This is a genomic window from Pseudomonas sp. B23(2017) (assembly GCF_002113725.1).
In the GTDB taxonomy this organism is placed as follows: domain Bacteria; phylum Pseudomonadota; class Gammaproteobacteria; order Pseudomonadales; family Pseudomonadaceae; genus Aquipseudomonas; species Aquipseudomonas putida_Z.
Window position 1 is genome coordinate 1 of the sequence record NZ_NEJM01000024.1, and the last position, 50,079, is coordinate 50,079.

44 protein-coding genes are annotated in these 50,079 nt (G+C 64.8%); 19 read left to right on the top strand and 25 right to left on the bottom strand.

The window, feature by feature from the left end:
• The first annotated feature begins 557 nt into the window (after positions 1-557).
• The gene (gene rhtA / locus CAG46_RS26235; RefSeq protein WP_085619470.1) at positions 558-1,445 is read left to right on the top strand and encodes a threonine/homoserine exporter RhtA; all 888 of its coding nucleotides are present in this window, start codon (positions 558-560) and stop codon (positions 1,443-1,445) included.
• A gap of 190 nt (positions 1,446-1,635) precedes the next feature.
• Positions 1,636-1,917 (top strand): hypothetical protein, encoded by a 282-nt coding sequence (locus tag CAG46_RS26240; protein WP_025338390.1) that lies wholly within the window; start codon positions 1,636-1,638, stop codon positions 1,915-1,917.
• A 41-nt stretch (positions 1,918-1,958) separates the two neighbouring features.
• Here the strand turns inward: CAG46_RS26240 and CAG46_RS26245 are convergent, their stop codons facing one another.
• Positions 1,959-3,767, bottom strand: coding sequence for an aminopeptidase P family protein (locus CAG46_RS26245; protein ID WP_085619472.1), 1,809 nt, complete (start codon positions 3,765-3,767; stop codon positions 1,959-1,961).
• A gap of 220 nt (positions 3,768-3,987) precedes the next feature.
• On the opposite strand from CAG46_RS26245, the gene CAG46_RS26250 reads away from it, so the two are divergent.
• Positions 3,988-5,106: a DUF3182 family protein gene (locus CAG46_RS26250; RefSeq protein ID WP_085619474.1), complete on the top strand. Its 1,119-nt coding sequence runs from the start codon at positions 3,988-3,990 to the stop codon at positions 5,104-5,106.
• Positions 5,090-5,860: a S9 family peptidase gene (locus tag CAG46_RS26255; protein ID WP_075044261.1), complete on the top strand. Its 771-nt coding sequence runs from the start codon at positions 5,090-5,092 to the stop codon at positions 5,858-5,860. The genes CAG46_RS26250 and CAG46_RS26255 overlap by 17 nt, the downstream gene beginning before the upstream one ends.
• Here CAG46_RS26255 and CAG46_RS26260 read toward each other — a convergent pair.
• Both CAG46_RS26260 and CAG46_RS26265 read right to left on the bottom strand, forming a co-directional pair.
• Positions 5,839-6,219, bottom strand: coding sequence for an antibiotic biosynthesis monooxygenase (locus CAG46_RS26260; RefSeq protein ID WP_025338386.1), 381 nt, complete (start codon positions 6,217-6,219; stop codon positions 5,839-5,841). The genes CAG46_RS26255 and CAG46_RS26260 overlap by 22 nt on opposite strands.
• A gap of 106 nt (positions 6,220-6,325) precedes the next feature.
• Positions 6,326-7,309, bottom strand: a complete 984-nt coding sequence (locus CAG46_RS26265; RefSeq protein ID WP_085619476.1) for a GlxA family transcriptional regulator — start codon at positions 7,307-7,309, stop codon at positions 6,326-6,328.
• An 82-nt stretch (positions 7,310-7,391) separates the two neighbouring features.
• On the opposite strand from CAG46_RS26265, the gene CAG46_RS26270 reads away from it, so the two are divergent.
• Entirely contained in the window at positions 7,392-7,940 is a 549-nt protein-coding gene (locus CAG46_RS26270) for a cysteine hydrolase family protein (protein ID WP_085619478.1), read from the top strand.
• Positions 7,941-8,082: 142 nt separating this feature from the next.
• On the opposite strand, the gene CAG46_RS26275 is transcribed toward CAG46_RS26270, so the two are convergent.
• Positions 8,083-8,646: a helix-turn-helix domain-containing protein gene (locus tag CAG46_RS26275; RefSeq protein WP_015269662.1), complete on the bottom strand. Its 564-nt coding sequence runs from the start codon at positions 8,644-8,646 to the stop codon at positions 8,083-8,085.
• 83 nt (positions 8,647-8,729) lie between these two features.
• On the opposite strand from CAG46_RS26275, the gene CAG46_RS26280 reads away from it, so the two are divergent.
• The 7 genes from CAG46_RS26280 (at position 8,730) to CAG46_RS26310 (ending at position 15,888) form a co-directional block, all read left to right on the top strand.
• On the top strand, positions 8,730-9,680 hold the full coding sequence (locus CAG46_RS26280) for a DMT family transporter (RefSeq protein ID WP_025338382.1): 951 nt from the start codon (positions 8,730-8,732) through the stop codon (positions 9,678-9,680).
• A 150-nt stretch (positions 9,681-9,830) separates the two neighbouring features.
• Positions 9,831-12,746, top strand: a complete 2,916-nt coding sequence (locus CAG46_RS26285; protein ID WP_085619480.1) for a monovalent cation/H+ antiporter subunit A — start codon at positions 9,831-9,833, stop codon at positions 12,744-12,746.
• The gene (locus CAG46_RS26290) at positions 12,746-13,090 is read left to right on the top strand and encodes a Na+/H+ antiporter subunit C (RefSeq protein ID WP_013971840.1); all 345 of its coding nucleotides are present in this window, start codon (positions 12,746-12,748) and stop codon (positions 13,088-13,090) included. The genes CAG46_RS26285 and CAG46_RS26290 overlap by 1 nt, the downstream gene beginning before the upstream one ends.
• Positions 13,087-14,766 (top strand): monovalent cation/H+ antiporter subunit D, encoded by a 1,680-nt coding sequence (locus tag CAG46_RS26295; protein ID WP_085619482.1) that lies wholly within the window; start codon positions 13,087-13,089, stop codon positions 14,764-14,766. The genes CAG46_RS26290 and CAG46_RS26295 overlap by 4 nt, the downstream gene beginning before the upstream one ends.
• Positions 14,763-15,251 (top strand): Na+/H+ antiporter subunit E, encoded by a 489-nt coding sequence (locus tag CAG46_RS26300; RefSeq protein ID WP_025338379.1) that lies wholly within the window; start codon positions 14,763-14,765, stop codon positions 15,249-15,251. The genes CAG46_RS26295 and CAG46_RS26300 overlap by 4 nt, the downstream gene beginning before the upstream one ends.
• On the top strand, positions 15,248-15,526 hold the full coding sequence (locus CAG46_RS26305; RefSeq protein ID WP_085619485.1) for a K+/H+ antiporter subunit F: 279 nt from the start codon (positions 15,248-15,250) through the stop codon (positions 15,524-15,526). Before CAG46_RS26300 ends, CAG46_RS26305 begins: the two co-directional genes overlap by 4 nt.
• Entirely contained in the window at positions 15,523-15,888 is a 366-nt protein-coding gene (locus CAG46_RS26310; RefSeq protein ID WP_025338378.1) for a Na+/H+ antiporter subunit G, read from the top strand. The genes CAG46_RS26305 and CAG46_RS26310 overlap by 4 nt, the downstream gene beginning before the upstream one ends.
• A gap of 12 nt (positions 15,889-15,900) precedes the next feature.
• Here CAG46_RS26310 and CAG46_RS26315 read toward each other — a convergent pair whose 3' ends face one another.
• The 13 genes from CAG46_RS26315 to CAG46_RS26385 all read right to left on the bottom strand — a co-directional run bounded on the left by CAG46_RS26315 (position 15,901) and on the right by CAG46_RS26385 (position 35,482).
• A complete protein-coding gene (locus tag CAG46_RS26315; RefSeq protein ID WP_003259019.1) occupies positions 15,901-16,113 on the bottom strand; it encodes a hypothetical protein in 213 nt (70 codons plus the stop codon).
• Entirely contained in the window at positions 16,110-16,580 is a 471-nt protein-coding gene (locus CAG46_RS26320; protein WP_003259020.1) for a hypothetical protein, read from the bottom strand. The genes CAG46_RS26315 and CAG46_RS26320 overlap by 4 nt, the downstream gene beginning before the upstream one ends.
• 408 nt (positions 16,581-16,988) lie before the next feature.
• The gene (locus CAG46_RS26325) at positions 16,989-17,183 is read right to left on the bottom strand and encodes a hypothetical protein (protein ID WP_025338376.1); all 195 of its coding nucleotides are present in this window, start codon (positions 17,181-17,183) and stop codon (positions 16,989-16,991) included.
• A 178-nt stretch (positions 17,184-17,361) separates the two neighbouring features.
• Positions 17,362-17,766, bottom strand: a complete 405-nt coding sequence (locus CAG46_RS26330) for a TraR/DksA C4-type zinc finger protein (protein ID WP_003259022.1) — start codon at positions 17,764-17,766, stop codon at positions 17,362-17,364.
• Between the two features lie 956 nt (positions 17,767-18,722).
• Positions 18,723-19,496, bottom strand: coding sequence for an enoyl-CoA hydratase (locus CAG46_RS26345; RefSeq protein WP_013971834.1), 774 nt, complete (start codon positions 19,494-19,496; stop codon positions 18,723-18,725).
• 13 nt (positions 19,497-19,509) lie between these two features.
• A complete protein-coding gene (locus CAG46_RS26350) occupies positions 19,510-20,637 on the bottom strand; it encodes an acyl-CoA dehydrogenase (RefSeq protein ID WP_085619369.1) in 1,128 nt (375 codons plus the stop codon).
• An 8-nt stretch (positions 20,638-20,645) separates the two neighbouring features.
• The gene (locus CAG46_RS26355) at positions 20,646-21,839 is read right to left on the bottom strand and encodes an acetyl-CoA C-acyltransferase (RefSeq protein WP_085619371.1); all 1,194 of its coding nucleotides are present in this window, start codon (positions 21,837-21,839) and stop codon (positions 20,646-20,648) included.
• Positions 21,840-21,850: 11 nt separating this feature from the next.
• Positions 21,851-22,618 carry an SDR family NAD(P)-dependent oxidoreductase gene (locus CAG46_RS26360; RefSeq protein ID WP_013971831.1) on the bottom strand — a complete coding sequence of 256 codons (768 nt, stop codon included), beginning with the start codon at positions 22,616-22,618 and terminating at the stop codon, positions 21,851-21,853.
• 13 nt (positions 22,619-22,631) lie between these two features.
• Positions 22,632-24,278, bottom strand: a complete 1,647-nt coding sequence (locus tag CAG46_RS26365; RefSeq protein WP_085619373.1) for an acyl-CoA synthetase — start codon at positions 24,276-24,278, stop codon at positions 22,632-22,634.
• Between the two features lie 122 nt (positions 24,279-24,400).
• A complete protein-coding gene (locus tag CAG46_RS26370; protein WP_085619375.1) occupies positions 24,401-28,831 on the bottom strand; it encodes a dermonecrotic toxin domain-containing protein in 4,431 nt (1,476 codons plus the stop codon).
• A gap of 120 nt (positions 28,832-28,951) precedes the next feature.
• The gene (locus tag CAG46_RS26375) at positions 28,952-33,460 is read right to left on the bottom strand and encodes an NEL-type E3 ubiquitin ligase domain-containing protein (protein WP_085619377.1); all 4,509 of its coding nucleotides are present in this window, start codon (positions 33,458-33,460) and stop codon (positions 28,952-28,954) included.
• 78 nt (positions 33,461-33,538) lie between these two features.
• Positions 33,539-34,561 (bottom strand): AraC family transcriptional regulator, encoded by a 1,023-nt coding sequence (locus tag CAG46_RS26380; protein ID WP_024086600.1) that lies wholly within the window; start codon positions 34,559-34,561, stop codon positions 33,539-33,541.
• Between the two features lie 57 nt (positions 34,562-34,618).
• Positions 34,619-35,482: a LysR substrate-binding domain-containing protein gene (locus CAG46_RS26385; RefSeq protein ID WP_015269648.1), complete on the bottom strand. Its 864-nt coding sequence runs from the start codon at positions 35,480-35,482 to the stop codon at positions 34,619-34,621.
• 112 nt (positions 35,483-35,594) lie between these two features.
• Here CAG46_RS26385 and CAG46_RS26390 point away from each other — a divergent pair, with 112 nt between their 5' ends.
• On the top strand, positions 35,595-36,701 hold the full coding sequence (locus tag CAG46_RS26390; protein WP_013971825.1) for a 2-aminoethylphosphonate--pyruvate transaminase: 1,107 nt from the start codon (positions 35,595-35,597) through the stop codon (positions 36,699-36,701).
• Positions 36,702-36,735: 34 nt separating this feature from the next.
• The gene (gene phnX / locus CAG46_RS26395; protein ID WP_085619379.1) at positions 36,736-37,563 is read left to right on the top strand and encodes a phosphonoacetaldehyde hydrolase; all 828 of its coding nucleotides are present in this window, start codon (positions 36,736-36,738) and stop codon (positions 37,561-37,563) included.
• 144 nt (positions 37,564-37,707) lie between these two features.
• Here phnX and CAG46_RS26400 read toward each other — a convergent pair whose 3' ends face one another.
• Entirely contained in the window at positions 37,708-38,772 is a 1,065-nt protein-coding gene (locus tag CAG46_RS26400; protein ID WP_025338369.1) for an AI-2E family transporter, read from the bottom strand.
• Positions 38,773-38,905: 133 nt separating this feature from the next.
• On the opposite strand from CAG46_RS26400, the gene yegQ reads away from it, so the two are divergent.
• On the top strand, positions 38,906-40,225 hold the full coding sequence (gene yegQ, locus CAG46_RS26405) for a tRNA 5-hydroxyuridine modification protein YegQ (RefSeq protein WP_085593222.1): 1,320 nt from the start codon (positions 38,906-38,908) through the stop codon (positions 40,223-40,225).
• A gap of 7 nt (positions 40,226-40,232) precedes the next feature.
• Here yegQ and CAG46_RS26410 read toward each other — a convergent pair whose 3' ends face one another.
• Positions 40,233-40,883: a hypothetical protein gene (locus tag CAG46_RS26410; RefSeq protein WP_046615900.1), complete on the bottom strand. Its 651-nt coding sequence runs from the start codon at positions 40,881-40,883 to the stop codon at positions 40,233-40,235.
• A gap of 266 nt (positions 40,884-41,149) precedes the next feature.
• On the opposite strand from CAG46_RS26410, the gene CAG46_RS26415 reads away from it, so the two are divergent.
• From CAG46_RS26415 to CAG46_RS26425, 3 genes are all read left to right on the top strand, one after another.
• Positions 41,150-41,581 carry a DUF411 domain-containing protein gene (locus CAG46_RS26415; protein ID WP_039614165.1) on the top strand — a complete coding sequence of 144 codons (432 nt, stop codon included), beginning with the start codon at positions 41,150-41,152 and terminating at the stop codon, positions 41,579-41,581.
• Complete coding sequence (locus CAG46_RS26420; protein WP_013971818.1) at positions 41,581-42,018, top strand: YqaA family protein; 438 nt, start codon at positions 41,581-41,583, stop codon at positions 42,016-42,018. The genes CAG46_RS26415 and CAG46_RS26420 overlap by 1 nt, the downstream gene beginning before the upstream one ends.
• Before the next feature lie 75 nt (positions 42,019-42,093).
• Positions 42,094-43,092: an alpha/beta fold hydrolase gene (locus CAG46_RS26425; protein WP_085619381.1), complete on the top strand. Its 999-nt coding sequence runs from the start codon at positions 42,094-42,096 to the stop codon at positions 43,090-43,092.
• 130 nt (positions 43,093-43,222) lie between these two features.
• Here the strand turns inward: CAG46_RS26425 and CAG46_RS26430 are convergent, their stop codons facing one another.
• The 6 genes from CAG46_RS26430 to CAG46_RS26455 all read right to left on the bottom strand — a co-directional run bounded on the left by CAG46_RS26430 (position 43,223) and on the right by CAG46_RS26455 (position 48,866).
• Positions 43,223-43,804: a DinB family protein gene (locus tag CAG46_RS26430; RefSeq protein ID WP_013971816.1), complete on the bottom strand. Its 582-nt coding sequence runs from the start codon at positions 43,802-43,804 to the stop codon at positions 43,223-43,225.
• Positions 43,805-43,818: 14 nt separating this feature from the next.
• Positions 43,819-44,925, bottom strand: a complete 1,107-nt coding sequence (gene zapE, locus CAG46_RS26435; RefSeq protein ID WP_085619383.1) for a cell division protein ZapE — start codon at positions 44,923-44,925, stop codon at positions 43,819-43,821.
• A 151-nt stretch (positions 44,926-45,076) separates the two neighbouring features.
• Entirely contained in the window at positions 45,077-46,228 is a 1,152-nt protein-coding gene (locus tag CAG46_RS26440) for a PQQ-dependent sugar dehydrogenase (RefSeq protein ID WP_085619385.1), read from the bottom strand.
• Positions 46,229-46,251: 23 nt separating this feature from the next.
• Positions 46,252-46,569 carry a hypothetical protein gene (locus tag CAG46_RS26445; RefSeq protein ID WP_025338362.1) on the bottom strand — a complete coding sequence of 106 codons (318 nt, stop codon included), beginning with the start codon at positions 46,567-46,569 and terminating at the stop codon, positions 46,252-46,254.
• Between the two features lie 226 nt (positions 46,570-46,795).
• Positions 46,796-47,761 carry an agmatinase gene (speB, locus tag CAG46_RS26450; protein ID WP_013971812.1) on the bottom strand — a complete coding sequence of 322 codons (966 nt, stop codon included), beginning with the start codon at positions 47,759-47,761 and terminating at the stop codon, positions 46,796-46,798.
• A 25-nt stretch (positions 47,762-47,786) separates the two neighbouring features.
• The gene (locus CAG46_RS26455) at positions 47,787-48,866 is read right to left on the bottom strand and encodes an extracellular solute-binding protein (protein WP_085619387.1); all 1,080 of its coding nucleotides are present in this window, start codon (positions 48,864-48,866) and stop codon (positions 47,787-47,789) included.
• A gap of 102 nt (positions 48,867-48,968) precedes the next feature.
• On the opposite strand from CAG46_RS26455, the gene CAG46_RS26460 reads away from it, so the two are divergent.
• Positions 48,969-49,859, top strand: a complete 891-nt coding sequence (locus CAG46_RS26460) for a LysR family transcriptional regulator (RefSeq protein ID WP_085619389.1) — start codon at positions 48,969-48,971, stop codon at positions 49,857-49,859.
• The last annotated feature ends 220 nt before the right edge of the window (positions 49,860-50,079 follow it).

The window sequence follows — 50,079 nt, forward strand, 5'->3', positions numbered from 1 at the left end:
TAAGAAACCCTAAACTTGGCTCAGCAATCTCAAATGACTATGTGATTTCTCGCATGGCCACTTGTGATGCTGATAATCTTTGTGACTATCAGTCCGTACCCACAAGCACCCACACGAATTGCTTGATTCGATTTGTTAAAGAGCGTTTGGTTAAGAGCCTTTCGTCTCAACCGAGGCGCGCATTCTACGCTCTCCTCATTTGCTGTCAAGCGTTTATTTTGAAGTTTTTTGCGAGAAACTCGTTTAGCTTCAAACACTTGACTCAACAGGGTGACTGGCTTTGCTTCGCTACCGCGTTGGAGTGGTGCGCATTATAGGGTGGCGTTTCAGGAGGTCAACCTTTAATTTCAATAATTTAGAATCTTTTTGAAAAAGACCGCGTCAGGGCCGCCAGGTGCTCGCCGCAAGCCTTGCAGCGCCTATGAGATCGCGCGCCGCGTGGGCGGCGCTCGATTTTGCAGGCGCCAGAAAACTCATGGCCGGCACCTTGCCCCACACCCTCATAATTGCGCACTATATTGCTCACCCCCACCCCGCTCAAGGATCGCTGCACAGAAATGAACACCCAGCCCCGCAGCCTGGCCGCTACCCTCTTCCCGATCGGCCTGCTGCTCATCGCCATGGCATCGATACAGTCCGGTGCCTCCCTGGCCAAAAGCATGTTCCCCCTCATCGGCGCACAAGGCACCACCACCCTGCGCCTGATCTTTGCCAGCATCATCATGCTGCTGATCCTGCGCCCGTGGCGAGTGCGCATGACCCGCAACACCCTGCGCAACGTCATCATCTACGGCATGGCGCTGGGCGGCATGAACTTCCTCTTCTATATGGCCCTGCAAACGGTACCGATCGGCATCGCCGTGGCACTGGAGTTCACCGGCCCGTTGGCCGTGGCGATCTTCTCCTCGCGCCGGCCGATCGACTTCCTGTGGATTGCGCTGGCCATCGTCGGCCTGCTGCTGTTGCTGCCGGCCGGCCATGGCGGGCAGGCCCTCGACCCGGTCGGCGCAGCCTATGCCCTGGGCGCGGGCGTGTGCTGGGCACTGTACATCCTGTTCGGGCAGCGGGCCGGGGCCGAGCATGGTATCCAGAGTGCCGCACTGGGCGTTGTGGTCGCCGCGCTGTTCGTTGCCCCCATCGGTATCGCCCACGCCGGCAGCGCATTGCTCACTCCCGCCGTGATCCCCATGGCCCTGGGCGTCGCGGTGCTGTCCACCGCCCTGCCCTACAGCCTGGAAATGGTTGCCCTCACGCGCATCCCGGCACGCACCTTCGGCACCCTCATGAGCATCGAACCAGCCTTCGGCGCACTGTCCGGCCTGCTGTTCCTGGGCGAGGTCCTGACGATTACCCAGTGGCTGGCCATCCTGGCGATCATTACCGCGTCGGTCGGCACCACCCTGTCCATGCGCAAGGAACCCAGCCCGGCCGTCGCGGCAGACTGATATGAGAAATATTTTCATTTGAGACAGGATTAATGATTGTAGCGACCCGTCTCGCTCATTAAGCTGTCACAGAATCATCATCTTTACGCTATCTACTGGACCGAACACGGACGCTGGGGAAATTTCAGGAAGAACCGAAGCGATAACGACAGGGCCTGGCAGCTGATCCGCCCTGCATTTAAGGACAGGAATGAAACGTATTTTGCTCATCCTGGCCATCTTGGCTATTGCTGGATGTGCCGCCACGGCCAAGACTGAGGTCAAAAGGGGCAAGAAGGGCCTGCATATCAATTGCTCCGGCCTGTCTTCCTCGTGGGACAACTGCTACAGCAAGGCCGCAAGCTCCTGCAGCACACGCGGCTACCGGGTCATTGCACGCTCGGGCGATAGCGATGAAGAACCCGGTGACTACTTGTTCGGCATCAACCCGGCGGGTTACACCAGCCGCAGCATGATCGTCATCTGCAAGTAGAAAAAAGGGCAGCTCGCAAGCTGCCCTTTTCATTTGCCACCTTACAAGGGCGCGGTACGCGCCTCCAGCCAGGCCAGCGCGTCCCCCTTGAGCAACGGCGCCAGGCGCTCGCGTACCGTGGCGTGATAGCCGTTCAACCAGTCCAGCTCTTCCCTGGCCAGCAGTTCGGGTACCAGGCAGCGGGTATCGATCGGGCACAGCGTCAGGGTCTCGAAGTGCAGGAAGTCGCCGAAGGCGCTCTTGCCGGCCTCGCGGTTGACCACCAGGTTCTCGATGCGCACACCCCACTGCCCTGGGCGGTACGTGCCCGGCTCGATCGAGCTGATCATGCCCACCTGCATCGCGGTCTGCGGCGTGGGCGCCGCCTGGTACGCAATTACCTGCGGCCCCTCGTGCACATTCATGAAGTAACCCACCCCATGCCCGGTGCCGTGGCCGTAATCCACCTGGTCAGCCCAGATCGGTGCCCGGGCAATGGCATCGAGCAACGGCGACAGCACGCCTCGCGGGAAGGTGGCCCGCGACAGGGCGATCATGCCTTTGAGCACGCGCGTGCAATCCTGCTTCTGTGCAAGGCTCGGGTTGCCCACCGGCACCATGCGGGTGATGTCGGTGGTGCCGCCAAGGTACTGCCCACCCGAATCGATCAGCAGCAGACCATCGCCCTCGATGACCGCATGCGACTGCTCGGTGGCACGGTAATGCGGCATCGCGCCATTGCCATTGAAGGCGGCAATGGTCGAGAAGCTCAACGACACGAAGCCTGGGCGGCGGGCACGCGCGGCACTCAACTGCTCGTCGACCGTCAGTTCGGTAACCCGCTCCCGACCGAGGTTGGCCTCGAGCCAGGCGAAGAACTCGCACAAGGCCGCGCCGTCCTGCTCCATCACCTGGCGGATGTGCACCAGATCGTCATCACCTTTGCACGACTTGCTCAGGGTGCTGGGGTTGAGCCCCTCGACCAGTTCCACCCCGGCCGGCAGGTTATCCAGCAGGCCGCAGGTTACCCGGGCCGGGTCGACCAGCAATCGGCTGCCGGCCGGCATGGCGGCAAGGGCCTTGCCTGCTTCGGCGTAGTCGCGCGCCTCGATACCGTCGGCCGCCAGCACCTGGCGTAGATGTTCGTCGAGCTTGTCCTGGCCGACGAACAGGATGGCCTGCTGCTGGCTGATCAAGGCAAAGGCGACGAACACCGGGTTATAGGACACATCGCTACCGCGCAGGTTGAACAGCCAGGCAATGTCATCCAGGGTAGCGATGAAATGCCAGTCGGCCCCCTTGGCCTGCACGCTCTGGCGCAACTGCGCCAGCTTCTCCGCACGGCTTACCGTGGCGTGCGGTGGCAAATGCTGGTAGACCGGGTTGCCTGGCAGCGCCGGGCGCCCTTCCCATACCTGGCTCAGCAGGTCCTTGTCCGTCACCAGTCGCGCCCCGCGCGCCTTCAGCCGGTCGCCAAGCTGGCGCGCCGAAGCCAGGGCCATGACCGCGCCGTCTACCGCCACGCTGCCATTGATCTCGACGTTATCGCCCAGCCATTCCAGCGCACCAGGCTTGCCCGGCAACAACTTCATCAGCTCGATGCCGCTGCCAGCCAGCTCGTGTTCCGCCTGTTCCCAGTAGCGGCTATCGACCCACAGCCCGGCAAAGCCAGCCGTGACCACCAGCGTGCCGACCGAGCCGTGGAAACCCGACAGCCACTGGCGCCCTTGCCAGTAACCGGGCAGGTACTCGGAAAGATGGGGGTCGGCCGAGGGTACCAGCAAGGCATCGATGCCCTCTGCGGCCATGGCCTGGCGAACCTGCGCCAGGCGCTGCGGCACGCTTTGCCCAAAGGTGGTCTGAACGTTCATGCGCTCTCCTGCGGCTACATCACGGTTTATCCAGTGCGCCGATAATGGAACAGCCGCCGAAGCCCTGCAATCGTGGCGACCGACACACGGCATGCATTGCCCGTCACGCCCTGCGCATACCAGGCATTTCCTACAGCCGGGCCAGGACCACCGATCAAGTTCCGCTGAACTTCCTCAAAGCACCGGCTTCACACTCAGTACATTCATTGCACACAGGCAAATGACCATGCCCAATGCCTGCGCCCCTAAAAGCGGCGTGGTGCTGCTCGACACCCGCGCGCACACCCCCGACCACGAGCATGCCGTGCACCTGAAGCTTGCCGATGGCCTGGCCCGCCTGCTGGGCTGCCCACACGTGCAACCCAGCCAGCCACCAAGCGCCACCGATGGCTACTACTACCTGCCCACCGAAACCCTGGTCGATCCCAAGCGCCATGCCGCCCTGGGCATCTGCAGCGAGCAGGATCTGTTCGGTGGCCTGGTCGCACACCCCTACATGGCGACCAAGGCGATCTCCCACCCGTTGCCGGCCGGGGCCAGTTTCCCGCCGGGCTGGACCGATGCCTTCGCCCGCCAAGCCAGCGACGCCCTGCTGCGCGGCTATACCGTGTTCAGCAAGGCTGATGCGCGCACCGCCGCACAGCTGTTGTTGGCGGACGGCCCGTTGCGGATCAAGCCGGTACTGGCCTGCGCAGGCCGTGGGCAACAGGTCATCACCGCGGTGGATGAACTGGAACCGCTGCTGGCCGGCATGGATGACCAGGACCTTGCGCTGTGGGGGCTGGTGCTCGAGGAAGACCTGAGCGAAGTGCAAACCTTCAGCGTCGGCCAGGTACGTGTCGCCGGCCTGACCTGCAGCTATCACGGTACCCAGCAACTGACCCGCGACCACCAGGGCACGGAAGTGTATGGCGGCTCCGACCTGGTAGTGGTGCGCGGTGACTACCAGGCACTGCTGCAACTGCCGCTGGAGGAGCCGCTGCGCCTGGCCATCAACCAGGCGATGGCCTACGAACAGGCCGCCGAGCAGCACTTCCCCGGCTTCATCGCCTCACGGCGCAACTACGACATCGCCCGTGGCGTCAACCCCATGGGCCACCTGCGCAGCGGCGTACTCGAACAATCCTGGCGCCTGGGCGGAGCCAGCAGTGCCGAGCTGCTGGCCTTGCAGGCGTTCGCCGACGACCCGGCATTGCAACGGGTGCGTGCCTCCACCCATGAAGTGTTCGGCACCCCCGAACTGCCCACTGACGCCACCCTCTTTTACCAAGGAAACGACAGTGAACTCGGACAACTCAGCAAATTCGCGCGGATTCGTGAACATGACCATTCAGAGTGAAACCGTTGAACTGCAGGTCGAGGATGACAGCATCGTCGGCACCCTGGTCAGCCCCGGCAGCAAGATGCCGGGCATTCTCTTCGTCCACGGCTGGGGTGGCAGCCAGCAACGCGACCTGGCCCGCGCCCGGCATATCACCGGGCTGGGCTGCGTGTGCATGACCTTCGACCTGCGCGGCCACGAAAAAACCGAAAGCCAACGGCTGACGGTCACCCGCGAACAGAACCTGACCGACCTGCTGGTGGCCTACGACCGGCTGGTAAGCCACCCGGCCGTCGACACCAGTGCCATCGCCATCATCGGCAGCAGCTACGGCGGCTATCTGGCCACCCTGCTGACCCGCGAGCGGCCGGTCAAATGGCTGGCCCTGCGGGTGCCCGCCATGTACTGGGACGACGAATGGAACCTCCCCAAGCAAACCCTCGACCGGCAACGGTTGAACGCCTACCGCCAGCGCCCGCTCGGCCCGGCGGACAACCGCGCACTGGCAGCCTGTGCCGAGTTCGGTGGCGATGTACTGCTGGTGGAGTCCGAGCAGGACGACTATGTGCCGCACAGCACCTTGATGAGCTACCGCTCGGCATTCGTCAGCGCCCATTCGCTCACCCACCGCATCGTCGACGGTGCCGACCACGCGTTGTCCAGCGAAGAGAGCCAGAAAGCCTACAGTTCGATCCTGGCGGCATGGGTCAGCGAAATGGTCGTTGGCGCCCGCCTGGACCGCTACCCGCACTACGCGCCCTGGTATGCCTGAGGCTCGCCTACCTGGCAATGCAGGCCGCCATCGGCGCCGCGCACCAGGCTACGCAGGGTCTGGTAGGCAGCAAAATTGACCCCACGCGCCTGATGCTGGCCAAGCAGTTCGAGGAAAGGTTCCCCGACGAAATAAACGGCCGCCGCTGCCCACGCCTGGCGGGACTGCCATTGGAGGTACTGCAGCACCCGGCTGCCATCGTCGCTGGCCTGAATGCTGACACCCTGCAGCCCTTCGCAACGCGCGGCCAGCGCTTCGCTGCGCGCCACCAGCGCCTGGGCCAACGCCTGCTGGAACCTGCCAGGCACTTCATATTCGATCATCTGGGTAAACCACAGGGCATGGGATGTTGCCGTCATGAACGGTCTCCTGGTGACGGACGCCTACAGCGCGATGCCGAGCAGGGTAAAACCTCAAGTTATGTCAAGGTCAAGCGATTTTCCGCACCGGGAACGCACCCGCGCCCTAACCCGATACCGCGAAGCGCCGCCGGTAATCACTCGGGGTCAGGCCGGTGATGCGCTGAAACACCTTGCGAAACGCACCCGGGTCCTGGTAACCGACGCCCCAGGCGATCTGCTCGACATTGCGCCGGGTGAACTCCAGCAAGCGGCACGCCCGCCCCACCCTCACCTGCTGGCAGTACTCGGTCGGCCGTAGCCCGGTGGCAGCACGAAAACGCCGCAGGAAGGTGCGTTCCTCCAGCCCCGCGCACGCAGCCATGCTGGCCAGGTCGGCATCCTGCCCACCGTTGCCCTGCAACCAGTGCTGCACTTTCAGCACCGCCTCATCGCCATGGTCCAGGCGTGGATTGAACACTGCACCAGGCAGCGGCGCCGCGACCGGGTCGACCGCCAGGTAGCGGGCCGTTTCCCGCGCCACCGTCGCGCCCATGAATCGCTCCAGCAAGCGCAAGCCCAGGTCGGTCCAGGCCATCAGCCCGGCCGAGGTGACGATGTCGCCATCGTCCAGCAACGGTTGCTGGGCCTCAACCCGCACCATGGGAAAACGCTGGGCAAGCGAATGCACGTAGTTCCAGTGGGTGCAGGCCGGGCGCCCGTCGAGCAGGCCACTGGCGGCGATGAAGAACACCCCGATGCACACCGATGCCAGCACCGTGCCGTGCCCGTGCAACTGGCATAACGAAGCACGATGGCGCTCAAGCAGCTCACCCTGAGGTGCCGACTCCAGGCTCGGCGGAATGATCAGCACCCGCAGATCGGCCGCGGCGGCAGGTGGGCTCTCAGGGGCAGGCTGCAGCTGCCCCGCTTCGTCCGCCTGCCAGAAGCTGATACGCACCGATGGCAACTCGACGGCCCCCAGTTCGGCGACCACCCGATTGGCCACCAGGAACAGGTCGGCCAGCCCATGCACGGCAGCACGTTGCGCGCCGGGGTACAACAGCAGGCCGATGTCCAGGCTGGCGGGGTTGTCAGTTTTTGCCTGCATAGTGTCGTTCGCGCCAATCCTCAGGTCAGTGCACACAGCCTATAACTAACGTCATCCAACGACTACTGCCACAGGAGGCAGCATGAGCAAGCAGGCGCTGATCATCATCGACATCCAGAACGACTACTTCCCGGGCGGCAAATGGACCCTCGATGGTGCCGACCAGGCGGCCGACAATGCTGCCCGCCTGTTGGCGGCGGCGCGTCAACGGGGCGACCTGGTGGTGCATGTGCGGCATGAGTTCGACAGCGCCGATGCGCCGTTCTTCGCGCCAGGCTCGCAGGGTGCGGCGATCCATGCCAAGGTCGAGCCTCAGGCCGGTGAACCGGTGGTGCTCAAGCACAAGGTCAACGCCTTCCTCGGTACCGACCTTGAGCACACGCTGGACCGGCATGGCGTCGAGGCCCTGACCATCGTCGGCAGCATGAGCCACATGTGCGTCGACGCCGCCACCCGGGCCGCGGCCGACCTGGGTTACGATGTGACCGTGGCGCACGACGCCTGTGCCACGCTGCCACTGGAGTTCGATGGCAAGCGGGTGCCGGCGGCGCAGGTGCATGATTCGGTGATGGCGGCGTTGGCGTTTGCCTATGCCAAGGTGGTCAGGACCGACGAGTTGATAGGAGACTGACCGCGAACCTTGGGTTGCCCATACAGGCCTCATCGCCGGCAAGCCAGCTCCCACAGGTCCACCTTCAGGCTCGGAGCCAGTGGAGAACCTGTGGGAGCTGGCTTGCCGGCGATGAGGCCCTGGAGGCAGCAACACCTCTCGATCAAATCACCACATTACGCACAAACCGCACCGCCACCGCCCCATCGTTGCGATAGGCATACCGGCAATTGCTGGGAAACACATGGAACTGCCCGACCTGCAGGCGATGCTCGACCCCTTCGATAATCAGCGTCAGTTGCCCTTGCGCCACATAGATCTGCTCGCTCCAGCCCTCGGCATCAGCCTCGCTGGAATAGCACTCGCCCGGTGCCAGGGTCCACTCCCACAGCTCCACCTCGCGCCGCGCCACACTGCTGCCCAGCAGCACCGCCCGGCTCTGCGGGTGCTCCCCGGCCCAGGCCAATTCTTCGATGCGCCCAGGGTCACGCTGGTCAGGTGCCTGGATCAGAGTACTGAAAGCCACGCCCAAGGCTTCGGCAATCAGGTCGAGGGTAGTCAGGCTGACATTCTTTTCGCCCGCCTCGATCGCCACCAGCATGCGCCGGCTGACACCGGAGCGCTCCGCCAGCGCCGTCTGGCTCATGCCCGCGGCATTGCGCAGGCTGCGTACATTGAGGCTGACATGCTGCAGCACCGATGCCCGGTGCGAGGAATCTTTGTGCACTATATTGCTCACTGGTCGGTATTGCGCAGTATACTGCCCACTTTGCGGCGATTGTGCGCCGCCCCCTCCGAGTGCGCAAGACCATGAGCCAGCCCAGCAGCAAACCGACCCCTGCCGTTGCCTTTCGCCTGAGCAAGGCCGAACTGGTGCTGGTGTTCATCACCATGCTGTGGGGCGGCACCTTCCTGCTGGTGCACAACGTGATGACCGTCAGCGGCCCGATGTTCTTCGTCGGCCTGCGCTTCGCTGCAGCCGCGCTGTTCGTCGGGGTGGTCTCGGCGCGGGCGCTGCCGGGGCTGACCTTCACCGAACTGAAGGCCGGCATGCTGATCGGGGTGTCGATCATGCTCGGCTACGGCCTGCAGACCATGGGCCTGCAAACCATCAGCAGCAGCCAGTCGGCGTTCATCACCGCGCTGTACGTGCCGTTCGTGCCGCTGCTGCAATGGCTGGTGCTGGGCCGGCGCCCCGGCCTGATGCCCAGCATCGGTATTGCCCTGGCGTTCATCGGCCTGATGCTGCTGGCCGGCCCGGAGGGTGGCAGCCTGCACTTCAGCGAAGGCGAGCTGGTAACCCTGGTCAGCGCCGTGGCCATTGCCGGCGAAATCATCCTGATCAGCCGCTACGCCGGCCAGGTCGATGTGCGCCGGGTCACCGTGGTGCAGCTGGCGACCGCCTCGCTGCTGGCGTTCCTGATGATCGTGCCGACCCAGGAGCGCATACCCGACTTTTCCTGGCTGCTGCTGGCCAGTGCCGTGGGGCTGGGCGCCATGAGCGCGGTGATCCAGGTGGCAATGAACTGGGCGCAGAAGTCGGTCTCGCCCACCCGCGCCACCCTCATCTATGCCGGCGAACCGGTATGGGCCGGGATCGTCGGGCGCATCGCCGGTGAGCGCCTGCCGGGCGTGGCACTGCTCGGCGGCCTGCTGATCGTGATCGCGGTGGTGGTCAGCGAACTCAAGGTACGCCGCCCGCGCGAGGTGGCCGAAGCACGGGACGTGCAGGATGAAGGCGAACGCCAGGCTGGCCTGTAAAGCCGCCAACTGCGGCTATGCTTTGTAAGAATCTGTTATAAAAAAACAGCTTGTCACAGCCTGTTTGTAGGATTCTGCGACAGCTTGCGTGTTGGTGATCAACCCCTCGGCACGTATGATTCTTTGCAAACTTCTCCAGAATAGAACGCTATGTCATTGATAGTGCTATTGCTTCTGCCGTTCGTGGGCAGTTGCCTGGCAGCCGTGCTGCCGCACAACGCACGTAACGCGGAGTCCATTCTCGCCGGGCTCGTGGCCCTGGTCGGCACTGTCCAGGTAGCACTGCTGTACCCTCAGGTTGCCCACGGTGGCGTGATTCGCGAAGAATTCCTCTGGCTGCCCAGCCTGGGGTTGAACCTGGTGCTGCGCATGGACGGCTTCGCCTGGCTGTTCTCGCTGCTGGTGCTGGGCATCGGTACGCTGGTGTCGCTGTATGCCCGCTACTACATGTCGCCACAAGACCCGGTGCCGCGCTTCTTCGCCTTCTTCCTCGCGTTCATGGGCGCCATGCTCGGCCTGGTGATCTCCGGCAACCTGATCCAGCTGGTGTTCTTCTGGGAACTCACCAGCCTGTTCTCGTTCCTGCTGATCGGTTACTGGCACCACCGTGCCGACGCCCGCCGCGGCGCCTACATGGCGCTGATGGTCACGGGCGCGGGCGGCTTGTGCCTGCTGGTGGGTGCCCTGCTGCTCGGCCATGTGGTCGGCAGCTACGACCTGGACAAGGTCCTGGCTGCCGGCAACACCATCCGCCAGCATGCGCTGTACCCGGTGCTGCTGCCACTGATCCTCATCGGCGCCCTGAGCAAGAGCGCACAATTCCCCTTCCAGTTCTGGCTGCCCCATGCCATGGCAGCGCCCACCCCGGTATCGGCTTACCTGCACTCGGCGACCATGGTCAAGGCCGGGGTGTTCCTGCTGGCGCGCCTGTGGCCGGTGCTGTCGGGCAGCGAGGAGTGGTTCTGGATCGTCGGCGGTGCCGGCGCCCTCACCCTGCTGCTCGGCGCCTTCGCCGCCATGTTCCAGAACGACCTCAAGGGCCTGCTGGCGTACTCGACCATCAGCCACCTGGGCCTGATTACCCTGCTACTGGGCCTGAACAGCCCGCTGGCCGCCGTCGCGGCGGTGTTCCACATTCTCAACCACGCCACCTTCAAGGCCTCGTTGTTCATGGCCGCCGGCATCATCGACCACGAAAGCGGTACCCGTGACATCCGCCGCCTCAGCGGGCTGATACGCCTGGTGCCATACACCGCCACCCTGGCCATGGTCGCCAGCGCCTCGATGGCCGGCGTGCCGTTGATGAACGGCTTCCTGTCCAAGGAAATGTTCTTCGCCGAAACGGTGTTCATCAGCTCCACTGCCTGGGTCGAGGCCACGCTGCCGGTGATCGCCACCCTGGCCGGCACCTTCAGCGTGGCCTATGCCCTGCGCTTCACCGTCGATGTGTTCTTCGGCCCCACGGCGCAAGACCTCCCGCACACCCCGCACGAACCGCCACGCTGGATGCGTGCGCCGGTCGAACTGCTGGTGCTTACCTGCCTGGTGGTGGGCATCTTCCCTGCCCAGTCGGTCGGCCCGCTGCTGGCCGCCGCCGCCCTGCCGGTGGTGGGCGGCACCCTGCCGGAATACAGCCTGGCTATCTGGCATGGCTGGAACGCGCCGCTGATCATGAGCCTGGTGGCCATGAGCGGCGGTATCGTGCTGTACCTGCTGCTGCGCAAGCAGCTGCGCCTGGGCCGCTTCCCCTACCCGCCAGTGATCGAGCGTTTCAACGGCAAGCGCCTGTTCGAACACGGCCAGGTGCAACTGATGCTGCTGGCGCGGCGCATCGAGCGCCTGCTCACCAGCCGCCGCCTGCAGTCGCAGCTGTTCATGCTGGTGTTCGCCGCCTTTCTCGCCGGTCTCACCCCCATGCTCTACAGCGGCCTGAGCTGGGGCGACCGGCCGAAGATTCCGGGCTCGGGCGTATTCGTCGCGCTGTGGCTGATCGCCATTGCCTGTGCCATCGGCGCCGCCTACCAGGCCAAGTATCACCGCTTGGCGGCGTTGATCATGGTCAGCGTCTGCGGCCTGATGACATGCATCACCTTCGTCTGGTTCTCCGCGCCCGACCTGGCCCTGACCCAGCTGGTGGTGGAAGTGGTCACCACCGTGCTGATCCTGCTCGGCCTGCGCTGGCTGCCGCGGCGGATCGAAGGCGTATCGCCGCTGCCGGGCAGCCTGGAGCGTGCGCGCATGCGTCGCCTGCGCGATCTGCTGCTGGCGGTGCTGGTAGGTGGCGGCATGGCCGTGCTGTCCTACGCCATGCTCACCCGGCCGACGCCGAACGACATTTCCTCGTTCTACCTGAGCCGGGCCCTGCCCCAGGGCGGTGGCACCAACGTGGTCAATGTCATGCTGGTCGATTTCCGTGGTTTCGATACCCTCGGTGAAATCACCGTGCTGGTGGCCGTAGCGCTGACCGTGTTCGCCCTGCTGCGGCGCTTCCGCCCGCCGAAGGAAAGCATGCAACTGCCGGCGCAGCAGCGCCAGCTGGCACCCGACGTGGTCACCGACCTGATCAACCCACGGCATGCCACCGACACCGCCCTGGGCTTCATGATGGTGCCTGCGGTGCTGGTGCGCCTGCTGCTGCCGATCGCCCTGCTGGTGTCGATGTATCTGTTCATGCGTGGCCACAACCAGCCCGGTGGCGGCTTTGTCGCCGGCCTGGTGATGTCGGTGGCGTTCATCCTGCAGTACATGGTGGCCGGCACCCAGTGGGTCGAGGCGCAGATGAGCCTGCGCCCGCTGCGCTGGATGGGCACCGGGCTGCTGTGCGCAACCCTGACCGGCGCGGGCGCCATGCTGCTGGGCTACCCGTTCCTCACCACCCATACCGCCCACCTGCACCTGCCGTTGCTCGGCGATGTGCACGTGGCCAGCGCGCTGTTCTTCGATGTCGGCGTGTTTACCGTGGTGGTCGGCTCGACCCTGCTGATCCTCACTGCCCTGGCGCACCAGTCGGTGCGCGCCTACCGCCCGGGCAACCCGGCGAAAACCAGCCAAGCAGGAGCCGCCTGATGGAAGAAGTGATTGCAGTTGCCATCGGCGTTCTGGCCGCCTCGGGGGTGTGGCTGATCCTGCGTCCGCGAACCTACCAGGTGATCATGGGCCTGTGCCTGCTGTCGTACGGGGTCAACCTGTTCATCTTCAGCATGGGCAGCCTGTTCATCGGCAAGGAACCGATCATCAAGGACGGCGTGCCCCAGGACCTGCTGCACTACACCGACCCCCTGCCACAGGCCCTGGTGCTCACCGCCATCGTCATCAGCTTTGCCATGACCGCGCTGTTCCTGGTGGTGTTGCTGGCCTCGCGCGGCCTGACCGGTACCGACCACGTGGATGGCCGGGAGCGTGACGAATGAGTGGCATGAGCCAATTGATCATCGCGCCCATCCTGCTGCCCCTGGTGACCGCGGCAGTGATGTTGCTGCTGGGCGAGAAACACCGGCAGATAAAAGCCCGGCTGAACCTGCTGTCGACCTTCGCCGGCCTGGCCATCGCGGTCAGCCTGCTACTGTGGGTGCGCACCCAGGGCCAGGCGGAATCGATCGGTGTCTACCTGCCAGGCAACTGGCCGGCGCCGTTCGGCATCGTGCTGGTGGTCGACCACCTGTCGGCCCTGCTGCTGACCCTCACCGGCATCATCGGCTTCAGTGCCCTGCTGTTTGCCCGCGCCCGCTGGGACGGTGCCGGGGCCAGCTTCCACGCACTGTTCCAGATCCAGCTGATGGGCCTGTACGGCGCCTTCCTCACCGCCGACCTGTTCAACCTGTTCGTGTTCTTCGAGGTGCTGCTGGCCGCTTCCTATGGCCTGCTGCTGCATGGCTCGGGCCGCGCCCGGGTGCGTGCCGGCCTGCATTACATTGCCATCAACCTGTTTGCCTCGTCGCTGTTCCTGATCGGCGCGGCGATGCTGTATGGCGTGACCGGCACCCTGAACATGGCCGACCTGGCCCTGAAGATTCCACTGGTGCCGGAGGCCGACCGTGGCCTGCTGCATGCCGGCGCAGCGATCCTGGCCATGGCCTTCCTGGTCAAGGCCGGCATCTGGCCGCTGAACTTCTGGCTGGTGCCGGCCTATGCCTCCGCCAGCGCGCCGGTGGCTGCGCTGTTCGCCATCATGACCAAGGTCGGCCTGTATGCCGTGCTGCGCCTGTGGACACTGCTGTTCTCCGGGCAGGCCGGGGCCTCGGCGCACTTCGGTGGTGAATGGCTGGTGTACGGTGGCCTGGTCACCCTGGCGGTGGCGGCGGTGTCGATCCTGGCCGCGCAGCGCCTGGAGCGCTTGGCCGCCCTCAGCATCCTGGTTTCGGCCGGCACCCTGCTCGGCGCCGTCGGTTTTGCGCAATCGGCGCTGACCGGCGCAGCATTGTTCTACCTGGTCAACTCGACCCTGGCGCTGTGCGCGTTGTTCCTGCTCGCCGAACTGGTCGAACGTTCGCGCTCGGCCAACGAAGCACCGCTGGACGACGAAGAAGACGCCATGCCGCCACCGCTGGAATCACTGCACCCGCCCAAGGGCATCAACCTCGACGATGAGCAGAAGGTGGTGATCGGCCAGATCATCCCGTGGACCATGGCCTTCCTCGGCCTCAGCTTCATCGCCTGCGCCCTGCTGATCATCGGCATGCCGCCGCTGTCGGGCTTTGTCGGCAAGCTCAACCTGATCAGCGCGCTGTTCAACCCGCAGGGGCTGGGCGTACCTGCCGAGCAGCCGCTGGGCACGGCGGGCTGGGGCCTGGTGGCGTTGCTGATCCTGTCTGGCATGGCCTCGCTGATCGCCTTCGGCCGCGTCGGCATCCAGCGTTTCTGGAAGCCTGAGGAACGCCCGTCGCCGGTGCTGCGCCGCTATGAATGCCTGCCCATCGTCATCCTGCTCGGCCTGTGCATCATCCTCAGCTTCAAGGCCGAACCGCTGCTGCGCTACACCCAGGACACCGCCGCCAGCCTGCAGGCCCCCGACGCCTATATCGAAGCCGTGATGGCCGCCCGGCCGATTCCTGGCCCCACCTCGCTCGACGTACAGGTGCAGCCATGAATCGACTGTTCCCCGCACCGCTGTTATCGGTTTCGCTATTCGGCCTGTGGCTGTTGCTGAACCTGTCGGTCAGCCCCGGCAACCTGCTGCTGGCTGCCGCGCTCGGCGTGCTGGCGCCGCTGCTGATGGCACCGCTGCGCCCGCAGCATGCCCATGTGCGACGGCCGCTGGCCATCGCCCGGCTGATTGGTCGGGTCGGCATCGATGTGATCATGTCCAACCTGCTGGTTGCCCGTGGCGTGCTGCGCGCTGGCAAGCAGCCGCCACGCTCGGCGTTCGTGCACATCCCGCTGGCCCTGCGCGACCCGCATGGCCTGGCGGCGTTGTCGATGATTACCACGGTAGTGCCCGGCACGGTCTGGTCCGAGCTGGCGCTGGACCGCAGCGTGTTGCTGCTGCATGTGTTCGACCTGGACGATGAGGCGGCCTTCATCCAGCACTTCAAGGACACCTACGAACGCCCGCTGATGGAGATTTTCCAATGACAGGCCTGCTCGCCAACGCTGTCCTCGCCAGCCTGTTCATCTTCGCCCTTTCCATGGCCCTGGCACTTATCCGGCTGTTCCGCGGCCCGTCCGCCCAGGACCGGGTGCTGGCGCTGGACTACCTGTACATCCTGGCCATGCTGACCATGCTGGTACTGGGAATCCGTTATGCCAGTGACACCTACTTCGAAGGTGCACTGCTGATTGCGCTGTTCGGTTTCGTTGGCTCGTTTGCCCTGGCCAAGTTCCTGCTGCGCGGTGAGGTGATCGAATGACTGAAACCCTGCAACTCCCGTTCTGGCTGGAGCTGGTCACTGCCGCGCTGCTGCTGACCGGCAGCCTGTTCGCCCTGATCGGTGCCGTGGGCCTGCTGCGGCTGAAGGACTACTTCCAGCGCATGCACCCGCCGGCACTGGCCTCGACCATTGGAGCCTGGTGCGTGGCACTGGCCTCGATCATCTACTTTTCCTGGCTCAAGGACGCCCCGGTGCTGCACGCCTGGCTGATTCCGATCCTGCTGTCGATCACCGTACCGGTGACAACACTGTTGCTGGCCCGGGCAGCGCTGTTCCGCAAACGCATGGCGAAAGAGCCGGTACCTGAAGAAGTGAGCAGCGGCCGCGATCGCGGTAACTGAAAGGTTGCCGCCTCACCCTTGGGCCAGGCGCTGCAACTCGCGCCGGACCATGGCCGCATAAGGCGGCGGGCCGAGGCGATACAATTCCCCTGCCACCCAGTTCAACCAGGCGCCCTGCAACTCTTCGCGCCTGGCCAGCAAACGCTCGGCCTCGGCCACGGCATCCGCCTGGTGCTGCCGATGGAACTCGGCACGCGTGGCGGGCGCGTCGTCACTGTGGGTCATTCACTGGCCTTGAAGGTGGTCAGCTCACCTTTGCGCCATTTGGCAACCTTGCCGGTCACCGCCTTGAGCAACTTGCCCAGGCCTTCCTGTACTTGTTGCTGAGCGGCGAACACCAGCATCACACCGTGGCCTTCACGGAACACGATGCCCTCGCCTTCGGGCACCGAGACGAAGGCATAGTCGCCCACGCCATATACGTTCAGCTTGATTTCGCGAAAGCGCATTTCCAGTTTGCCGCCTTCGCGGCTGGGCAGTACGGCGGCGCGAAAGTGGTCGCCGACCTTCAGTTCCAACCGCTGCTTGTCATCGACGACCAATGCACTTTCGGTGTCGATTTCGGCCATGTACAGGCCTTCGGGACTCTGTTCGGTGACATAGACAAAGCGGCCCTGAAACAGCTGGGCCAATTTACCGCGCAAGTCGCCCAGGGCGAACAACGCATGGGTATCAAGAGTGCTGACTGCCAATGAAGTAATCCTCAACCGGTTACAACCCGCCCTCACCCAAGCTCGGTGAGGCACGGCCATTTCTTATCGATAGGCGAAAAGAGTAATGAAGCGATATGCGAAATGTCTGTGCACGCTGGCGATGCAGCGTGCAGGAATCTTTACTCTGGCTTGCCAGATATGGCCTCAAATACAGGCTTTCGGCATATTCCCGATTCGGGAAGCGTAATGTCTGACAGCAAAACCGCCAGAAAAGATGCGGCAGGCAATGCCAGAGCGCACGTGAGAACGGGCCCTGCAATCCATCAGCGCATTACTGGGGGAAGAATATGCACGAAAACACCGAAATTCGTCGAGAGGCAAAGTACATTTCTTACAGGGGAACGCCCTGAACAACACCCGTTCGCTCGTCGGCAGTACTCACTACACTCAAGCCGCCAGGCCCTTCTTCAACTGCTGCTGCCAGGCCGCCTGGCACTCCAGCGCTTCTTCTCGCGTGGCGAATGCGGTACCACGGCGTTCGCCATTGACCAGTACCACCCAGCAGATGCGTTTACCCAGCGCACGCAGTGTGGCGGGCACCCCCGAACCAATCATCACGGCTACATCGACCCGGCTATTCATCATTCCCTCCGGAATTTAATTAGCACCCTAACGATAAAGCCATGATACGCCTGCGTAAGGCGCGGAAACAGCGCATCCCGGTACAGCAGTGTTACGTACGGGGCAACAAAACCGCTGCCGGAAAGAAACGCAAAAAGCCCCAGGGATCGCTCCGTGGGGCTTGGCACACCGCGCGGGGTTACACCTGGCGCTGGTGGCGGTCGAGCTGCTCGTGGCGCTCCTGGGCTTCGATGCAGTACTTGGTGGTCGGGCTGATCAGCAGACGCTTCAGGCCGATTGGTTCACCGCTGTCATCGCACCAGCCGAAGCTTTCGTCGGCAATACGGTCCAGGGCCATTTCCAGCTGCGGCAGCAGGCGCTGGTCGCGGTCGATGGCGTTCACCAGCCAGCTACGCTCTTCTTCGACCGAAGCCACGTCGGCAGGATCCGACGGGGTGTCCAGGCCTTCGATGGTGGCACGGCTCAGCTCGATGCGTTCATGGGTTTCGACTTTCATCGCCTGCAGCAGGCCAGCGAAGAAAGCCAGCTGGTCAGCGTTCATGTAGTCATCGGCCGACATGGCCAGCAACTGTTCCTTGGTCATCGATTTCTCTATGAAAAAATGTGCATTTGGGCGATTCAGGTGCCGCCGACGCCTTGACATCGGCAGCGGAATTCTTCAAGCGCCAACCGGCACTCTTTTACAGGGGGCGGCAGTCTAAGGCGCCGCGTCGCGTGGAGCAACTGCAATTGGGTGCGAATTTGCTTCCGGTGCCCACATTCCGCCAGTCGGCGCCCTCTGCTCTGGCTCTGCTCTTGCTCTTGATCTTGATCTTGATCTTGCTCTTGATCTTGATCTTGATCTTCGCGACTTCAGGAGGCCGAGCAGAGGTCTTGCGGAGGGAGGTGACGGGCATGGATGCCCGTCAAGCGCTGAGGCCCCATGGATGGGGCCTGCAGCGCGTACTCCCGGGAGCAAGACCGGCGCGAGGGAACCCCGTAGCGTAGCGGAGGGGCCGGATGATGGGAGCGCAGCGTTTTTTGGTTACTTTTTGCCGCGTTTGGCAAAAAGTGACTCGCCGTAAGGGCGAAAAGGTGAGTATGCGTCGCCATCGTAAATGGACTATGCGCGAGATCAAGACCAGTACTTTTCCGCTCTTCGCTCTTCGCTCTTCGCTCTTCGCTCTTCGCTCTTCGCTTTCAAGCGTGGGCATCAACAACAAGGTCAACATTCATTCTCGAAGGTGGCGCTTATTCACCTTTCCGCCCTTACGGCGGGTCACTTTTTGTCAAACGCGACAAAAAGTAACCAAAAAACGCTGGCTCCTATCATCCGGCCCCTACGCTGCGCTCCGGGGTCCCCTCGCTACGGGCCTGCTCCCGGGAGTACGCGCTGCAGGCCCCATCCATGGGGCCTCAGCGCTTGACGGGCATCCATGCCCGTCACCTCCCTCCGCAGTCCCTTCGCTCGGCCTCCTGAAGTCGCAATCGGCGGCGCCTGAGCTACCGTGCGCTTAGAAGCAAAAACAAAAGCAAAAGCAACGGCAACGCCGATTCCAATCAGCGGTCCTTGAACTGCGCCTCGCGCTTGGCAATGAACGCAGCCATCCCCTCTTTCTGGTCTTCGGTAGCAAACGCCGCATGGAACACCCGCCGCTCGAAGCGCACACCCTCGCTTAGGGTGACTTCGAACGCACGGTTGACGCTCTCCTTGACCATCATGCTCACCGGAATCGACTTGCTGGCAATGGTCGCGGCCACCTTCAGCGCCTCTTCCACCAGCTCCGCCTGCGGCACGATACGCGCCACCAGGCCAGCACGCTCAGCTTCCTCAGCCCCCATCAGGCGACCGGTCAGGCACAGTTCCATGGCCTTGGCCTTGCCCACCGCACGGGTCAGGCGCTGGGTGCCGCCCATGCCCGGCAGCACGCCAAGGTTGATTTCCGGCTGGCCGAACCTGGCATTGTCCGCCGCCAGGATGAAGTCACACATCATCGCCAGCTCGCAGCCGCCGCCCAGGGCAAAACCGGACACCGCGGCAATGATCGGCTTGCGCCGGTTGGCAATGCGGTCGGAATCGCTGAACAGGTCGTCAACGTAGATTTGCGGGTATTGCAGCTCGGCCATTTCCTTGATGTCGGCGCCAGCGGCAAAGGCCTTGGCGGAACCGGTCAGCACCACGCAGCCGATGTTCGGATCGCGCTCGAGCTGGTCCAGGGCCTGGTTGATCTCGCCGACGATCTGCGCGTTCAGCGCGTTCAGCGCCTGCGGGCGGTTGAGGGTGATCAGGCCGACCTTGCCGTGGATGTCCAACAGGATGGTTTCGAATGCCATGCAGTCTGCTCCTTCAAAGATTGCGCGCAATGACCATGCGCTGAATGTCGCTGCTGCCTTCGTAGATCTGGCAAACCCGAACGTCGCGGTAGATCCGCTCCAGCGGGAAGTCACTCAGATAGCCATAACCGCCCAGGGTCTGCAAGGCATCCGAACAGACCTTTTCGGCCATTTCCGAGGCAAACAGCTTGGCCATCGACGCTTCCACCAGCGCCGGGCGCCCGGCATCGCGCAGCGCGGCGGCGTGCAGCACCATCTGCCGGGCCACGGCAATCTTCGTCGCCATGTCGGCCAGGCGGAAGGCCACCGCCTGGTGCTCGATCAGCGCCTTGCCGAAGCTCTGCCGCTCGTTGGCGTAGTCGCGCGCCACTTCGAACGCCGCGCGGGCCATGCCCACCGCCTGCGAGGCGATGCCGATGCGGCCGCCTTCGAGGTTGGCCAGGGCGATCTTGTAGCCCTCGCCTTCGGCGCCCAGGCGGTTGGCTACCGGCACACGCACATTATCGAAAACGATCTGGCAGGTATCGGAGGCGTGCTGGCCGAGCTTGTCCTCGACCCGCGCCACCTGGTAGCCCGGCGAATCGGTGGGCACGATGAAGGCACTGATGCCGCGCTTGCCGGCGTCCGGATCGGTCACGGCGAACACGATCACCACCCCGGCGTTCTGCCCGGAGGTGATGAACTGCTTGCTGCCATTGAGCACGTAGTGGTCGCCGTCCAGACGTGCACGGGTCTTCAGGCTGCTGGCGTCGGAGCCTGCCTGCGGTTCGGTCAGGGCGAAGGCGCCGAGCATCGCACCGCTGGCCAACGGGGTGAGGAACTGCTCCTTCTGCTGCTCGCTGCCAAAACGCAGGATCGGCACACAGCCCACCGAGTTGTGCACGCTCATGATGGTCGAGCAGGCGCCGTCACCGGCGGCGATTTCCTCCAGGGCCATGGCATACGCCACGTAGCCGGTGTCGCTGCCGCCCCACTGCTCCGGCACCAGCATGCCGAACAGGCCCAGCTCGGCCATCTCCTCGATGGCCTCCTTGGGGAAGCGGTGTTCCTTGTCCCATTGCTCGGCAAACGGCTTCAGGCGCTCCTGGGCAAAGGCGCGTACCGCGTCGGCGATCTGTTGTTGCTCGTCAGTTACCAGCATGGTTCACCTCAGTACAGGCATTCGACAGCCATGGCCGTGGCTTCGCCACCGCCAATGCAGATGGCCGCCACGCCACGGCGCAGGTTGTTCTGGCGCAGGGCCGACAGCAGGGTCACCAGGATGCGCGCGCCGGAAGCGCCGATCGGGTGGCCAAGGGCGCAGGCGCCGCCATGGATATTGACCTTGTCGTGCGGCAGGTCGAGGTGCTTCATGGCCGCCAGGGTGACCACGGCGAAGGCCTCGTTGATTTCGAACAGGTCGACCTCGGCCAGGTTCCAGCCAGTGCGTTTCATCAGTTTGTCGATGGCCCCGATCGGCGCGGTCGGGAACAGTGCCGGGGCGTCGGCAAAGGCGGCGTGGCCGTGGATCACCGCCAGCGGCTTGAGCCCGCGCTTGTCGGCTTCGGAGCGGCGCATCAGCACCAGCGCCGCAGCGCCGTCGGAAATCGAGCTGGAGTTGGCGGCGGTCACCGTGCCGCCTTCGCGGAAGGCCGGCTTGAGCTGCGGGATCTTGTCCAGGCGCGCCTTGGGCGGTTGTTCGTCGTCCTTGATGACGCGCTTCTCCTTGCCCTCGGTGACCTCGACCGGCACGATCTCGGCAGCAAAGCGACCGCTCTTGATAGCGTCCTGGGCGCGGGTCAGCGAGGCGATGGCGAACTGGTCCTGGGCCTCGCGGCTGAAGGCATTGGCCTGGGCGCAGTCTTCGGCAAAGGTGCCCATCAGGCGGCCCTTGTCGTAGGCGTCTTCCAGGCCGTCCATGAACATGTGGTCGATGATCCTGCCGTGGCCCATGCGGTAGCCGCCACGGGCCTTGTCCAGCAGGTACGGTGCGTTGGTCATGCTTTCCATGCCACCGGCCACCACCACATCGGCGGTGCCGGCCAGCAGCAGGTCATGGGCCATGATCGCCGCCTGCATGCCCGAACCGCACATCTTGTTCAGGGTGGTGCAGGTGGTGTGCTTGTCCAGCCCGGCGCCCAGCGCGGCCTGGCGCGCCGGTGCCTGGCCCTGGCCTGCCGGCAGCACGCAGCCGAACAGCACCTGCTCGACACTGGTGGCATCGATGCCGGCGCGCTCGACGGCACCACGGATGGCGGCGCTGCCCAGCTGCGGCGCGGTCAGGCTCTTGAGGTCGCCCTGCAGGCCGCCCATGGGCGTGCGCACGGCGCTGACGATAACGATCGGGTCATTGGCGAGGGTCATGTTCGCTCTCCTTACTTGGCAGCCATGCGCAGTGCACCGTCGAGGCGGATCACCTCGCCATTGAGCATGCTGTTCTCGATGATGTGGCGGGCCAGCGCGGCGTACTCCTGCGGGCGACCCAGGCGCGGTGGGAATGGCACGCCGGCGGCCAGCGAGGCGCGTACTTCCTCGGTCATGCCGGCCATCATCGGCGTTTCGAAGATGCCCGGGGCGATGGTCATCACACGGATGCCGAAGCGCGCCAGTTCGCGGGCGGTCGGCAGGGTCAGGCTGGCGATGGCGCCCTTGGAAGCAGCGTAGGCTGCCTGGCCGATCTGGCCGTCATAGGCGGCGATGGAGGCGGTGTTGATGATCACCCCGCGCTCGCCTCCCTCATCGGCAGCCCCTTCGGCCATGGCCGCGGCGGCCAGGCGCAGCAGGTTGAAGCTGCCGATCAGGTTGACGTTGATGACCTTGGCAAAGCTGGCAAGGCCATGCGGGCCCTGCTTGCCCAGCACTTTCTCGGCGCCGACGATGCCGGCGCAGTTGACCAGCCCGTGCAGGCTGCCAAAGGCGCTGACGGCCGCATCGACCGCCGCCTGGGCGGCCTGCTCGTCGCTGATGTCGGCCACCGCGAAACGGGCGTTTTCGCCCAGTTCGCGGGCCTTGGCTTCGACGGCCTGGGCATTGAGGTCGACCAGCATGACCTTGGCGCCGGCCTCGACCAGCATCTGCGCGGTGGCAGCACCCAGCCCGGAGGCGGCGCCGCTGACGATGAAGTGTTTGTTGGCTATTTGCATGATCGGTTTCCTTTCAGGCGCTGGCAGGGGTGGCCTGTTGCGCTTGTTGTTTGGCGACTTCCTGGTTGCGCAGGATGAAGCGTTGCAGCTTGCCGCTCGGGGTCTTGGGCAGCTCGCTGACGAATTCGATTTCCCTTGGGTAGGCATGGGCGTACAGGCGCTGGCGCACGTGCTGGCGCAAAGCCTCTTCAAGCTCGGCGCTGCCCTGGTAACCGCTGGCCAATACCACGAAGGCCTTGATCAGCTCGGTGCGCTCCGGGTCCGGTTTGCCGATCACCGCCGCTTCGATCACCGCCGGGTGCTCGATCAGTGCACTCTCCACGTCGAACGGGCCGACCCGGTAGCCGGAGGTGGTGATCACATCGTCGCTGCGGCCGACGAAGCTGATGCTGCCGTCCTGGTTCAGCTCGACGGTGTCGCCGCTGAGGTAGTACTTGCCGACGAAGGCTTTGGTCGGCAGGCCGTGGTAGCCCGCGAACCAGCACAGCGGCGACTGCTCGCGGTCGACCGCGAGGATGCCCGGCTGGCCGGCGGGCAGTTCGTTGCCCTGCTCGTCCAGCACCACGATGCGGTGGCCGGGGATGGCAAAGCCGGCCGAGCCGAGGTGTACCGGGTGCTGCAGGCCATGGTGGTTGCACAGCACCATGCCCAGTTCGGTCTGCCCGTAGTGGTCGTGGATGGTCACGCCCAGTTCGTCGGCGAACCAGCGGATCACTTCCGGGTTGAGCGGTTCGCCGGCACTGCTGACCACCCGCAGGCGGCCCTTGATCGGTGCCGAGAAGTCATCCCCGGCGGCAATCAGCAGGCGGTACGCGGTGGGCGAGCCGGCCAGGTTGGTGATGCCCAGCTTGTCGATCACCCGTGCGCAGCTTTCAACACTGAACGGGCCATCGTAGAAGGTGGTGGCATGGCCCAGCGACAGCGGCCCGGTGACCGCGTAATACAGGCCATAGGCCCAGCCCGGGTCGGCCAGGTTCCAGAAGTTGTCCTCGGGGCGCAGGTCGATGGCATCGCGCATGTAGCCCTGGAACGCGACGATGGCACGCAGCGGCACTTCCAGCGGTTTGGCCGGGCCGGTGGTGCCGGAGGTGAACATCAGCAGGAACGGGTCGTTGCCCGAACGCATGACCGGCTCGCATTTGTCTGCGGCATTGTCCAGGCATTGCTGGAAGTCCAGTTCGCCACTTCGGGCATTGACGGTGATGATGGTCGGACAGGCGTGCACATCGTCCAGCTTGGCGCGGTTGTGGCTGTCGGTGACGACCACGCGGGCGTGGGACTGCTCCAGGCGATGTTCGATGGCCTTGGGGCCGAACGCGGTGAACAGTGGCTGGTACACCGCCCCGAGGCGCCAGGTGGCGAGGATGGTGACCAGCAGTTCGGGGGTGCGCGGCATCAGCCCGGCGACCCGGTCACCCGCACCAACGCCTTGCGCTTGGAGCACATTGGCGAAACGGGCAGCCAGTGTTTGCAACTGATCGAAGCTCAACCGCTCGCTGTTGCCCTCGCGGTCTTCCCAAACCAGTGCGGTCTTGCCCTCACCGGCATGGCGGTCGCAACATTCGACACAGGCATTGAGGGCTTCGAGGTTGCCATGCAGCGCCGCCGCAGCGGCCTGGCCATGGTCGAACGCACGAGCGGCCTCGGTGTAATCGCGCATCGTCGGACTCCTGGTTTCTTGTTTTTGGAGTTGAACCATCGGTCCGACGATGTTCGCGCCGCGCTGGCGTCGCGGCAATGGCCTAAGTTGTCAAACTGGATGACCGGTTTGGCCGGTGGCCATCAGCCCGGTGCGCGCTCCAGGCTGATCACGTAGTGCCGGGTCAGCTGCTGTTGCAACGCCAGCCGATCGGCCTGCAGCTGCGCATCCAGTGCCTGTGCCTGGTTCAGATACTGTGCCTCACCCAGTTCAACGCGCCGTACCGCCAGTGCCGCCCGCTGCTCACCGGCGAGTTGCTCCAGGTCGTTGAACGGCTGCGCAAAGTGCTGTTGCACAAAGCGCTGCCAGAACGCGCGCGTGCACAGGTCGGTCACTACATCATCGAGAACGTCCGCCCTTCCCACGGCTGCCTCTGCCGCCTGCAGCCGATGCTCGCTCAACCCGACGGCTGCCGCCCTGATGCGCATTCTGGCAGGCTGGAAAGGCAACCTGAGCCTGGTCCGCAAGCGCACCCTGTAGCGCATCGCCAACGTCGCCAGTACTGCAGGCTCAGCGAAGCCTTCGAGGTTTTGCCGCTCGGCCTCGACATACTCGTCAAGGCGGTCCAGGCGCTGCAAGGCGCGCCCCAACGCCAGCAACTTCGGACCATGGGTCTGAGCACCATCGCCTGCCGCGTCGCGCTCGGCATGCAGACGCAACAGTCGGCTGAACAGTTCGATGGCACCATTGTCATCCTTTACCGTACCGGCTGCCGCCAGTTGCACCTGGCGAGCGAATTCGGCGTCTGTCTCCATCATCGACAGGCACTGCCAGCCCATGCGCAACAGATAAGCCTTGGGCCAGCTGTAGTCCGCCAGGCCTTGCAGAAGCTCCAGCAGATCGAACAGGCGGGCATTTTCGTCTTGGGTGCTCAGCCGGTCCCAAAGCTCGCCACGCCCATGGCTGGCGGAGTCGGAACCGACCCACCAGGCTCGGCCGATCTCTTCCTCCGGCTCCTCCAGCAGCGGCTCCAAGGCATGGAGCTTGCCGTAATCGGCCATGCTCAGGCGGTTGCCATCGACCAGGATGCGCTGGCGAAACTCCAGCGGCATGGCCAGCACGCCGTCAGGCACACCCCGCAGGAAATTGTCTCGCAGGTCGGCTCGTTGCAGGAAGCCACACAGCTCGAGCCCTCTGGGCCACTCGCTGAGCCCGCAGCGGCGCAAATTCAGCTCGATCAGATGAGGCAGGTGATGGAAGCGCATTTCGTACACCCCCAGCGGGCTGTTGTAGCTCAGGTCGAGGTGGCTGAGCAGCGGCAACCCGTTCAGTGCTTCGATGGCATGGGCATCCAGGCGAATGCGGTTATGCCCCAGGCGCAACCGGCGCAGGTTGGTCAGGTAGCCAAGCCCGCGCGGGCAGCGCAACAGCTGGTTGTGGCTCAGGTCCAGCTCCTGCAGGTAGGTGAATGCCCGCAGAAACTCCTCGTTCACCACCCCGATGGCCGTCTCGCTCAGTACCAGGGTGGTGACGTGATAGAAATCGATAGGCGCAGGCATGACCGGCAACGAATCGGTGGGCAGATCATTCAGCACCAGGCGCAGCCCCTGGCGCTTGCCGTCACTGTCCACCACCACATGGTCGCCAAGCGCCTGCCAGGCGCGCAGCAATCGTTCGGCGAACAGCTGGCGTCGCGCCCGCAAAGTGTCACTCAGCGCAGCCGACACCCAACCATTGAGTGCGCGGTTCAACTGCTCAAAATCGTCCTGCAGCGCCAGGAGCGCATCGGCGACCGACACATTCTGCAGCAGCCAGCGGTCAACTTGCGTTTCCAGCGAATCGCCCAGCCCCGGGAAGAACTGCCTCAGGCCGGCCCGCAGTTGTTCCCTGGGTGTGGTGGGCAGTGACGCGCGCCCGCTGAGCAGGTACCCGACGCGGCCATCGGCAAGGCGCTGCCCGGGATTGAACCAGCGCTCCGTCGACGCCCAGCCCAGCATGCGGGCGATTTCCTCATGGGTACCCAGGTGCGCCATTAGCTTCTCTCGCAGGCGCTCGGCATTGGCGTTCTCGGCCAGGCCCAAACGGCCCAGCAGGTTGCGCGATTCGAGCGCGGCCAGCACAGCCTGGAAGATGCACGACGAAGCAGGTGGCTGCATCGCGAGTTTTCGGCCCTGCCCGTCATACAGGGCAAAGACCCCTTGCTCACGCACCAGCACCCGTTGCTCGGCCGCATCGCCAACCGAACCGATGCGTTTCAACGCCACGGCATCCGCAGCAGCATTGCTCAACGCCAGGCTGAACGCATCAATGGCCTCGACATTCAGCAATGCCAGCACCAGCATGCCCGTTTCGTCGCTATATGCGCTCGGCAGATAAAACCCTGCCAGCGCCCTGCTCACCTTCGCCAGCGAGCACAACGACCTGGCCTGGGTGGCCAGGCTTTGCGGCAACTTTCCACCACTGACGAACAGCTGACGAGCGTCGTGACTTGCTCCGTCGGCCAGATCGCGCGCATAGGGCTCAGGCAGCCCCAGCGCCATCAGCGGCTTGAGCAAAGGCTCCGCCGATTCGGGCAGGCGTGTCAGCCGTGCGAACAGCAGGTCGCTCGACCTTGGCCGGTCCGCCAGCACTGCCGCACGCCCCTTTACACTGCCCGGTCGGGCCTCGCACCAGGCCAGCAGCTGCAAGTCCTGATCGGAGACAGTGTCGCGTTCCAGGTTGCGGAAGAACGTGTCGATCCGGGCATCGGCATCGAATGCCTTGAGGGTTTCCCGCAAGGTGGCAGGCGTTCGCCGGTTTTCCACCAGCAGGCCGCGCAGTTCGTCCTCATCGATGCCGGCCATGCGCAAGATCCGCTGCGCCTGCTGGTTATCGAAAGGTTGATCGCGCGGCCAAAGGGTATCGAGCATTTTCGCAGGGTCGCGCCAACGCTGCGGCTCATCGTGCATCAGGCGCCAGCTGCGTTCGCCATTGTGCAGCACGACCGGGTCGTACGCCTCTTCGCGACCGGGGTGGCGCAGACGCCAGGGGCCATCGGGGTCAGGCCGATGAACTTCGTAGAAGACCCCGTCGGCCTTCATCCAGCGGCGCTCGCCATCGGCATAGGCCCCGTCCACACCCAAGGTGATCGTTTCAGGGGTCGAGGCAAAGGCTGCCAGATCTCGGGACCACAAACGCCCCGCCCCATTGGCGAGCCTTACCGGCTCCAGCGCCGCGACGAACGCGCTGCGCACGAAGGTGACGCCCGCCACCGTCGCGGCGGTGCCCGCCAGTATCTCGGCAACGCCCAGCATGTGCTCCAGCGCCTCGTGTTGATGGCCTCGCAACCAGTCCTGCGTGCCCTCGAAAACCTCCGAGAGGGTATGGGCCACCAGTTGCCCGAGCAGCAAGCCGCCCACCACAGGAATGAACAGGCCCGCGAGGTTGAGCACATCGAGGCCGGCGGCCTTCCACGCCCCATGCCGCTCACGCGATGCGGTTTCATCGGCATCGGCGGTCGGCACCAGCAACAAGCGACCATCCTGCTTCACCCGGTTTGTCTGCTGTACAGCCAGCGCCTGGAAAATGTCATGCTGTGGCACACTGCCATCGAGTTCCAGGTCCGGCTGATCATCCTTCAGGCGGGCCTGCAGCTTGTGCATGAACCCGGCACGCTGATCCAGGCCGATCAACTGGCTGAACGCCTGGCGATAGGGTTCATGGCGCAGCTCGGCCACCAACGCGCTATTGATCGAGGCGTGGCTGTCGAAGTGCCGCAACGCCTGTACCGGATCGCTGGGCAGGTAGAGCACGCCGCCCTGCGTTTGCCCATGCCTGTCGCGAAGTTGAATCCACACACCATCTGCCACTTGGCAACCGAGGGCTTCGAGCAGGCCCGGGTGGCCCGTGAGGCTGGCGGATCGCCGATCCGCGGGTTCATCCACCAAGGCGTGCAATGCCTCCTTGACCGGCTCGGTAATCTCGCCTTTGAGTGCGGCAACCTGCACGGCCAGGCGCAGCCCGGAGCGCTTGTCTTCACAGAGGACGCGTTGTGCCGTGGCATCGAATGTGCGGTCCAGTTCCTGCTGGTACAGGCGCCCGGCATCGAGCTTGCGGCACGCCTCGACCAGTTCATCGGTGCCTCGCGAAAGTACCCGTTCCTGCCCCGGCGCGACCAACCCGGTTCCCAGGTAGAAATCGTTGCTGGCGGCAAAGTTGCGCATCAGGCGGAGCAAGCCGTTTTCACGCCGTTGCCCGTAGGTGGGAAATGGCGGCTCAGCGCCGGGCGTGGACGAGAAACGATGGGAAACCTCCAGCCACTCCAACTGCCAGAACGCTACGTCGCCCGGCAGCGGCTCGCGCAACAAACTGGCGAATTGCCGTTCGGCGAACTGCTGCGGCGACGGCAGCGCCAGGGTGATCCCGCGCAACCGGGCCTGGGTGGCATGATGGGCTTCCAGGCTTTCGCGCAAGGTGCGTATCTGGCTTTGCGTGGCCTGTTTGAGCCAGGCAGGCAACCGGTCACCGATGAAACCGTCGTGCAAGTGGCTGGAAGACGCAGAGGCGGGCTGTGGTGCGTGTGGTTCGCGGGTCATGGCAGGTCCCTGGATGGCTGTCGAAAGCCACGCATGGTGTGCAACCTGCCGGCGCTTGCGCAGAGGGAACCCCTGCGGTAGAAGCTGGGCGGCACACTGCGTGCCGCCCGTGAAGCGCCGTCACTTTGCCTCTGGCACCATGAACGCTTCGCGCGTAAGGCGCTGGGCAAGGCTGGCCAGGGCCTGCTCGCGCTCATCGCGCAGGGCGTTGCTCAGGTTCCAGTACTCGTCACTGGTCAAGGTCTCCCTTTGCTCGTCCAGAGTTTCCAGCCGCAGGGAGAATTGCGTTTCAAGGGTTTCGAAGTCGTCTGGATGTTCTGCCCGCAGTACCGGCAACCAGAAATCACGCTCGCTGATGAACACGACCCGTTGCTCGCCCGCCTCCACCTCCAGCACTTCCTTGAAGGCCTCCTCCAGTTGCAGCGGCGACACGTTGGCCAGCCTGCCAAACTGCATATGGCGAGGTTGGCCCAACAGGTCCAGGCGCTGGGCCAAGCCGCTGAGGTAGGCAAGATTGACCTCCACCTCCTCTTCATCGTGGTTCCCCCGGCTCCAACGTCCATCCTGGTAGCGGGCGTCGATTTCGCGTCGGGCGATTTTCTCTACCCAGTGCACGCGAAACAGCCGCTTGGCCAACTGCAGGCGTGCCGCGCGAGTCGAAATCGGTTCGCCGCCGCGGGTGGCCTGCTCGACATGCATGCGCACCTCAAGGCGGCTGAACACGGTGGAAACGCTGTCCACACAGGTGGTGGGCTCCGCTGCCAGGTCAAACAGGGCCATGCGCGTGGCGGTATCGACATGGGCGGCATCCAGCATTGCCCATACCCTGAACCCGAGTTCGGCCGGCGCCTTGCTGAATTCGGCCGTGGTCGTCAGTTGTCTGAGCAGCTCGAAGAAAGCCAGGCTGCCGGGCTCGGCATTCAGCGCATCCCATTTCCCTTGCTGCTCCTGCCGCGCCGCTGGGTCCAGGGTCTGCAGCCATTGCTCCCGAGCAGGAGCGTGTCGTTGCGGGCGGGGCGTGGCCAGCAGGCGTTCGGCGCCATACAGGCGATCGAGATCCTGCACTGGCAGCGCATTGCCCTCCAGGTGCATGGCACGGCGCAACTGCAACGGGGCCTGAAACAAGGCTGCCGGCAACTCGGCTATCTGGTTGTTGCGAAGGTCGGCGAACACCAACAGGCCACACCACTCCAGGCCCCGGGGCAGCGCGGTCATCTGCACGCGGTTCAAACGCAGGATCCGCAAGCTGGGCAACCGCTCGAACTGTAGCCTGATGTCGCCGAGCGGGTTGTCACTCAGGTCCAGCGAACGCAAGAGCGCCAGGCCAGTCAGCACATTGGCCTGCGGCTCCGAGATACGAATACGGTTGCGCGGCATCAGCAACTGGCGCAAGGCGGTCAACCGCTCCAGCCCCGCAGGTAGCGCGCGCAAGGCGTTGTCGCTCATGTCCAGGCACAGCAGATCGGGGAAGCAGGCGAGGAACCCCGACGGGATGGCATCCAGACCGAGCGCCGACAGGGTCAATTCCGACACGTGCGAGAAGTCCGTCCCGACCGGCAACACGGGCAGGCTGCCCACCGGTACGGCGACGATGCTCAGGCTGAGCACCGCATCGTTGCCGATAGCGCCAACGGCGCGGTCGCTGCGCATCTGCCAGGCACGCCGCAACGAATCTGCAACACGTCGGCGTGCGCGACTGGCGCTGCCCGCCACCTCTTCAACCCAGGCCAGCAAGCTGTCATCCAGGCGGCGGTATTCCTGCTCGACACGCAGCAGGTTCTCGAACAGGCCCCCGCGCATGTCCAACAGGCTCTGGACATAGCGATCGACGCCGACATCCCCGATACCGGGATACAACGCGCGCACCCGCTGCCGCACCACGCGCTCCGGCGAGCCGATGCACGACTGGCAGCCACCCAGTGGATAGCCCGCTCGGCCATCGACCAAACGCTGCATGGGCGATGCCATGGGCCTTGCCTCCCGCCAGCCGAGCAGGCGCAGCAGGGCCTGCCGGTCACCGGGTAGCCAGGCCTGCATCTGCTCGCGGATTCTGGTCGGCGCATCGGCGCCATTCCACCCCTGTCGCACCCGGTATTCCACGGGCAGGCAAGCGGCCAGCACCTCGAACAGCCCCTCGGGGGCGGCGACTTCGCGCTCATCCGGCAAGCCTCTGTCGTTGTAGAGCTGGAAGCGCCCCTCCCGCCTGACCAGCACCACGGCCTGCTCAAGGTCGGTCTCGGCGAACAGCCGCTCCATCGCCGCCCCGGCATACGGGTCACGGCGCAACACCAGGTTGAACCCGGCAGCGCCGGGGCCATGCCGACGCAGCAGGGCAAAGACCAGCGCCACCACTTCCGGCCGATAACTGCCCTGCAGGTACAACGCTTCGCGCATGCGGGTCAGGCGCGCCAGTTGCAGGGCCACCCGCGCCTGTTCAGCCAACGCCAGCGGCAGGCGGGACTCTGCCTGCATGCGCAAGCGCACAGCCTCGGTGGCCTGCTCGAGCACATCGAGGGCATAGGCCTCTGGCAGCGTCGGGAAGTCGCGCTGGATCAAGCCCAGCAGCGGGTCGTCGGCCAGGTAAAGCCTGGAGAAATGCTCGAGCATCGCCTCACGCAACTCGATTGCCGCGTCACGGATCGACAGCACCTGTTCTTCGACGGTTTCGCCCTGCAGTTGCAACCGTTCGATGCACCATTGCCACAGCTCGGTAGCGGTATCAGCCTCCCCCGCTTCCAGCCGGCTGAAAAAGGCCTGCGCGCGTGCGTCCACGGCAAAGCGCTGCAAGGTATCGCGCAGCTGAACCGGCAACCCGCGCCGTTCCACCAGCAGGCCACGCAAGTAGGCCTCGTCGACATCCGCGACCTTCAGCACCTGCTCCACCCGCACGGCGTCCATCGCGGCCGCCGCTGGCCAAAGCCGCCCGAGCAACAGTGCGGCGCCCTGCCATTCCAGTGGCCGCTCGTAAGCCAGCCGCCAGCCACGCGCAGAGCAACGTTCCAGCACCGGCCCGAACGCCGCGTCACCTTCGGCATGCAGCAAGCGCCAAGCGCCATTGGCGGTTTGCCTTACCCGATACAAGGCACCATTCGACCGCCACCAATGGCGCTCACCCTCGGCGAGCAAGCCGTTGTCGAGCTCCGTCAGCTGAACGGGTGGAGTAGTTTCCTGGTAAGGCGCCAGCTCATTGCGCCACAGCCGTTGCCGGCCATCTTCGGTGATGACCGGCTCCAGAGTTTCGACGAATGCGCTGCGGGCCAGGTGGGCACCGACAACCACCGCACCGGTGGTTGCCACGCTGAAGGCCACCTGAAGCATATGCATCAAGGCCTCATGCTGATGGCCCAACTGCCAGTCACGCACGCCCTCGAAAGTTTCAGTCAACAGTTGCCTGGCCAGGTCCGCCACCAGCAAAGCCCCGATGACCGGCACGAACAGGCCCGCCAGGTTGAGCAATACCAGGCCGGCGCCTTTGAGCTCGTCCAGGCGCTGCTCCGCAGCCGCGTCATCGGCCTGGGCGGTGGGCACCGCAAGGAAACGTGCATCGGCCTTGATTCGCTGCATGTGCCAGGCGGCCATCGACGCAAAACCGTCCCCCGCTTCCAACACCCTGCGAGGTTCCAGGTCAGGTTGTGCATCCTGCAAACGGGTGGCCAGGGCCTGCTCGCAAGTGGCGCGATCACCCAAGGCAATCCGCCGCACAAACGCCTGCCGATAGTCCTGGTTGCCCATCGCCGTGGCCAGGGCACGGTTCGCCTCATCCCAATTGGTGAACGCGCGCAGGGGTTGCGCCTGATCGTCAGGGGTGTACAGGATCACTCTTTTCAAGCGCCCAGGTACCCCGAAGGGAAACGTGGACTGGTGGCGGGGCTGCTCGATCAGTTCAACCGCCACCGCGCCATCCACCCGGCAGCCAAGGACTTGCAGAGCACCGATCTCCAGCTGCACCGGCCCCTTGATCACGGCGGGTTCATCCTTGCACGCGATACGCAGCACCAGCAGGTCTTCCGGATCCAGCTGCTGCTTGATGGCCGCGATCTCGACCGCCACGGCCAGCTCCAGGCGCCGGTCGGTGGTCAGCGCCTTTTCAAAGTCAGGGGTCAATACTTGCGCCAGGTGCCGCTGGTAGGCGCTGCCGACATCCACCTGGCGGCTCAGGCTGACAATCCGCTCGATGTCTTCGCTCACCACCTGCTCGTCCTGATGGGCTCCCGGAAGGGTCAAGGCGGTGCCGAGGAAGAAGGACTCGTTGGCCTTGAAGTTCTGCAACAGCTTTTGCAAGGCCGGCATGCGCACGAAGTACGGTTGATAATCAGGGATCAAGCCGGTTCTCACATCCAGCCGTGCGCGTGTTTCGCGCCACACCAGTTTGTCCAGGTCGACCTGCAGCTTCAGCTGGCTGTCCTGGCGCAAGGCAGGCTCGAACAGTTGCTTGGCAAAACGGTCCAGAGGCTGCAGGCGGTCGGCGAACCCTGCCATCTTCCGCTGACTCGCCAGGTAGGCGTTGAAACGCAATTGCAGCTTGGCAAGCTGCTTGGGCTTGGCCGACTTCAGCCAGGCGGGCATGCTTTGCGCGATGAAATCTTCGGCGGGGTGAAGCAACTTGGGGTGCAAGGCAGGTTGAGACATCGTCGATTTCCTGGTCAGTGATCGACTTGTCACGATGCTTGCCAGCGGCGGCGGCCGGCAGCGGGAAGGCGTGGTTCCCTAGCCGCCACTGCCGCGCTTGAGGATCAGCGCACGGTAATGCCCGGGGTTGCAGCCGAACCACTTGCGAAACGCCTTGTAGAACGAACTGCTGTCGGCAAAGCCCAGGCGCTCGGCGATTTCGCCCATGGCCGCGTCTTCCTGGCTCAGCCAGGCAATTGCAAGCTCACGACGCACGCTGTCCTTCAACCCTTGGTAGTTCTGCCCCTCTTCGGCCAGCCGTCGGCGCAGGGTAGAAGGCGACAGGCACAACTGGCGCGCCAGGCTGTCGCCATCGGGCCACTGCCCCGGGTCCAGGCGCAACAGGTCGGTGCGAATGCGCCGCCCGAGGCTGGCCGGGTCACGGTATTTGACCAGGATGTTGCCCGGCGCCTCGGCCAGAAAACGCTGCAGTTCTTCTTCGCTGCGCCGCAGCGGCAGCTCGAGGCATTCGGCAGCGATGATCATGCGCGTGCGCGGGCGCTCGAACTGCAGGTTTTCCGAAAACATCACCCGGTAGTCATCGCAGAACGGCGGTTCGGCACAGCGCAGATCGATGGCCAGGATCGGGATACGCCGCCCGGCCAGCCAGCAGGTCACACCGTGCACGATCATCCAGAAGGTGAAATAGGTGAAAGCGCGGCGCGGTGTGTCACGCGGTTCGTTGATGACGATTTCGGCCAGGCCTTGCTGGCGCACCAGGCTTGGCTGCAGGTCTTCAAGCATCAGTGACAGGAACGCCAGCGCGGTTTCCAGGCCGGCGCCCAGGGTTGGCTGGCCCATGCTGGCACGGCACATGAACGCCAGGCTGCCGCTGCGCAGACCGCGCGGGTCCATGGCGAAGAACTCATCGTTGCAGCGCCGCGCCAGCAGACGCCAGAGCCGGGCATAGGACTCGGCGCTGACCCGTGCCGCTGGCAGGTGCAGCTGTTCGACGGCGATACCCGCCCGGGCCAGCAAGCCAGTATCGGGCTCGCCGGCTGGGCAAGTCTGCAACAGCGCTTCGCGCACCAGCTGCATGGAAATGGTGTCTTTCTCGCTCATCGACGGTCCTGTCGGCTCAATGCCGGCCATCTTAGGCCGCCCCGTTGAAAACAGCCATCACAGCCCCGCCGCCAGGCCGAGGAACGCCTGGATCAGGCGCAGCTCACGGCGGCGCTCCAGGCAGCCGATCAGGTGCTGGTTGACCAGGCCGTCACCGGCCAGCGGGCGCGCCACTACCCGCGGGTCATTGGCGACTTCGGTGGACGACACCACGCCAATGCCCAGCTCCGAGGCCACCGCTTCGGTCACCGCCTCGCGGCTATCCAGCTCCAGCAGCACCCGAGGTTGCACGGCGGCCTTGCTGCAGGCCTTGTCGAAGGTGCGCCGGGTGGTGGAGCTGGGTTCGCGCAACACCATGATCTGCTGGTGCAGCTCAGCCAGCGGCAAATCACCCTCGCCGCTGGCCCAGGCATGCCCCGCCGGCAGCAAGGCGCACAACCGCGACTCGCACAGGTTCTGCAAATGCAGGCCTTTGCGCGGCTCGATCTCGGTCAGCACGGCCACGTCGGCATGTTCGCTGAGCAATGCCGCCAGGGTTTCCTGGGCATTGCCCAGGCGCAGGTTGACGGTAATGCCCGGGTAGCGCTCGCGCAGCAGCGCCAGCATCGGCATGACCCGGTGCGGGCCATCGGCCGCCACCTCCAGGCGCCCGGTCAGCAATTGCCGGTTGGCCTCGAGCATGGCCTGCGCCTCTTCGGCCAGGCCGAACATGGCGCGGGTGATGGCCGCCAGGCGGGTGCCCTCTTCGGTCAACTCCACCCGCCGCGCAGTACGCCGCAGCAAGGTGATCTGGTAGTGCTCCTCCAGCGCCTTCACGTGCCCGGTCACCGCCGGCTGGCTGATGAACAGGCGTGCGGCGGCACGGGTGAAGCTGCCCTCACGGGCCACGGCATCGAAGGCACGCAACTGGAACAGGTTCATATTTATCGGCCTGACTTATAGCTCGAATAACAACAAACAATTTGATTGATGACAGCGCCAATTGCAACCTAGGCCCCGTAGTTTCAGCCCACCGCTTGTGAGGAATAACGGAATGAGCAACGCCCCGATTCTGCTGACCCCCGGTCCCCTGACCACATCAATCCGCACCCGCCAAGCCATGCTGGTGGACTGGGGCTCCTGGGACCGCGACTTCAACCAACTGACTGCCAGTGTCTGCGAGCAACTGCTGGCCATCATCGACGGCAGCGCCAGCCACCACTGCGTGCCCCTGCAAGGCAGCGGCACCTTCGCCGTGGAAGCGGCCATCGGCACCCTGGTGCCGCGTGACGGCAAGGTCCTGGTGCTGATCAATGGCGCCTATGGCCAGCGCCTGGCGAAGATCTGCAAAGTGCTGGGCCGTGCCTACAGCACCTTCGAAACCGCCGAAGACCAGCCGACCACCGCCGCCGACGTCGACCGCCTGCTGGCCGCCGATCCGGCCATCACCCACGTCGCGCTGATCCACTGCGAAACCAGTACCGGCATCCTCAACCCGCTGCCCGAGATCGCCCAGGTGATCAAAGGCCACGGCAAGCGCCTGATCATCGACGCCATGAGCTCGTTCGGCGCACTGCCGATCGACGCCCGCGCCATCCCCTTCGAGGCGCTGATCGCCGCCTCCGGCAAATGCCTGGAAGGGGTACCTGGCATGGGCTTCGTGTTCGCCGAGAAAACCGCCCTGGCCGCTGCCGAAGGCAACGCCCACTCGCTGGCCATGGACCTGCACGACCAGCACACCTACATGGCCAAGACCGGCCAGTGGCGCTTCACCCCGCCGACCCACGTGGTCGCTGCCCTGCACGAAGCGCTGCAGCAATACAACGAGGAAGGTGGCCTGCCAGCGCGCCACCAGCGCTACGCCGACAACTGCAAGACCTTGCTCGACGGCATGGCCGCCATCGGCCTGCGCAGCTTCCTGCCTGCCGAGATCCAGGCGCCGATCATCGTCACCTTCCACGCACCGAACGATCCCCGCTACCAGTTCAAGGACTTCTACGAGCGGGTCAAGGCCAAGGGCTTCATCCTCTACCCGGGCAAGCTGACCCAGGTGGAAACCTTCCGTGTCGGCTGTATCGGCGTGGTTGGAGCGGATGGCATGCAGGCCGCCGTGAATGCCGTGGCCGAGGTGCTGCGGGAAATGGAAGTGCTGGACATCTGACCCTTTGCCCACCCAATTTCAGGAACAAGCGCACATGAACTACAGCAACCCTACCCAGCTGCAAGCCGCCATCCTTGACTGGGCCGGCACCGTGGTCGACTTCGGCTCCTTCGCCCCGACCCAGATCTTTGTCGAAGCCTTTGCCGAATTCGATGTGCAGGTGTCCATCGAAGAAGCCCGCGGCCCGATGGGCATGGGCAAGTGGGACCACATCCGCACCCTGTGCGACGTGCCGGAAATTGCCGAGCGCTACCGCAAGGTGTTCGGCCGTACCCCGACCGACGATGATGTCACCGCCATCTACAACCGCTTCATGCCACTGCAGATCGAGAAGATCGCCGTGCACTCGGCGTTGATCCCCGGCGCTCTGGACACCCTCACCGGGCTGCGCCAGGACGGCCTGAAGATCGGCTCTTGCTCGGGCTACCCGAAGGTGGTGATGGACAAGGTGGTGGAGTTGGCCGCGCAGAACGGCTACGTGGCCGACCATGTGGTGGCTACCGACGAAACCCCGAACGGCCGCCCATGGCCGGCCCAGGCCCTGGCCAACGTGATCGCGCTGGGTATCGACGATGTGGCGGCGTGCGTGAAGGTCGACGATACCGTGCCGGGCATTCTCGAAGGCCGCCGTGCCGGCATGTGGACCGTGGCCCTGGTGTGCTCGGGCAATGCCCTGGGGCTGACCTGGGAAGGCTACCGCGCGCTGAGCGCCGAGAAGCTGGAAAGCGAGCGCCAGCGCATCCACGCCCTGTTCGCCGGCTCCCGTCCGCACTACCTGATCGACACCATCAACGAACTGCCCGAAGTGATCGCCGACATCAACCGGCGCCTGGCCAAGGGTGAGATGCCGCAGGCCTTCTGACCCGGCAAATGGGGCCGCGTTGCGGCCCTTTCGCGACACAAGGCCGCTCCCACAGGTACAGCGACAACCTCGAGAGCAACGCTGTACCTGTGGGAGCTGGCTTGCCGGCGATGGGCTGCAAAGCAGCCCCATCAAGGCCCACCCCTACTCCGGCAACTGCACCCGGGGTTTGGTTGCCGCGAAGATCGCCCAGCTCGACACGAACAGCGCCGCGATCAATGGCCCGATCACGAAGCCGTTGAGCCCGAACACCGCCAGCCCGCCCAGCGTCGACACCAGAATCAGGTAGTCCGGCATGCGCGTGTCCTTGCCCACCAGGATCGGCCGCAACAAGTTGTCTACCAGGCCGATCACCAGCACGCCGAACGCGGTCAGGATCACCCCCGACAAAATCGCACCGGTCAGCAGGAAGTACGCCGCCACCGGCGCCCACACGATCCCCGCCCCTACCGCCGGCAACAGCGACAGAAACGCCATCAGCACCGCCCACACCAGCGCACTCGGTATATCCAGCACCCAGAAAATGAAACCACCCAGCGCCCCCTGGGTAATGGCCACCAGCACGTTGCCTTTTACCGTCGCCCGCACCACACGGTTGAACTTCAGCTGCAAACGGCGCTTCTGGTGTTCGGGCAGCGGCACTGCCAGACGCACTTGGCGGGCGACTTCCGCGCCTTCGCGCAGGAAGAAGAACAACAGGTACATCATGATGCCGAAGCTGATCACGAACTCGAACGTGCCCTGCCCAAAGTTGAACGCCTGGCTGGCCAGCACCTGGCTGCCTTGGGTGGCCCATTTGGTGATCTTGTCGCGCAGCCCGTCGAGATTGCCCATGCCCATGCTGTCCAGCCCCCGCTGGGCAAAAGCCGGAAGCATGTCCTTGCCGCGCTCGACATAGCCGGCAATATCCAGCTCCCCGTGCTCGATGCGCTGGTACAGGGCGGCTCCCTCCTGCACCAGCAGCGCGCTGGTGATGATCACCGGCAGGATCGCCACCAGCAGGCACACCAGCAAGGTGGCCGCCGCAGCCAGATTGCGCCTTCGGCCGAAACGCAGCAGCAGGTGGCGCTGCAGCGGGGCGAACAGGATGCCGAGTATCACCGCCCAGAAGATCGCACCGTAGTACGGCAGCAGGATCCAGATGAAGGCAATGGTCACCAGCGCCAGCAGTACTGCCAGGGCTTTGTTCTGCAGGGCGGTCTGGTTCATCGCGGGTCCTCGCATGGCTTATGCGTTATTAGTGCGCCGCACCTTGGCAAAAGTGCCGCCATTCCCTTGATGCAAATCAATACGGGCCGTATCTGCCAGCCCTAGCATCCGCGCCTTTTGCTCCGGTGCGCACATGACCCACATCGCCAAGCCCGAACTGCTGGCCCCCGCCGGCACCCTCAAGACCATGCGCTACGCCTTCGCCTATGGCGCCGACGCGGTCTACGCCGGCCAGCCACGCTACAGCTTGCGGGTGCGCAACAACGAGTTCGACCATGCCAACCTGGCCCTGGGCATTCAGGAAGCGCATGCCTTGGGCAAGCGCTTCTACGTGGTGGTCAACATTGCCCCGCACAATGCCAAGCTCAAGACCTTCCTCAAGGACCTGGCGCCGGTGATCGAGATGGCACCGGACGCGCTGATCATGTCCGACCCAGGCCTGATCATGCTGGTACGCCAGCACTTCCCGCAGATGCCGGTGCACCTGTCGGTGCAGGCCAACACGGTCAACTGGGCCAGCGTGCAGTTCTGGCAGCAACTGGGCCTGAGCCGGGTGATACTGTCGCGCGAGCTGTCGCTCGAAGAGATCGAGGAAATCCGCCAGCAGGTGCCGGAAATGGAGCTGGAGGTGTTCGTCCACGGTGCCCTGTGCATGGCCTACTCCGGCCGTTGCCTGCTGTCGGGCTACCTCAACAAGCGCGATGCCAACCAGGGCAGCTGCACCAACGCTTGCCGCTGGAAGTACGACGCCACCCCGGCGACCGAAAACGCCACCGGCGACATCGTGCGCGAAGTGCAGCCGACGCTGGGCCTGGGTGCACCGACCGAGCAGGTATTCCTGCTGCAGGAAAGCAACCGCCCCGGCACCGAAATGCCGGCGTTCGAAGACGAGCACGGCACCTACATCATGAATGCCAAGGACCTGCGCGCCATCCAGCATGTCGGGCGCCTGGCCGCCATGGGCGTGCACTCGCTGAAGATCGAAGGCCGCACCAAGTCGCACTTCTACTGCGCCCGCGCCGTGCAGTCGTACCGCCAGGCGATCGACGACGCGGTGGCCGGGCGGCCATTCGACCGCTCCCTGATGGACAACCTCGAATCCCTGGCCCAGCGCGGTTACACCGAAGGCTTCCTGCGCCGCCACGTGCACGACGAGTACCAGAACTACCAGCGCGGCAACTCGGTGTCCGAGCGCCAGCAGTTCGTTGGCGAGCTGACCGGGGTGCGCGTCGACGGCCTGGCCGAGGTCAAGGTGAAGAACCGCTTCGCCGTGGGCGACCATCTGGAACTGATGACCCCACGCGGCAACTACCACTTCGATCTCGAGCACATGAGCAATGGCCAGCAGCAACCGCTGCAGGTCGCCCCTGGCGATGGCCACACCATCTACCTTCCTGTTCCCGAGCAGGTGCCATTGGCATACGGCCTGCTGATGCGTGACCTGCCAGCTTGAGCGAGGGCTAGAGTTCAATCCGGGTAATGGCGCCAAGCCGCCGGTCGCCCAATTCCTTACGAATCTGCTGACGAAAAGCGGCGAAACGTTCCAGGTCAAAACGGTAAACAGTGCCGGTGTTCCACACGACGATGTCACGCTGGGCCTCGCTCCAGAATCCGAAGTCGCGCATCTCCACCGTGCCATTGAAGCGAAACGAGTAGACCGCCAGATGGATCTGGCCCTCCTCGTCCTTCTGGCAGGGTGTTATCAGAAACGATGAGGCGACGTCGTTCTGCCAACCAGACTGCAGGAACTTGCTGGCGTGAGCACTGATGCGCAGTTCCTGCATGGATGCGCGCGCCAGTTGGGCCAACAGCGTTGGTGTGCTGCCTGTGCCGATGGGCTCGAGCCTGGTATCGAAATCGTCATGGTCCCTGATGACCTGGGGCGGCAACTCCAGGGCGGCCGTTCTTACGCAGCCATGTTTCTCCAGGCGATTGCGGAAGCGGTCGAACCAGCTCTTCCATAGCTCGTCCCGGTCGAGGAAGCGGCTTGCGAACTCATCGGCATGGTCCAGCAACGTTTGCACGTCCTGGCGTTCCTCTTCGGACAGGTTTGGTCCGATGCCGATCAGATTGGTCTTGGAGTACAACAGGCAGTCCAGTGGTAGGGTCATGATCCAGCAGGCTCTCAGATAGGTGAGCCGCACGTTAGCCAGCGTGATGACAGGCCGGCATCCGGAACCACTACCTGGCACGTAGACTGGCTGCCTGACAACGCTGGCGAACAGCAACAGGCCGCGCTGCGCCTGGAAGCCGCTTAGGCTATGCTGCTGGCCAACCGCTGGATATCGGACCGCCCCTGGGGCCGTAACGACACCGAGCGCGTGCAAGGCACAGGCCTGGTCGCCGGTATCCGCCCACGTTTTTGAAGGAGTGCTTCATGAAGCTGCGTAAACACCTGCTGCCCCTGGGCCTGCTGGCCATCACCGGCCTGGCCCAGGCTGCCGAGACCATCGACGTCTACCGCGACCCCAACTGTGGCTGCTGCAAGGCCTGGATCAGCCACCTGCGCGACAACGGCTTCACCGTCAACGATCATGTCGAGCCGAACATGAGCGAGGTGAAGCAACGCCTGGGCGTTGCGCCACGCCTGGCGTCGTGCCATACCGGGGTGATCGACGGCAAGTTCGTCGAAGGCCACGTGCCGGCCGAGCAGGTGCGCCTGCTGGCCAAACGCAACGACCTCAAGGGCCTGGCCGTGCCAGGCATGCCCATGGGCTCGCCCGGCATGGAAATGGGTGACCACAAGGATGCCTACCAGGTCATCGGCGTGACCCAGGACGGCAAGGACACCGTGGTCGCCAACTACTGATGCTCAGCCTGTGGGCGCTGTTCCTCAGCGCCTTCGGCGCCGCCACCCTGCTACCGCTGCAATCGGAGGCCGTGCTGGTCGGCCTTTTGCTGCGCCAGCCCGAGGCCTGGGCCACCCTGCTGCTGGTGGCGACCCTGGGCAATGTGCTGGGCTCGGTGGTCAACTGGGTGCTGGGGCGGGCCATCGAGCACCTGCGTGACAAGCGCTGGTTCCCGTTCAGCCCTGCCCAGCTGGAACGCGCGCAACAGCGCTACCAGCGCTGGGGGCAATGGTCGCTGCTGCTCAGCTGGATGCCGGTGATCGGCGACCCGCTGACGCTTATCGCGGGCATCATGCGTGAGCCATTCTGGCGCTTCCTGCTGCTGGTGACCCTGGCCAAGGCCGGCCGCTATGGGGTGCTGGCGATGATTACCCTGGGCTGGTTTCACGCCTGGTAACACCTTTCACGTTCCGCGTGGTCCACTGGCTGTTACAGTCGCCCCTTCCTACATGGCCCTACACGGAGTGCCCCCATGCTGCGCGCAACCGCCCTGGCCCTGGCCTGCCTCGCCGGCAGTCCGGCCATCGCCGCCGAATCGCCCACCTATGGCCCCCAGCTGGAGGGCTTCAGCTACCCGCATCCGCTCAAGCATTTCGACTTCAAGTCCCAGGGCCAAGCCCTGCAGATGGGCTACATGGACGTGCCCGCCCAGGGCCAGGCCAACGGCCACAGCGTGGTGCTGATGCATGGCAAGAACTTCTGCGCCGCCACCTGGGAAACCACCATCGACGCCCTGAGCAAGGCTGGCTACCGGGTCATCGCCCCCGACCAGGTCGGCTTCTGCAGCTCCAGCAAGCCGGCGCATTACCAGTACAGCTTCCAGCAACTGGCGAGCAACACCCATGCTTTGCTCGAACAGCTGGGGGTGAAGCAAAGCATCGTGCTCGGCCACTCCACCGGCGGCATGCTCGCCACCCGCTATGCGCTGATGTACCCACAGCAGGTGGAGCGCCTGGCGATGGTCAACCCCATCGGGCTGGAAGACTGGAAAGCCCTGGGCGTGCCCTACCGCACGGTGGACCAGTGGTATGCGCGCGAGCTCAAGCTGGATGCCGAAGGCGTGCGCGAGTATGAGCGCAAGACCTACTACGCCGGGCGCTGGAAGCCGGAGTACGAGCGCTGGGTGCAGATGCTGGTGGGCCTGAACAAGGGGCCGGGGCATGAAGCGGTGGCGTGGAACTCGGCGCTGATCTACGACATGATCTTCACCCAGCCGGTGTACCACGAGTTCAAGGACCTGCAGATGCCCACCCTGCTGCTGATCGGTGACCAGGACACCACAGCCATCGGCAGTGATATCGCACCGCCGGAGGTGAAAGCGAAGCTGGGCAAGTATGCAGTGCTGGGGCCGCAGGTGGCCAAGCTGATTCCCAAGGGGGAGCTGATTACCTTTGAAGGCATGGGGCATGCGCCGCAGATCGAGGAGCCGGTGCGGTTCAACCGCACGCTGGTGCAGTGGCTGGGCAAGTGAGCCAATAGTCGAGGGGCCGCTTTGCGGCCCTTCGCGGGCTCGCCCGCTCCCACAGGTAGTGCACAGCTGCCAAAACCTGTGCAGCACCTGTGGGAGCGGGCGAGCCCGCGAAGGGCTGCAAAGCAGCCCCCTACACTTTCCAGACCTGCTCCTCGGTCCAGCCCAGCTCGGCAAAGTCCGCCGCCCGCAACCCCGCCTCTTCCTCGCAGAAAAACTCATCCAGCTGCGGCGGCCTCACTGCCGTGTCACTGAGCATCGCATGCACCTGCCCACGGTGATGCACCTGGTGCTCGAACAGGTGCGCCAGCAGCCGCAGCCGTTGCTCGCGCTGTACCCGCTCGGGGCGCACGATGCTCACATAGCGCCCCAGCTCACCATCGCGCAGGCCCCGGCAATAGGCGATCAGCCGGTGATCGGCCTGGGCCTGTTCGGCATGCAGGTCGGTGCAGGTGGCAAACGGCTGTTCGGGGTCGAAGAAGCGCTCGCCGTCAGCGTCGGGCTGCTCGCCACGCTGCTCGCACTCGAGCATGTGCAGGTAGAACCAGTCCACCGTCAGCAGGTGGTTGAGGGTGGCCTTGATCGACGGGAAAAAGCTGCAGCGCGGGGCGACGAATTCGTCCTGGGTCAGTTGCAGGCAGGCCTTGTACAGACGGTGGTTGGCCCAGCCATTGTTGTAGGCCTGGGTCAGCAGATGATGCGACAGCGGCTCCATGGTTCGGCTCCTTTTCAGGCGAAGCGTTGCAGTTGCATCTCCCGTAGCCGGCTCAGGGTCCGTTGGTACGGGAACGCCAGATACCCTTGAGTGTAGAGGGCATCCAGCGGCACCTGTGCCTCCAGGTACAACGCCACCCGGCGGTCGTAGCATTCGTCGACCAGGGCAATGAAGCGGCGCACCGCGTCGTCCTTGGGCGACAGCGCTGGCAGTTCGCGGTCACCCGCCACCACCCGCGCCGCAGCATCCTCGGTGCCCCGGGCAATGCGCCCGGCCCGCTGTTCACCCCCCAGCGCCGGAATGCCCGACACCAGGATGGCCGGGAACCGGTCGCACAGGGCCATGAACTCCATGGCCGCCAGCGGCTGTTCGCACAGGTCGGTGAAGCGGCACCAGATGGCCTGCGCGCTGCGCCGCACCACCTGCACCTGCCGGGAGCCGATCGCCAAGGGCTGATCGTGGCCTGCGTCGCCGGGGCTGAGCTGGCGGAACACCTCGCCCAGCTGGCTGGCCTGCCCCGCTTGCGCCACCCAGTAACGCTGGCGCTCGGCGCCGGGGTGCAGGCGGTGGTCCTGCTCGCCGGCTACCGGCAGTACCTGCATGTGCCGCTGGATGGCGGCGATGGCCGGCAGGAAACGCTCGCGGTTGAAGCCGTCGCGGTAGAGCTGCTCGGGTGGCTGGTTGGAGGTGGCGACGATAACAACGCCTTGGTCGAACAGTACCTGGAACAGGCGGCCGAGGATGATCGCGTCACCGATGTCGTTGACGAACAGCTCGTCGAAGCACAGCACGCGTATCTGCCCTGCCAGCTCCCCGGCCAGCGCCAGCAGCGGGTCGGCGGTGCCGTTGAGCTGGAACAGGCGCTGGTGGACCCAGGCCATGAAGTGGTGGAAGTGCTGGCGCCGGCTGGATACCCGCAGGCAGTGGTGGAACTGGTCCATCAGCCAGGTCTTGCCGCGGCCGACCGGGCCCCAGAGGTAGATACCCTGGGTGGGGCGGCCCTGTTCGACGGCCTGGAAACAGGCCTGCAAGGCTTCGACGGCGCGGGCCTGGGCGGGGTCGGAGACATAGCCCTGAGTGGTCAGGGCCTGCTGGTAGAGGGAATGGGGATCGATAGCCATGCGGCATTCTACACATACCTTGTGGGAGCGGCCTTGTGTCGCGAAAGGGCCGCGCAGCGGCCCCAGCAATATTCGCCGTGACGCGAAAATCCTGGGGCCGCTCTGCGGCCCTTTCGCGACACAAGGCCGCTCCCACAAGTACTGTACTGCGTCAGGTGCCGTCGCCCAGGCCTACCTTGAGCAACGCGCCGTCCTTGTCATCGGTCAGCACATAAAGGTAGCCATCCGGCCCCACCCGCACATCGCGGATACGCGCCTTCAGCTCACCCAGCAAACGCTCTTCATGCACCACCTTGTCGCCATCCAGTTGCAGGCGGATCAGCTCTTGGGTGGCCAGCGCGCCAATGAACAGGTTGTGGTCCCAGGCCTTGAACGTGGGGCTGTCGTAGAACGCCATGCCGCTGATACCCGGCGACTTCTCCCATACATGGTGCGGGTCTACCATGCCCTGCACATGCTTGCCCTTGGCCTCGGGGATCGGCAGCAGCGAGTAGTTGATGCCGTGGGTCGCAATCGGCCAGCCATAGTTCTTGCCAGGCTCGGGAATGTTGATCTCGTCGCCGCCGCGCGGGCCGTGCTCGTGGGTCCACAGCTTGCCGGTCCACGGGTTGAGTGCGGCGCCTTGCTGGTTGCGGTGGCCGAACGACCAGATCTCCGGCCGCACGTTGTCCTTGCCGACGAAGGGGTTGTCCCTGGGTACTTCGCCGTCCGGCAAGATACGCACGATCTTGCCTTGCAGCTTGTCCAGGTCCTGGGCGGTCGGGCGCTGATTGTTCTCGCCGAGGGCGATGAACAGGTAGCCGTCGCGGTCGAACACCAGGCGCGAGCCGAAGTGGTTGCCCTCCGACAGCTTGGGCTGCTGGCGGAAGATGACGTTGAAGTTTTCCAGCCGGGCGCGGTCCTGGGACAACTGGCCACGGCCGACCGCCGTACCGGCCTTGCCGTCACCGCCCTCTTCGGCGTAGGACAGGTAGACGGTGCGGTCCTTGGCGAACTCCGGCGACAGCACCACATCCAGCAGGCCGCCCTGGCCCTCGGCCCAGACCTTGGGCACACCACTGATCGGCGGGCCGACCTTGCCTTCGGCATTGACCACCCGCAAGTTGCCAGCGCGCTCGGTGACCAGCATGTCCTTGCCGCCCGGGAGGAACGCCAGGGCCCAAGGATTGCGCAGGCCGTCGGCCACTGTGCTGACGGTCAAGGTGCCTTCTTCACTGCGAAGCTGCTGTTCGGCCGCCGCCTGCGCCAGCAGGGGCAGGAGTGCGGCGGCGGTAAGGGTGACAAGCCAGGGTGCTCGAAGCATGCAGGATTCCTTTCGTAGGGCGCTCATGGCGCGCGCGGGTTGCCGCGGGGTGGTCGGGTGGGCTCCAGGTTCGGGGTTTGCTGCTGGCGGCGCAGGTTGTCGCCATTGCCGATGCCGCGGTTGTCCAGGGTGGGCGTGCGCTGGTACGGGTCGGTGGACGGGCCGCGCACGGGAGGTGTGGCCGGCATGCTGCCTTGGCGGCTGTTAGGGTTGGCGCGCTGGATCGGGCTGTTGTAGGGGTTGTTGTTGCCGGCGGCGAGTTGCAAGGGCGGCTCGGGGGCCGCTTGCGCGGGCAGGCACAGCACCAGGCCGAGGGCCAGGATGGGCAAGGTCGGGGTCATGCTTCACCTCCTGTACGAAAATGCCGCGCCTGGTGGGTTTGATAGCCTAAGGCGCGAAGGGTTCGCGGCAAAAGTGTGAATGCGGGTGGAGATGATTCCTGATGTTTCAGTATGGGCCTTGGGGGCTGCTTTGCAGCCCATCGCGACACAAGGCCGCTCCTACAGGGGTACGCGATTACCTGTAGGAGCGGCCTTGTGTCGCGATGGGCCGCAAAGCGGCCCCAGGTTACTGGCCCTTGTCCACCTTGTGCCGCGCCGCATACAGGCACAGCATTTCCATCGCCAGGGTCGCTCCGGCCAGCGCGGTGATGTCGGCATGGTCATAGGCTGGCGCCACCTCCACCAGGTCCATGCCCACCAGGTTGATACCGCGCAGCCCGCCGAGGATCTCCAGTGCCTGCACCGTGCTCAGCCCGCCGCACACCGGCGTGCCGGTACCGGGCGCATAGGCCGGATCGAGGCAGTCGATATCGAAGGTCAGGTACACCGGCCGCTCGCCCACCCGCTGGCGAATCGCCGCGATCACCGCCTCGGTGCCCTGGCGGTGCACCTGGCGGGCGTCGAGGATGGCAAAGCCCTGGCTGTCATCATTGGTGGTGCGCAGGCCGATCTGCACCGAGCTGGCCGGGTCCACCAGGCCTTCGCGGGCGGCATGCCAGAACATGGTGCCGTGGTCGATGCGTTTGCCCTCCTCGTCCGGCCAGGTGTCGCTGTGCGCATCGAAGTGGATCAGCGCCAGCGGGCCATGCCGGCGGGCATGGGCCTTGAGCAGCGGGTAGCTGATGAAGTGGTCGCCACCCAGGGTGAGCATGGCGCAGCCTGCTTCCAGAATATGCGTGGCATGGGCCTCGATGCTGTCCGGTACCGACTGTGGGGTGCCGCTGTCGAAGGCGCAATCGCCATAGTCGATCACCGCCAGGTGGTCGAACGGGTCGAACGCCCACGGCCAGTGCCGGGCCCAGGCCTGCTGCACCGAAGCGGCGCGGATCGCCCGCGGGCCGAAGCGCGCACCGGGGCGGTTGCTGGTGGCAGTATCGAACGGCACACCACTGACCACCACATCGACACCACGCAGGTCGCGGCTGTAGCGGCGGCGAGAGAAACTGGTAATGCCAGCGTAGGTACTTTCCGCAGCGGTGCCATACAGGCTGTCGCGGGTCATGGCCTGGTCGTTGTTTGCGGCTTGCTCCACGGTCGGGCTCCTTTGTCGTTATTGGTTACTGGCGGCTGCGGAACGCGGTCCACAGGCGGTTGCGCTGGCGCAGGTCGGCCAGGGCCATGCTGCGGTCGGCATACAGGCGCTGACGCACCGCGGCCGACGGGTAGATGTCCGGGTCGTTGCGCACCGCTTCGTCCACCAGCGGCGTGGCCGCCTGGTTGGCGTTGGCGAAGAACAGCGTGTTGGTCAGCGCGGCCACCGACTCGGGCTTGAGCATGAAGGCGATGAACGCCCGCGCGGCCTCGGGGTGCGGGGCGTCCTTGGGAATGACCAGGTTGTCCTGCCATACCAGCGTGCCTTCGCGGGGGATGCGGTAGATCAGCTCGAACGGCTTGCCAGCGCGGCGCGCCTGGTCGGCGGCCATCGCCGCATCGCCGTTGTAGGTCAGCGCCAGGCACACGCTGCCATTGGCCAGGTCGCTGATCTGCCGGCCATTGGCGACGTAGCTGATCGACGGCTGCAGCTGGCTCAGCAGGCTCTGCGTGGCGGCCAGGTCGTCCTTGTCCTGGCTGTAAGGGTCCTTGCCCAGGTAGTTCAGGGCCACGCCGATCACCTCCTGGGGCGAGTCGGGCATGGCGATGCCGCAGTCCTTCAGCCGGCTGGCGTACTCGGGCTTGAACAGCAGGTCGAGGCTGTCCAGCGGCACATCCCCCAGGCGTTGGCGCACCGCTTCCACATTCACCCCCAGGCCCAGGGTGCCCCAGGTGTAGGGCACGGCATGGCGGTTGCCGGGGTCGGCCTCGGCGAGCTTGGCCAGCAGGTCCTTGTCGAGGTTGGCGTAGCCAGGCATGGCCTGGGGGTCGAGCGGCTGCAGGGCGTTGGCCTTGAGCGCCCGGGCCAGCACGGCCGACGACGGCACCACCACGTCATAGCCGCTGCCACCGGTCAGCAGCTTGGTTTCCAACACTTCGGTGGTGTCGAAGGTGTCGTAGCGCACCTTGTAGCCGGTTTCCTGCTCGAAGCGCTGGAGGGTTTGCGGGGCGACGTAGTCGGCCCAGCTGTAGAGGTTGACGACCTTTTCTTCGGCCTGCAGCGGCAAGGCCAGGACCAGGGACAGCAGGCACAACGATCGACGCATGGCGGACACCTCGGCAAATGGGTGGATGCCGCGAGCATGCCAGCCGGGTTACATTGCAGGAATGGCAAGTTTGCAAAGCTGACATTCACCAGAGGCAATGTAATGCTCGGACAAGTGCACGACCCCGACCTGCACCTGCTGCGGCTGTTCGTCACTGTAGTCGAGGCCGGTGGCTTCAGCGCCGCGCAAGGCGTGCTGGGCCTGAGCCAGCCCACCATCAGCCAGCGCATGGCGCAGCTGGAAGCGCGGCTGGGCTACCGCCTGTGCAGCCGCGGCAAGGGTGGTTTTCACCTGACGGAAAAAGGCGCGTTGTTGCTGGACGCCGCCCGTGGGTTATTGCTGAACATCGAACAGTTTCGCCAGCAGGCCAATGGCGTTGCCGGGCGGCTGCTGGGGACCGTGCGCATAGGCATGGCGGAGAACCAGGACAAGGCGGTGAGCCTGAAGCTGGCGGCGGCCATTGCGGCGTTTCGCAGGCGCGAGGAGGCGGTGCAGCTGGAGCTGATCAGTGCGCCACCGGCAGAGCTGGAGCGCTTGTTGCTGGAGCAGCGGCTGGATTACGCCATCAGCTACTTTTCCGGCAACCAGGCAGCCTTCGATTACCAGCCGCTGTTCGAGGAGCGGCAACGGCTGTATTGCGGCAAGGGCCATGAGCTGTTCGGTGAGGCTGGCGTTGGGCGGGAGCGGTTGCTGGCGATGGACCAGGTGCGTCATCCGTACCGGTTTCTCAAGGGCGGCGAGCCGTTCCAGAGCCAGCGCAGCATGGCGGTGGCGGAGCAGATCGAGAGCGTGCTGACGTTCATTCTGTCGGGGCGGCATATTGGTTATCTGCCGTGCCATTGCGCGCAAGCTTGGGAGGCTGAGGGGCTGTTGTGGGCGCTGGACCCGGGGTTGGACTTTGTGGTGCCGTTTACCCTGGCCAGGCACCGGGCGCAGGCGGTTGGCGAGGCACAGCAAGCGTTTGCACAGGATTTGCTGGCGGCGTTTGCCTGAATCGGCCTCTTCGCGGGTAAACCCGCTCCCACAGGGACCGCGACTTCCTCAGGCATGTGCGGTCTCTGTAGGAGCGGCCTTGTGTCGCGAAAGGGCCGCAAAGCGGCCCCGCCAATATGAGCTGCAGAGCTGAAATCCTGGGGGCGCTTCGCACCCCTTTCGCGACACAAGGCCGCTCCCACAGAACCGCACAGCGTCAGTAAGCCATGCTCCAGGTCAG

What these genes read in the sequence shown, in the direction of transcription:
- CAG46_RS26390 (WP_013971825.1), top strand. Translation starts at nt 35,595, where the DNA reads ATGAGCAACGCCCCGATTCTGCTGACCCCCGGTCCCCTGACCACATCA.
- CAG46_RS26440 (WP_085619385.1), bottom strand. Translation starts at nt 46,228, where the DNA reads ATGCTTCGAGCACCCTGGCTTGTCACCCTTACCGCCGCCGCACTCCTG.
- CAG46_RS26300 (WP_025338379.1), top strand. Translation starts at nt 14,763, where the DNA reads ATGAATCGACTGTTCCCCGCACCGCTGTTATCGGTTTCGCTATTCGGC.
- CAG46_RS26400 (WP_025338369.1), bottom strand. Translation starts at nt 38,772, where the DNA reads ATGAACCAGACCGCCCTGCAGAACAAAGCCCTGGCAGTACTGCTGGCG.
- CAG46_RS26375 (WP_085619377.1), bottom strand. Translation starts at nt 33,460, where the DNA reads ATGTCTCAACCTGCCTTGCACCCCAAGTTGCTTCACCCCGCCGAAGAT.
- CAG46_RS26245 (WP_085619472.1), bottom strand. Translation starts at nt 3,767, where the DNA reads ATGAACGTTCAGACCACCTTTGGGCAAAGCGTGCCGCAGCGCCTGGCG.
- CAG46_RS26280 (WP_025338382.1), top strand. Translation starts at nt 8,730, where the DNA reads ATGAGCCAGCCCAGCAGCAAACCGACCCCTGCCGTTGCCTTTCGCCTG.
- zapE (WP_085619383.1), bottom strand. Translation starts at nt 44,925, where the DNA reads ATGGCTATCGATCCCCATTCCCTCTACCAGCAGGCCCTGACCACTCAG.
- CAG46_RS26455 (WP_085619387.1), bottom strand. Translation starts at nt 48,866, where the DNA reads ATGCGTCGATCGTTGTGCCTGCTGTCCCTGGTCCTGGCCTTGCCGCTG.
- CAG46_RS26410 (WP_046615900.1), bottom strand. Translation starts at nt 40,883, where the DNA reads ATGACCCTACCACTGGACTGCCTGTTGTACTCCAAGACCAATCTGATC.
- CAG46_RS26385 (WP_015269648.1), bottom strand. Translation starts at nt 35,482, where the DNA reads ATGAACCTGTTCCAGTTGCGTGCCTTCGATGCCGTGGCCCGTGAGGGC.
- CAG46_RS26290 (WP_013971840.1), top strand. Translation starts at nt 12,746, where the DNA reads ATGGAAGAAGTGATTGCAGTTGCCATCGGCGTTCTGGCCGCCTCGGGG.
- CAG46_RS26305 (WP_085619485.1), top strand. Translation starts at nt 15,248, where the DNA reads ATGACAGGCCTGCTCGCCAACGCTGTCCTCGCCAGCCTGTTCATCTTC.
- CAG46_RS26250 (WP_085619474.1), top strand. Translation starts at nt 3,988, where the DNA reads ATGACCATGCCCAATGCCTGCGCCCCTAAAAGCGGCGTGGTGCTGCTC.
- CAG46_RS26445 (WP_025338362.1), bottom strand. Translation starts at nt 46,569, where the DNA reads ATGACCCCGACCTTGCCCATCCTGGCCCTCGGCCTGGTGCTGTGCCTG.
- phnX (WP_085619379.1), top strand. Translation starts at nt 36,736, where the DNA reads ATGAACTACAGCAACCCTACCCAGCTGCAAGCCGCCATCCTTGACTGG.
- CAG46_RS26420 (WP_013971818.1), top strand. Translation starts at nt 41,581, where the DNA reads ATGCTCAGCCTGTGGGCGCTGTTCCTCAGCGCCTTCGGCGCCGCCACC.
- CAG46_RS26325 (WP_025338376.1), bottom strand. Translation starts at nt 17,183, where the DNA reads ATGAATAGCCGGGTCGATGTAGCCGTGATGATTGGTTCGGGGGTGCCC.
- CAG46_RS26260 (WP_025338386.1), bottom strand. Translation starts at nt 6,219, where the DNA reads ATGACGGCAACATCCCATGCCCTGTGGTTTACCCAGATGATCGAATAT.
- CAG46_RS26365 (WP_085619373.1), bottom strand. Translation starts at nt 24,278, where the DNA reads ATGCGCGATTACACCGAGGCCGCTCGTGCGTTCGACCATGGCCAGGCC.
- CAG46_RS26425 (WP_085619381.1), top strand. Translation starts at nt 42,094, where the DNA reads ATGCTGCGCGCAACCGCCCTGGCCCTGGCCTGCCTCGCCGGCAGTCCG.
- CAG46_RS26460 (WP_085619389.1), top strand. Translation starts at nt 48,969, where the DNA reads ATGCTCGGACAAGTGCACGACCCCGACCTGCACCTGCTGCGGCTGTTC.
- CAG46_RS26360 (WP_013971831.1), bottom strand. Translation starts at nt 22,618, where the DNA reads ATGCAAATAGCCAACAAACACTTCATCGTCAGCGGCGCCGCCTCCGGG.
- CAG46_RS26430 (WP_013971816.1), bottom strand. Translation starts at nt 43,804, where the DNA reads ATGGAGCCGCTGTCGCATCATCTGCTGACCCAGGCCTACAACAATGGC.
- CAG46_RS26350 (WP_085619369.1), bottom strand. Translation starts at nt 20,637, where the DNA reads ATGCTGGTAACTGACGAGCAACAACAGATCGCCGACGCGGTACGCGCC.
- CAG46_RS26370 (WP_085619375.1), bottom strand. Translation starts at nt 28,831, where the DNA reads ATGACCCGCGAACCACACGCACCACAGCCCGCCTCTGCGTCTTCCAGC.
- CAG46_RS26315 (WP_003259019.1), bottom strand. Translation starts at nt 16,113, where the DNA reads ATGACCCACAGTGACGACGCGCCCGCCACGCGTGCCGAGTTCCATCGG.
- CAG46_RS26345 (WP_013971834.1), bottom strand. Translation starts at nt 19,496, where the DNA reads ATGGCATTCGAAACCATCCTGTTGGACATCCACGGCAAGGTCGGCCTG.
- CAG46_RS26415 (WP_039614165.1), top strand. Translation starts at nt 41,150, where the DNA reads ATGAAGCTGCGTAAACACCTGCTGCCCCTGGGCCTGCTGGCCATCACC.
- CAG46_RS26285 (WP_085619480.1), top strand. Translation starts at nt 9,831, where the DNA reads ATGTCATTGATAGTGCTATTGCTTCTGCCGTTCGTGGGCAGTTGCCTG.
- rhtA (WP_085619470.1), top strand. Translation starts at nt 558, where the DNA reads ATGAACACCCAGCCCCGCAGCCTGGCCGCTACCCTCTTCCCGATCGGC.
- CAG46_RS26380 (WP_024086600.1), bottom strand. Translation starts at nt 34,561, where the DNA reads ATGAGCGAGAAAGACACCATTTCCATGCAGCTGGTGCGCGAAGCGCTG.
- CAG46_RS26240 (WP_025338390.1), top strand. Translation starts at nt 1,636, where the DNA reads ATGAAACGTATTTTGCTCATCCTGGCCATCTTGGCTATTGCTGGATGT.
- CAG46_RS26270 (WP_085619478.1), top strand. Translation starts at nt 7,392, where the DNA reads ATGAGCAAGCAGGCGCTGATCATCATCGACATCCAGAACGACTACTTC.
- CAG46_RS26330 (WP_003259022.1), bottom strand. Translation starts at nt 17,766, where the DNA reads ATGACCAAGGAACAGTTGCTGGCCATGTCGGCCGATGACTACATGAAC.
- CAG46_RS26295 (WP_085619482.1), top strand. Translation starts at nt 13,087, where the DNA reads ATGAGTGGCATGAGCCAATTGATCATCGCGCCCATCCTGCTGCCCCTG.
- CAG46_RS26310 (WP_025338378.1), top strand. Translation starts at nt 15,523, where the DNA reads ATGACTGAAACCCTGCAACTCCCGTTCTGGCTGGAGCTGGTCACTGCC.
- CAG46_RS26355 (WP_085619371.1), bottom strand. Translation starts at nt 21,839, where the DNA reads ATGACCCTCGCCAATGACCCGATCGTTATCGTCAGCGCCGTGCGCACG.
- yegQ (WP_085593222.1), top strand. Translation starts at nt 38,906, where the DNA reads ATGACCCACATCGCCAAGCCCGAACTGCTGGCCCCCGCCGGCACCCTC.
- CAG46_RS26265 (WP_085619476.1), bottom strand. Translation starts at nt 7,309, where the DNA reads ATGCAGGCAAAAACTGACAACCCCGCCAGCCTGGACATCGGCCTGCTG.
- CAG46_RS26255 (WP_075044261.1), top strand. Translation starts at nt 5,090, where the DNA reads ATGACCATTCAGAGTGAAACCGTTGAACTGCAGGTCGAGGATGACAGC.